This is a genomic window from Streptomyces sp. NPDC054866 (genome assembly GCF_053610745.1).
Genome location: NZ_JBSGZA010000008.1, coordinates 283,104 through 338,926, shown reverse-complemented (window position 1 = coordinate 338,926; position 55,823 = coordinate 283,104). Strand labels below are relative to the sequence as shown.

General features: G+C 68.0%; 54 protein-coding genes and 5 pseudogenes (1 of these 59 only partly in view). 25 read left to right on the top strand and 34 right to left on the bottom strand.

From position 1 onward, the window contains the following. The first annotated feature begins 228 nt into the window (after positions 1-228). From ACWGI2_RS34685 to ACWGI2_RS34665, 5 genes are all read left to right on the top strand, one after another. Positions 229-879 carry a DUF7691 family protein gene (locus ACWGI2_RS34685; protein ID WP_453699794.1) on the top strand — a complete coding sequence of 217 codons (651 nt, stop codon included), beginning with the start codon at positions 229-231 and terminating at the stop codon, positions 877-879. Between the two features lie 178 nt (positions 880-1,057). Continuing rightward, positions 1,058-1,621 (top strand): DinB family protein, encoded by a 564-nt coding sequence (locus ACWGI2_RS34680; RefSeq protein ID WP_453699793.1) that lies wholly within the window; start codon positions 1,058-1,060, stop codon positions 1,619-1,621. 52 nt (positions 1,622-1,673) lie between these two features. Beyond that, complete coding sequence (locus ACWGI2_RS34675; RefSeq protein WP_453699791.1) at positions 1,674-1,976, top strand: transposase; 303 nt, start codon at positions 1,674-1,676, stop codon at positions 1,974-1,976. A gap of 250 nt (positions 1,977-2,226) precedes the next feature. Further along, positions 2,227-2,607 (top strand): hypothetical protein, encoded by a 381-nt coding sequence (locus tag ACWGI2_RS34670; RefSeq protein WP_453699790.1) that lies wholly within the window; start codon positions 2,227-2,229, stop codon positions 2,605-2,607. Between the two features lie 84 nt (positions 2,608-2,691). Then, positions 2,692-3,162, top strand: coding sequence for a VOC family protein (locus ACWGI2_RS34665; protein WP_453699789.1), 471 nt, complete (start codon positions 2,692-2,694; stop codon positions 3,160-3,162). Positions 3,163-3,286: 124 nt separating this feature from the next. On the opposite strand, the gene ACWGI2_RS34660 is transcribed toward ACWGI2_RS34665, so the two are convergent. After that, entirely contained in the window at positions 3,287-4,027 is a 741-nt protein-coding gene (locus ACWGI2_RS34660; protein WP_453699788.1) for a class I SAM-dependent methyltransferase, read from the bottom strand. A gap of 251 nt (positions 4,028-4,278) precedes the next feature. Here ACWGI2_RS34660 and ACWGI2_RS34655 point away from each other — a divergent pair, with 251 nt between their 5' ends. Both ACWGI2_RS34655 and ACWGI2_RS34650 read left to right on the top strand, forming a co-directional pair. Beyond that, positions 4,279-4,770, top strand: a complete 492-nt coding sequence (locus tag ACWGI2_RS34655; RefSeq protein WP_453699787.1) for a hypothetical protein — start codon at positions 4,279-4,281, stop codon at positions 4,768-4,770. Continuing rightward, positions 4,767-5,087: a transcriptional regulator gene (locus ACWGI2_RS34650; RefSeq protein ID WP_453699786.1), complete on the top strand. Its 321-nt coding sequence runs from the start codon at positions 4,767-4,769 to the stop codon at positions 5,085-5,087. Before ACWGI2_RS34655 ends, ACWGI2_RS34650 begins: the two co-directional genes overlap by 4 nt. 226 nt (positions 5,088-5,313) lie before the next feature. Here the strand turns inward: ACWGI2_RS34650 and ACWGI2_RS34645 are convergent, their stop codons facing one another. The 11 genes from ACWGI2_RS34645 to gvpO all read right to left on the bottom strand — a co-directional run bounded on the left by ACWGI2_RS34645 (position 5,314) and on the right by gvpO (position 11,973). Then, on the bottom strand, positions 5,314-5,856 hold the full coding sequence (locus tag ACWGI2_RS34645) for a GNAT family N-acetyltransferase (RefSeq protein ID WP_453398607.1): 543 nt from the start codon (positions 5,854-5,856) through the stop codon (positions 5,314-5,316). A gap of 246 nt (positions 5,857-6,102) precedes the next feature. Next, entirely contained in the window at positions 6,103-6,384 is a 282-nt protein-coding gene (locus ACWGI2_RS34640) for a gas vesicle protein GvpK (protein WP_160502559.1), read from the bottom strand. Further along, positions 6,381-6,620 carry a gas vesicle protein gene (locus ACWGI2_RS34635; RefSeq protein WP_453699785.1) on the bottom strand — a complete coding sequence of 80 codons (240 nt, stop codon included), beginning with the start codon at positions 6,618-6,620 and terminating at the stop codon, positions 6,381-6,383. The genes ACWGI2_RS34640 and ACWGI2_RS34635 overlap by 4 nt, the downstream gene beginning before the upstream one ends. Then, positions 6,617-7,573 carry a GvpL/GvpF family gas vesicle protein gene (locus tag ACWGI2_RS34630; RefSeq protein WP_453699783.1) on the bottom strand — a complete coding sequence of 319 codons (957 nt, stop codon included), beginning with the start codon at positions 7,571-7,573 and terminating at the stop codon, positions 6,617-6,619. Before ACWGI2_RS34630 ends, ACWGI2_RS34635 begins: the two co-directional genes overlap by 4 nt. 16 nt (positions 7,574-7,589) lie before the next feature. Then, positions 7,590-7,937, bottom strand: a complete 348-nt coding sequence (locus ACWGI2_RS34625; protein WP_453699782.1) for a gas vesicle protein — start codon at positions 7,935-7,937, stop codon at positions 7,590-7,592. An 8-nt stretch (positions 7,938-7,945) separates the two neighbouring features. Continuing rightward, on the bottom strand, positions 7,946-9,007 hold the full coding sequence (locus ACWGI2_RS34620) for an SRPBCC family protein (RefSeq protein WP_453699781.1): 1,062 nt from the start codon (positions 9,005-9,007) through the stop codon (positions 7,946-7,948). Positions 9,008-9,013: 6 nt separating this feature from the next. Continuing rightward, on the bottom strand, positions 9,014-10,027 hold the full coding sequence (locus ACWGI2_RS34615; protein WP_453699779.1) for a histone protein: 1,014 nt from the start codon (positions 10,025-10,027) through the stop codon (positions 9,014-9,016). A 44-nt stretch (positions 10,028-10,071) separates the two neighbouring features. Next, complete coding sequence (locus tag ACWGI2_RS34610; RefSeq protein ID WP_160502565.1) at positions 10,072-10,314, bottom strand: gas vesicle protein GvpG; 243 nt, start codon at positions 10,312-10,314, stop codon at positions 10,072-10,074. Between the two features lies 1 nt (position 10,315). Continuing rightward, positions 10,316-11,038, bottom strand: a complete 723-nt coding sequence (locus ACWGI2_RS34605; protein WP_453699778.1) for a GvpL/GvpF family gas vesicle protein — start codon at positions 11,036-11,038, stop codon at positions 10,316-10,318. A gap of 53 nt (positions 11,039-11,091) precedes the next feature. Continuing rightward, positions 11,092-11,604: a gas vesicle protein GvpJ gene (gene gvpJ / locus ACWGI2_RS34600; protein WP_453699777.1), complete on the bottom strand. Its 513-nt coding sequence runs from the start codon at positions 11,602-11,604 to the stop codon at positions 11,092-11,094. A 39-nt stretch (positions 11,605-11,643) separates the two neighbouring features. Beyond that, positions 11,644-11,973 carry a gas vesicle protein GvpO gene (gvpO, locus tag ACWGI2_RS34595; protein WP_453699776.1) on the bottom strand — a complete coding sequence of 110 codons (330 nt, stop codon included), beginning with the start codon at positions 11,971-11,973 and terminating at the stop codon, positions 11,644-11,646. A 344-nt stretch (positions 11,974-12,317) separates the two neighbouring features. Here gvpO and ACWGI2_RS34590 point away from each other — a divergent pair, with 344 nt between their 5' ends. Then, the gene (locus ACWGI2_RS34590) at positions 12,318-13,214 is read left to right on the top strand and encodes an aminoglycoside phosphotransferase family protein (RefSeq protein ID WP_453699774.1); all 897 of its coding nucleotides are present in this window, start codon (positions 12,318-12,320) and stop codon (positions 13,212-13,214) included. A 243-nt stretch (positions 13,215-13,457) separates the two neighbouring features. Here the strand turns inward: ACWGI2_RS34590 and ACWGI2_RS34585 are convergent, their stop codons facing one another. The 3 genes and pseudogenes from ACWGI2_RS34585 to ACWGI2_RS34575 all read right to left on the bottom strand — a co-directional run bounded on the left by ACWGI2_RS34585 (position 13,458) and on the right by ACWGI2_RS34575 (position 15,032). Continuing rightward, the gene (locus tag ACWGI2_RS34585; protein WP_453699772.1) at positions 13,458-14,300 is read right to left on the bottom strand and encodes an alpha/beta fold hydrolase; all 843 of its coding nucleotides are present in this window, start codon (positions 14,298-14,300) and stop codon (positions 13,458-13,460) included. A 110-nt stretch (positions 14,301-14,410) separates the two neighbouring features. Then, positions 14,411-14,506: pseudogene (locus ACWGI2_RS34580) on the bottom strand (dihydrofolate reductase family protein); the annotation flags it as partial. Positions 14,507-14,654: 148 nt separating this feature from the next. After that, complete coding sequence (locus ACWGI2_RS34575; RefSeq protein WP_453699770.1) at positions 14,655-15,032, bottom strand: DUF6479 family protein; 378 nt, start codon at positions 15,030-15,032, stop codon at positions 14,655-14,657. A 299-nt stretch (positions 15,033-15,331) separates the two neighbouring features. Between ACWGI2_RS34575 and ACWGI2_RS34570 the strand changes: the two genes are divergently transcribed. The 4 genes from ACWGI2_RS34570 to ACWGI2_RS34555 all read left to right on the top strand — a co-directional run bounded on the left by ACWGI2_RS34570 (position 15,332) and on the right by ACWGI2_RS34555 (position 23,266). Then, complete coding sequence (locus ACWGI2_RS34570) at positions 15,332-16,315, top strand: SDR family NAD(P)-dependent oxidoreductase (RefSeq protein WP_453699768.1); 984 nt, start codon at positions 15,332-15,334, stop codon at positions 16,313-16,315. A 689-nt stretch (positions 16,316-17,004) separates the two neighbouring features. Further along, a complete protein-coding gene (locus ACWGI2_RS34565; RefSeq protein WP_453398337.1) occupies positions 17,005-17,346 on the top strand; it encodes an STAS domain-containing protein in 342 nt (113 codons plus the stop codon). Positions 17,347-17,805: 459 nt separating this feature from the next. After that, entirely contained in the window at positions 17,806-22,617 is a 4,812-nt protein-coding gene (locus ACWGI2_RS34560; protein ID WP_453699819.1) for a cation-translocating P-type ATPase, read from the top strand. Between the two features lie 175 nt (positions 22,618-22,792). Then, positions 22,793-23,266 (top strand): hypothetical protein, encoded by a 474-nt coding sequence (locus tag ACWGI2_RS34555; protein ID WP_453398338.1) that lies wholly within the window; start codon positions 22,793-22,795, stop codon positions 23,264-23,266. Positions 23,267-23,331: 65 nt separating this feature from the next. Here the strand turns inward: ACWGI2_RS34555 and ACWGI2_RS34550 are convergent, their stop codons facing one another. From ACWGI2_RS34550 to ACWGI2_RS34540, 3 genes are all read right to left on the bottom strand, one after another. After that, a complete protein-coding gene (locus ACWGI2_RS34550) occupies positions 23,332-23,559 on the bottom strand; it encodes a DUF5133 domain-containing protein (RefSeq protein WP_453699767.1) in 228 nt (75 codons plus the stop codon). A gap of 449 nt (positions 23,560-24,008) precedes the next feature. Beyond that, positions 24,009-24,371, bottom strand: a complete 363-nt coding sequence (locus tag ACWGI2_RS34545) for a VOC family protein (RefSeq protein ID WP_453699817.1) — start codon at positions 24,369-24,371, stop codon at positions 24,009-24,011. Positions 24,372-24,485: 114 nt separating this feature from the next. Further along, on the bottom strand, positions 24,486-25,220 hold the full coding sequence (locus ACWGI2_RS34540) for a maleylpyruvate isomerase family mycothiol-dependent enzyme (RefSeq protein ID WP_453699766.1): 735 nt from the start codon (positions 25,218-25,220) through the stop codon (positions 24,486-24,488). Positions 25,221-25,226: 6 nt separating this feature from the next. On the opposite strand from ACWGI2_RS34540, the pseudogene ACWGI2_RS34535 reads away from it, so the two are divergent. After that, positions 25,227-25,481: pseudogene (locus ACWGI2_RS34535) on the top strand (hypothetical protein); the annotation flags it as partial. Positions 25,482-25,996: 515 nt separating this feature from the next. Here the strand turns inward: ACWGI2_RS34535 and ACWGI2_RS34530 are convergent. From ACWGI2_RS34530 to ACWGI2_RS34500, 7 genes are all read right to left on the bottom strand, one after another. Then, positions 25,997-26,848 carry a calcium-binding protein gene (locus tag ACWGI2_RS34530; RefSeq protein ID WP_453699764.1) on the bottom strand — a complete coding sequence of 284 codons (852 nt, stop codon included), beginning with the start codon at positions 26,846-26,848 and terminating at the stop codon, positions 25,997-25,999. Between the two features lie 161 nt (positions 26,849-27,009). Further along, on the bottom strand, positions 27,010-27,399 hold the full coding sequence (locus ACWGI2_RS34525) for a hypothetical protein (RefSeq protein ID WP_453699762.1): 390 nt from the start codon (positions 27,397-27,399) through the stop codon (positions 27,010-27,012). Positions 27,400-28,210: 811 nt separating this feature from the next. After that, positions 28,211-28,717, bottom strand: coding sequence for a DinB family protein (locus ACWGI2_RS34520; protein WP_453398342.1), 507 nt, complete (start codon positions 28,715-28,717; stop codon positions 28,211-28,213). 299 nt (positions 28,718-29,016) lie between these two features. Further along, the gene (gene snpA, locus ACWGI2_RS34515) at positions 29,017-29,712 is read right to left on the bottom strand and encodes a snapalysin (protein ID WP_453699760.1); all 696 of its coding nucleotides are present in this window, start codon (positions 29,710-29,712) and stop codon (positions 29,017-29,019) included. A gap of 426 nt (positions 29,713-30,138) precedes the next feature. Beyond that, complete coding sequence (locus tag ACWGI2_RS34510; RefSeq protein ID WP_453699758.1) at positions 30,139-32,952, bottom strand: glycosyl hydrolase; 2,814 nt, start codon at positions 32,950-32,952, stop codon at positions 30,139-30,141. Positions 32,953-33,439: 487 nt separating this feature from the next. Further along, positions 33,440-34,024, bottom strand: a complete 585-nt coding sequence (locus ACWGI2_RS34505; protein WP_453699756.1) for a hypothetical protein — start codon at positions 34,022-34,024, stop codon at positions 33,440-33,442. 372 nt (positions 34,025-34,396) lie between these two features. Further along, complete coding sequence (locus ACWGI2_RS34500; protein ID WP_453699755.1) at positions 34,397-34,888, bottom strand: MarR family winged helix-turn-helix transcriptional regulator; 492 nt, start codon at positions 34,886-34,888, stop codon at positions 34,397-34,399. A gap of 81 nt (positions 34,889-34,969) precedes the next feature. Here ACWGI2_RS34500 and ACWGI2_RS34495 point away from each other — a divergent pair, with 81 nt between their 5' ends. From ACWGI2_RS34495 to ACWGI2_RS34485, 3 genes are all read left to right on the top strand, one after another. Continuing rightward, a complete protein-coding gene (locus tag ACWGI2_RS34495) occupies positions 34,970-35,341 on the top strand; it encodes a VOC family protein (RefSeq protein ID WP_453699753.1) in 372 nt (123 codons plus the stop codon). A gap of 345 nt (positions 35,342-35,686) precedes the next feature. Beyond that, entirely contained in the window at positions 35,687-36,019 is a 333-nt protein-coding gene (locus ACWGI2_RS34490; protein ID WP_453699751.1) for a DUF4190 domain-containing protein, read from the top strand. Positions 36,020-36,474: 455 nt separating this feature from the next. Then, complete coding sequence (locus tag ACWGI2_RS34485; protein WP_453699749.1) at positions 36,475-36,879, top strand: ankyrin repeat domain-containing protein; 405 nt, start codon at positions 36,475-36,477, stop codon at positions 36,877-36,879. 332 nt (positions 36,880-37,211) lie between these two features. On the opposite strand, the gene ACWGI2_RS34480 is transcribed toward ACWGI2_RS34485, so the two are convergent. Continuing rightward, the gene (locus tag ACWGI2_RS34480) at positions 37,212-37,622 is read right to left on the bottom strand and encodes an Imm10 family immunity protein (RefSeq protein ID WP_453398351.1); all 411 of its coding nucleotides are present in this window, start codon (positions 37,620-37,622) and stop codon (positions 37,212-37,214) included. 891 nt (positions 37,623-38,513) lie between these two features. Continuing rightward, positions 38,514-39,020, bottom strand: coding sequence for a hypothetical protein (locus ACWGI2_RS34475; protein ID WP_453699748.1), 507 nt, complete (start codon positions 39,018-39,020; stop codon positions 38,514-38,516). 57 nt (positions 39,021-39,077) lie between these two features. Here ACWGI2_RS34475 and ACWGI2_RS34470 point away from each other — a divergent pair, with 57 nt between their 5' ends. Beyond that, complete coding sequence (locus ACWGI2_RS34470; RefSeq protein WP_453699746.1) at positions 39,078-39,389, top strand: hypothetical protein; 312 nt, start codon at positions 39,078-39,080, stop codon at positions 39,387-39,389. Positions 39,390-39,657: 268 nt separating this feature from the next. On the opposite strand, the pseudogene ACWGI2_RS34465 reads toward ACWGI2_RS34470, so the two are convergent. The 3 genes and pseudogenes from ACWGI2_RS34465 to ACWGI2_RS34455 form a co-directional block, all read right to left on the bottom strand. Next, a pseudogene (locus ACWGI2_RS34465) lies at positions 39,658-40,019 on the bottom strand (transposase); the annotation flags it as partial. A gap of 246 nt (positions 40,020-40,265) precedes the next feature. Then, on the bottom strand, positions 40,266-41,186 hold the full coding sequence (locus ACWGI2_RS34460) for a bile acid:sodium symporter family protein (RefSeq protein ID WP_453398353.1): 921 nt from the start codon (positions 41,184-41,186) through the stop codon (positions 40,266-40,268). A 233-nt stretch (positions 41,187-41,419) separates the two neighbouring features. Beyond that, positions 41,420-42,073 (bottom strand): GNAT family N-acetyltransferase, encoded by a 654-nt coding sequence (locus ACWGI2_RS34455; protein ID WP_453699744.1) that lies wholly within the window; start codon positions 42,071-42,073, stop codon positions 41,420-41,422. 218 nt (positions 42,074-42,291) lie between these two features. Here ACWGI2_RS34455 and ACWGI2_RS34450 point away from each other — a divergent pair, with 218 nt between their 5' ends. Continuing rightward, positions 42,292-42,681, top strand: coding sequence for a hypothetical protein (locus ACWGI2_RS34450; protein WP_453699742.1), 390 nt, complete (start codon positions 42,292-42,294; stop codon positions 42,679-42,681). A gap of 10 nt (positions 42,682-42,691) precedes the next feature. Here ACWGI2_RS34450 and ACWGI2_RS34445 read toward each other — a convergent pair whose 3' ends face one another. Next, positions 42,692-43,795, bottom strand: a complete 1,104-nt coding sequence (locus tag ACWGI2_RS34445) for a hypothetical protein (RefSeq protein ID WP_453699740.1) — start codon at positions 43,793-43,795, stop codon at positions 42,692-42,694. 366 nt (positions 43,796-44,161) lie between these two features. On the opposite strand from ACWGI2_RS34445, the gene ACWGI2_RS34440 reads away from it, so the two are divergent. The 4 genes from ACWGI2_RS34440 to ACWGI2_RS34425 all read left to right on the top strand — a co-directional run bounded on the left by ACWGI2_RS34440 (position 44,162) and on the right by ACWGI2_RS34425 (position 46,904). Beyond that, a complete protein-coding gene (locus ACWGI2_RS34440) occupies positions 44,162-44,992 on the top strand; it encodes a hypothetical protein (protein ID WP_453398357.1) in 831 nt (276 codons plus the stop codon). Between the two features lie 301 nt (positions 44,993-45,293). Then, positions 45,294-45,530 (top strand): hypothetical protein, encoded by a 237-nt coding sequence (locus ACWGI2_RS34435; RefSeq protein ID WP_453398358.1) that lies wholly within the window; start codon positions 45,294-45,296, stop codon positions 45,528-45,530. 169 nt (positions 45,531-45,699) lie between these two features. Beyond that, a complete protein-coding gene (locus ACWGI2_RS34430) occupies positions 45,700-46,224 on the top strand; it encodes a 2'-5' RNA ligase family protein (RefSeq protein ID WP_453699738.1) in 525 nt (174 codons plus the stop codon). 236 nt (positions 46,225-46,460) lie between these two features. Then, entirely contained in the window at positions 46,461-46,904 is a 444-nt protein-coding gene (locus tag ACWGI2_RS34425; RefSeq protein ID WP_453699737.1) for a hypothetical protein, read from the top strand. A gap of 100 nt (positions 46,905-47,004) precedes the next feature. Here the strand turns inward: ACWGI2_RS34425 and ACWGI2_RS34420 are convergent, their stop codons facing one another. Further along, on the bottom strand, positions 47,005-48,759 hold the full coding sequence (locus ACWGI2_RS34420) for a chitinase (protein WP_453699735.1): 1,755 nt from the start codon (positions 48,757-48,759) through the stop codon (positions 47,005-47,007). 147 nt (positions 48,760-48,906) lie between these two features. Further along, on the bottom strand, positions 48,907-50,220 hold the full coding sequence (locus tag ACWGI2_RS34415; protein ID WP_453699733.1) for an ATP-binding protein: 1,314 nt from the start codon (positions 50,218-50,220) through the stop codon (positions 48,907-48,909). Positions 50,221-50,925: 705 nt separating this feature from the next. Between ACWGI2_RS34415 and ACWGI2_RS34410 the strand changes: the two are divergent. After that, positions 50,926-52,325: pseudogene (locus ACWGI2_RS34410) on the top strand (MFS transporter). 335 nt (positions 52,326-52,660) lie between these two features. Here ACWGI2_RS34410 and ACWGI2_RS34405 read toward each other — a convergent pair. Next, positions 52,661-53,399 (bottom strand): annotated as a pseudogene (locus tag ACWGI2_RS34405) (GAF and ANTAR domain-containing protein). 475 nt (positions 53,400-53,874) lie between these two features. On the opposite strand from ACWGI2_RS34405, the gene ACWGI2_RS34400 reads away from it, so the two are divergent. Both ACWGI2_RS34400 and ACWGI2_RS34395 read left to right on the top strand, forming a co-directional pair. Beyond that, entirely contained in the window at positions 53,875-55,347 is a 1,473-nt protein-coding gene (locus ACWGI2_RS34400) for an NAD(P)/FAD-dependent oxidoreductase (RefSeq protein WP_453699731.1), read from the top strand. 188 nt (positions 55,348-55,535) lie between these two features. Further along, positions 55,536-55,823, top strand: the 5' portion of a protein-coding gene (locus tag ACWGI2_RS34395; protein ID WP_453699729.1) for a dihydrofolate reductase family protein. It continues 273 nt past the right edge of the window; only the first 288 of its 561 coding nucleotides appear in the window; the start codon lies at positions 55,536-55,538; its stop codon lies beyond the right edge, outside the window.

The window sequence follows — 55,823 nt, the reverse complement described above, 5'->3', positions numbered from 1 at the left end:
CACAACTTCGTGCTGCGGCTGCTCGCCGACCTCTTCGACAACCTGGTCGAACGGCCCTGTGCCGCCGACCGGCTCAGACGGGAGGTCTTCAACTCCACGGCTGCCTGTGCCGGTTGACAGGCGGGGTCGCAGTGAGATCGACTGTGCCCGAGGTAGCCAGGCGCACGTCCTCGGCGACCTGGGGGGCCTCAATCGGTGTTGTCAGTGCGGACTGGCACGATGACGCTCATGAGTAAGGTCATCAACTTCAACACCGCCGACCAGGCCGCCGTCGTCGCCTTTGTGGGCACCGGTGAGCTCACCAACAAGCAGCAGCGCACCCTGGGCGTTATCCGCGAGGAGGCGCACGCCAAGCAGCATGACCTCGACCGGCAAGGAGTCGACTGGGGTCTGACTCTCCCCGAAGCCCTGGAGCACTTGATAGCCGGGCGGGCCGACTCGGATGCCGACTGCGCGGGCAACGCCTACTACACCGCCCTGCAGAAGATCATCGACTGCAACGGGTCGGATTCCAGCACCCTGGGCAGCTACTCCAGCCCGTCCACCTTCTTCGGCCTGCTCGACAAGGAACTTACGCAGGCGGGCGTGCCCCGGGACCTGCTGCCCTACGACTTTCTGTACGCCGGGCCGCCCGAGCAGATCCCCTTCTACATCCCCTCCCCCATCGACGGCTCCCCGGACATCGGCCGCTGGCCGCTCGACAAGGCCAAGCCCGCGGCCGACGCGTACCGCGCAGTCCTGGACCAGATCGATCCGGACTTCCGCTACGACCTCAACGAGCTCATCGAGTTGCTGGACAACGAGGACGAGAACTGGCGCGAGATGCAAGACGTCGACTGGTACACGCAAGACACGATCTTCTTCTCCATCGTCGGCTGAACCGCCCGGTACGGGCGAGGCACCATCCAAACCTCACGGCTGTCGGTCAGCAGCCAGTACGAGTTGACACCGTCCTCGAAGGAACCGAGGAACACTGCCCGGGCGGCGGCAAGTTCGCGGCCGACGATGGCGTCCGCGATGCCCACGGCCAAGTCTCCGCGGTCTGTAGAGTTCGGAAATGACAAGAAGTGAGCGGCTCGCGGAGCAGTTGGACCGGCACTGGCGCAAGAACCTGAGGCCGCGGCTGGACGGTCTTGCCGATGACGAGTACTTCTGGGAGCCGGTGCGCGGCTGCTGGAGCATCCGCCCACGTGGCAGCTCGGCCGCACCGCTGTCGGCAGGTTCGGTGGAATGGACGATGGACTCCGCGTCCCATGACCCGGTGCCGGCGCCGGTGACCACGATTGCCTGGCGGCTGGCACACATCATCGTCTCGTGCCTGGGCTACCGGGTCGGATGGCACTTCGGCGGCCAAGACGTCGACTCCCAGACATTCGCCTACGTGGGGACCGCTGACGAGGCGCTGAAACAGCTCGACGAGATGTACGAGAGGTGGAACGCGGGGGTCCGCGAACTCTCGGACGCCGACCTGGAGAATCCGCCCACGGCGGGCCCTGAGCGGTTTCCCATGGAGGGCATCGTCCTGCACGTCAACAGGGAGCTGATCCATCATGGAGCCGAGATTTCTCTGCTGCGCGACCTCTACCGCTGGCAGGACGGAGCCGTACCGCGCCGCATATGACTTTCGGTAATCGGCGATCGAGCTTCGGACATGCAGGTAGAAGGACCTGGCGGTGGAGCAGTCGAGAGCTTGCTCGAGACGGCTCGGGCTGCAAAGGCGCCCGACACCACCACGAGAAGGCCCAAGCCATGTTGGTCAAACGGTATCCAGGCCGCGTCACCCATGGCTTTCGAATGGCCAATGGGCGGTCCTGGAGCCATTGTTGCCGGTCGTGGTGCTGGATCGGCCGTCGTGGCGCCGACGGAAGTTGATCTACGGGATTCACTGGCGGGTACGAACAGGAGCGTCGCCGTGGCGGGGCATTCCACCGGAGTACGGGCCGTGGCAAACGGCCGATGACTCTTCCCGGCGTTGACAGCACAACGGCGTGTGGACAGAGGTGTGCTGACTGGTCTTCAGGCACGTGCTGAGGCGGTCGGGCTGGCTCATCACCAGCACTGCATCCTTGCGAACCGCCTGTGGCGACTCGCAGCGTCGGCTCCCTCCCTCCGCAGCTGGGTCACCAACTCGCTCAAGGCGCGTGGGCTCAGCCCGTGAAGGGGGCCAATTGCCGACGCCCCTCCCCACGGTTGATCCTGGGCGCCGGGCAAGCAAGGGGGTACGAGATGGGCCTGATGCTCTTCCCAGGTGACGACGACGTGGCGAGCCCAGATGTCTCCTGGTCTTACACCGGCTTCAGCATGTTCAGGAAATGGCTGGCCCAGGCCGAGGGGTTTTCGCTCGCCGAGATGGACGGCTTCGGCGGCGATCGCCCGTGGTCCAGCGTCTCCACCACCCTGGCGCCACTACTCAACCACCCAGACGACGAGGGGGATCTCACGCCTGCTCAATGCGCGGCGATGTTGCCGCGGCTGGAGGCAATTCTCGACCAACGCCAGCCCGACGACAGTGACCCCGTACTCCGGCGGCGAAGCGAAGACGTCAGGGAGTTGGTCACCGTCCTGCGGATCTGCGTGGACAAGGACGTTGAGCTCGTCTTCGGCTAGCTCAACACGGAACAGCCCGTCGTTGAGGGGACGACCCGCGGGACTGCCTATAGACATCGCTTCCTTTGGTGGTGGTGGGACGGCTTGCCTGTCAGCAGCAGAACCGGGCAGCAGCACTGCATGAAGACTCAACCGCGTTTCACGTTGGCCGCGACCACTCTTGATGCGCCGAACCCCCATGAGCTGGCGCAGTTCTATCAGGGCATGCTCGGTTGGCCGACGCGGAAAGAAGAACCGGGCTGGGTCGAGATCGCAGCGCCCGACGGCAGTGCCGGACTGTCGTTCCAGACGGAGCCGCTCTTCACACGTCCGCAGTGGCCTTCCACAGGGTCGGAGCAGCAGATGATGATGCATCTGGACATCGAGGTGGACGATCTGCCAGCGGCCGTCGAGCACGCTCTCGCTCTTGGAGCAACCGTGGCGGACTGCCAGCCTCAGGCCGACGTACGCGTCCTGCGCGACCCAGCGGGCCACCCGTTCTGCCTCTTCGTACGCACCCGCACCGGCGATGGAGCAGATCTGGCCGACCAGCTCAACAACCATGCCAACCCCTGAATCCGGGGCAGACCCGCACCACCAACTCGCCTACTACGGCGCCGATATGTGTACGCCGCTTGAGGAACCCAGCCCTAAGGCCTGCCGGGGCGAGGGGATGACTTCACGTCTCGGCGCGGCGGAACTACGGTTTGTGGGTTACCCAGAGAAGTTCCGCCGGCCAGCGGTGTGCCCAATCGGGTGGGTCGGTTTCGTTGTAGCCGTTGAGTGTTCCGAGTTCTGGCCGCGGCTCGATGAGGTCGTCGATGATGAGACCCGCGCCGCGCAGGACCTTGACCCAGTCACCGTAGGTGAGTTGATAGCTGCTTGCGCCGTCGCCTTCGGCGATGGTGTTCAGCCCGAAGTAGTCCTGCTGCAGCGTCGTGGTCACGCGGCCGGCGGCTTCGTCGTAGCAAGCTTCGAACCATGGACTGGCGACGTTGAACACCAGGCGCCCGCCTCGGACCAAGACGCGTGCGGCCTGCGGGACGGCCAGGTGCGGGGGCGCCCAGCTGAGCCCACCGAAGTCGCAGAACACCAGGTCGAAGCTGTCGGCGGCGAAGGGGAGTTGTTCGGCGGCGCCTTGCACCAGCGGGTAGCGGGCCGCTCCCATCGCGCGGGCCGCTGCGGCGAGTTGGGCTTCGGACAGGTCGAGCCCGACCACGGTGGCGCCCTCGGCGGCGAGCGCCCTGGACCACTGGCCGGCGCCGCAGCCGAGTTCGAGGACGCGCTTGCCGGTGACGTCGCCCAGGGCGTGCAGGTGCGCGTCGGGGATGGAGTACATGCCCCACAGCCGGGGTGCGGCGCCGATTTGCGGGTCGTGCTCGTGCTGGTAGGCGCCGCTGATCTGGTTCCAGAGCCGCCGGTTGGCGGGGATGCTGTCCACGTGCCGACTCCAGCACTGCCTGCCGGGGGCGGTCAACACGATTAGGGCACTGACCGGCCCCGCCTCGGTCCGGCTCTGGCTCTGGCTGTCGCTCTCGCTCTCGCTCTGCCCTTGATCCGCTGGAACGAGCCCTGGATCGCGTCTCTCCGATCACGAGCGGAGGGACAGCGCCCACGCGTGCGAGCAAGTCACTTGCCGTACTGGAAACTTGCCCCTTTCCGTATTGGAAACCAGCCGCTACTCTTTCCGTCATGGAAACTAACGGGGTACAACTGACGGCAGAGCAGGCCCGCTCCGCACTGGCCGACACCGAGCACGTCCGGGCCTCCGCCGCGGCACTGTCGGCCACACCATGGCCGAACTGGTTCTTCATCACGCTTACGCTCTACGTTGCCGCGCTCCCGATCACCTACGGAGGCGTCATAGCCGACTCGGAGTGGCTACTGCCGGGTCCCGCCTGGATCGGCATCATGTTGGCGATCACCGCGGTGTACGGGGCGCTCTTCGCCGTCGCGGCCAGGGCTTGGCGTAACAAGACCGGGGTGGCGCTGCGGTTGGACGTGCTGCCGAAGCGGGCGACCGTGCCGCTCGCAGTCGGGCTGCCCGTGCTGGTGGTGGGGGCGGCATTCGCGTTCCGCGCCACCGAACGGCCGGTGTGGCTGATCGCGGCCTCGCTGATCGGTGCCGCAGTGTCCGTCGGCTTCCACCTTGCCTTTGTCCGCCTGCACCGGAAGTCCGCATGAGCGCCGAAGCCCACCACCTTCTGGAGGGTTTTGACACCACCATCCACGCCCCGAACCGGCTGCGCATCTGCGCCCTCCTGGACACCGCGGGCGAGGCGGAGTTCGGCCTGGTCCAGGAGCAACTCGCCCTCTCCGCCTCCGCGCTGAGCAAGCACGTCACCGTGCTGATGGACACCGGCTACGTCGGGCAACGCAAGGCCGTCCGCGACACCCGGCAGCGCGTCTGGCTTCACCTGACCCGGCGAGGCCAGGATGCCTACCGGGGGCACCTTGCGGCGCTGCGGGCGATAGTCGGGCAGTCGGATCCGTCTCTCTGATCACGATCGGAGAGACGGATGAGGAACGCGGCAGCGGTGACCCTGCCGCGGCAGACGTAACAGCGTTCGTGTTCAGCGAAGACCTCCACCCGACGGGCGTCCTGGCTGTTGCCCGGATTACCTGCTGCCTGGATTACCGGCCTTCGGCGAGGTGGTGGCGCCTGGTGGCGTGACATCGCCACTGTGACAGTCCTGGGGGTCAGGTCGAGTGCCTGCGGGTAGCCACTCATGCCTCGGGGTCGCGCAGGCCGACGCAGTCAAAGGCCCAGAAGACCTCTGAGTAGACGAAGGTGCCCGTCATCCACGGCTCGTGAGCGGACAATCGGGCGACCTGGAACGCGGCTTCAGGAATACGCAGCGACGGCGAACGGAAGCCCGCTGCGCCGGCACCCTCGAAGCCGCGCGTTCCGTAGTAGCGCGGCGAACCCTCCAGGAACACCAACGGCACACCTTGGCTGTCGGCCGCCTCGAGGGCGTACGCGATGAGCTGCGTACCGATGCCCTGGCGCTGGAACTCCGGGACCACGCCCAGCGGTGACAGCGACAGGACGTCCACGATCCGGCGCGGAGCGTCCAACCGCGTTGCGCTCAGCAGGACATGCCCGACGACCCGGTCATCAATGGTGGCGACGAAGGACATCGGCGCCAACGCAGCCTCCGCAACGCGAAGTGCCTCCACGAGCCCGGGCACCCGCTCGCTCTCACCGAAGGCGCGCGTATGAACCTCGCGCACGTCTCGGTGATCGTCAGCGGTCTCTTCCCGGATCACGAGCCCGGCCACTTCGGGAGCGATCCGGGAGCCTTCAGGCACATCGTGTGACGTCATGGCCGCGAGGGTAGATCGCGGAGCGGCTCGTGCGCGACGCAATTACGCACCAGGTCGTCACCCCGCCGGAGTGGGTGCCTCGAAGGACTGCTGGCGTCTCGTCTCTTCCAGGCGTCCGCGCTCCACTCGCGAACGGCCGCATCGCGAGCGTGGTACTCCTACCCAGCGCAGCGCCCAAGGGCAGCGTCGTCAGTCGTGCGGGAGCAGGGAGCCGAGTGGGCCCAGGTCGAGATTGAGGTCTTCGCGGCGCAGTCCGTGACGCTCGCAGAGGTCGGTCATGCGTTCGTCGAGGAGCATGAGCGCGGTCCCGACTCTCTCCTCTTGTTCGTCGGTGAGGTCTCCGGCGTCGAACCGGCGCACGGCTTGACGCTCCATCAGCTGCCGAAGCAACTCGACCACGGTGAGGACGAGGGAGGCCAGGTCGCGGCCGACCGCGTCGGGATCGAGGTCCAATCGCGCGCTCGCGCTCACAGCGGCCCTCCGTCCGCCCACGGCGCTGGGACACGCTCGCTCACCGACGCCAGCAGCGCGTGCAGCGAGATCCGTACCAGTGGCACCTCCGCGATGGCGATGACGAGGTCGCCGCTGACCACGACTCCGGTGGCGAGCACCCGGTCGAGGAGGTCCACGAGTGGCACACCGATAGGGGCGCCGCTGTCCGGGCCCTGCCAGGCGACAGGTTGAGCGGCGGCCGAGTGCGGGCTCATGCGCGGCTCCCTACGACATCGGGTCGGCCTCGGCCGGTGGGTCGGCCCTGGCCGCTGGGTCGGCCATCGCCTTGCCGCTGGGCATGTGATGGGTCGGTCCCCTCCGTGGGGGACGCCGCGTCCACAAACGAGTAGGGCACCCACGGACCGGTAACATCCACCTCGCAGCCCTCGAACTCGGGTGCGGCCCGCAGCCGATCGAGGAGCGCGAGGAGTTCCGCCCCCCTCTGCTCAGCAACCAGATAGGCGGCGTTCATGATCTGGGTGCGGTCACGGCCGACGATCTCGGCGCTGTGTGGTCTGCGGCGCACTGTCGCATCCGCGACCGAGAGGACGGCACGGTCCAACAACTCGGCAGCGTCCAGCACGCGTTGCCGGCGGTCGTCCCGTTCCTGGCCGCGCTCGCGCAATCGGGCCAGGTAGGCCCGGCCGCTGGGTGCGGGTGCTTCGTCGTCTTGCGCCGAGGATTTTCGCGGGGTCTGCGGGGTCTTCGGGCTCTTCAACGTCTGCGGGGTCTGCGGCGACTGCGCCCGGGGGGCGAGCAGATTGACCTTCACCGCCCACTCGTACCGGCCCGTGATCCGTTCCAGAGTGCGCTCGAAGCACGGCCCGTTGGCTACCAAGGCGGCCCGGCTCCGTTCCTCGGAGTGATACAGCGTGGCCAGCGGAAGCGGGATCGCGCCGCCCCGCGCGGCAAAGGCGGTCACCACTGCGTGATGGTCCCGTACGCAGCGCTCCAGCGTCGCGGGGTCGGACAGCCGCTCGCGCAGTGCCTCTTCGGAGTAGTCGTGGGTCGGAACGTCCTGAACCACGGCCCACAGAGCGCCGACCGGAACCAGACGCAGAGGGCCGCCGCCCTCGTGGCCCGCCAAGTCGGGGGGCAGCGCCGGGCCGCGGCCTCGTCGGACGGCGAACACACACACGGCGTACGCGGGGGTGGGCGCTGTTGCCATCAGTGGGACTTCTCCTTCATCCGTTCGGTCGCTGCGGTCCGTCGTCGGCGGGAGTGAGTTCTTCCAGCTGTGCGCGCAGCCGCCGGTTCTCCTCGCGAAGGTCGTCGCGGGCGGCGCTCGAGGACAGGGCCGGGTCCGTCTCCCACCAGTCGATGCCGGCCTTGCGCGCGGTGTCCACGGAGGCGATGAACAGCCGGAGCCGGATGGTGAGCAACTCGATGTCGAGCAGGTCGATCTTGATGTCTCCGGCGATGACGATGCCCTTGTCCAGCACCCGTTCGAGGATGTCGGCGAGGCTTCCGTCAGGGGGACGGGAAAGGTCCGATGCCGGAGGTGAGGAGCGCCAGGTGTCGAGGTCGTCCATGGAGCCGGTCACCGCCTTCGGGCGGATCGGGCGCGGGATCGCCTGTCGTCCTCGTCTTCATCGTCCTGGTCGTCCTGGTCGTCCTGGTCGTCCTGGTCGTCCGGGTCGTCCGGGACATCTTCGTCGGCCTCCTGGTCGTACTCCTCGTCTTCGTACTCCTCGTCTTCGGCGTCATCCTCGTACTCCGACTCGGCGTCGTCGCCCCCGCCCTCGTCCCCGCCCTCGTCGTCGTAGTCGTCGTCCTCCAGGCCCTCCTCGTGGGTGCGGACGACCTCACCGTCCCGGATCTCACCGCGCCAGCCCTCCACCTCTTCGTCCGCATTGAGCGTCACGTAGCGGGCGAAGTGCTTGAGGTCGAGTCGCAGACGACGGCCCTGAGCGCGCCAGAGGTTGCCGGTCTTCTCGAAGAAACCCGCGGGGTAGTACTCGACGACCACTACGACGCGGGTCAGCGTCGGGGCAAGCTCGTGGAAACTGACGGCCCCCCGGGTGCTCCCCTTACTGCCTTCCGACGTCCAGACGATCCGGTCGTCGGGGACCTGTTCCTGAACCGTCGCCTTCCAACTCCTGCTGGACGGACCGACCTTCACCTTCCAGTCCGAACTCACATCGTCGTCGGACATCGAGACGCTGCGGACGCCCTTGGTGAAACTGCTGAACTCCTCGTACTGAGTCCACTGGTCGTAGACGGTTCGCAGCGGGACACCCACGTCGATCGTCTCGACGATATTGGTGACCTTGGTGTCACCCCCTCCCCCGCCACCGCCCGAGGAGAACAGGTCCTTCGTCTTACTGACGACGCTGTCCTTGAGGTCCTTGGCCTTCTCCGCCACAACCGCCTTCACGGGCGAGTCCCCTGCCAGCATCCGGCCGCCCGCCCCTGGGAGCGACCCGCCGTTGTCCGCCACGTCCTGCAGTTTGTCGGTGAGACCACTCAGCGCATCACCCAACCGGTCAGTCAGGTGTTGCCCCTGAGCATCGAGAAAGTCGGTGAGCCCATCACGCAGTCGGTCCATGCCCGACTCGCCGCCGCTTCCGCCGCTGCCGGCTCTGTTCTTCCGTTCGGCCATGGCCGGTCAGCTCCTCTGCCTCGAACGCGACGTCGCTTTGCCACTCGACCTCTTGGCGGCACCGGTCTTCTTCGCCGTTGTCTTCTTCGCGGTTGTCTTCTTTGCTGCGGACTTCTTCGCCGCTGTCTTCTTTGCTGCGGACTTCTTTGCTGCGGTCTTCTTCCCCGCTGTTTTCTTTGCAGAGGTCGACTTCTTCGCGGGGGATGTCTTCTTCGCGGGGGTGGCCTTCTTCGACGGGACTTTCCTTGCCGCCGTATTCTTGCCGGGAGAGGACTTCTTCGCTGCTGCACTCTTCTTGGCTGAGGCAGCCTTTTTGGCCGAGGTAGCCTTCTTGCCTGCAGAAGACTTCTTCACCGCGGGAGAATCCGACCCCTTGTTCCCGCCCTTGGGTCCTTCGCGTTCAGTACGCGCTATCGCGGTCTTCTTGCCCTGAGATTTCTTCCCGGCCGGCCTCGCGGCCGAGCGTTCGCGACCCCCGCTCCGGCGCGGCGTCGATCGGCGTTCCGCGTGGCGACGCGGGCGTCGGCGTGGGTGATCGTCACGGCTGGTGGCGCTGTCGCGCCGACGTGAGGTCCGGCTTCGAGACGGGGCCGACTGCGGCTCTTCGTCGCCTTCCTCATCGTCGTACCGCGCGTCCTGCTCATCCCAGTCCTCCTCCTGCTCGTCCCGCTCGTCCTGCTCGTCGTCGTACTCGTCCTGCTCCCGCGATGAGCGCAGGGTCTTTGTGCGCTCGGCAAGTCTGTCCGTGAAAGAGGACAGTTGACGATCAGCCGCAGCGGACATCGCGGCCCGCCCCGCATCCATCAGCTCTCCCCTGACCTGGTCACTGAGGTCGGCGAATTGTGGTGACTCACGCAGCCGTTGGGCACCCTGTCTGAGCAGTTCCTGCGGCGAGAGGCCGAACTTGCGGCCCGCGAGATACGAGCCCACGGCGAAGGCGAGCTTCGCCTTTTTGGTACGTCCTAGGAGGTACCCCCCGGCTACTGCCGCGCCGAGAGCGATTCGGTTGCATTCATTCATCAGGAACTTCCCGTGAGTCGAGGCTGACGCAGCCGCGCACAGCGTCAGGAGGCCGGTCGGTAAGGACGACGTTCCAACAGGTCGAGCAAGTGCTCCTCTTCGCGTTCGAACTGGTCGAGATCGATGTCGCCCTGGTCCAGGGCTTCGTTGAGGGCAGCGAGCCGAGCTCTCACGGCATCCGGGGAATACAACTCGGCTTCCGCCGCCTCGATCAGCCGGTCCGCGACCCAGCCGACCCCGCGGATCGGCGCCAGCGGGAGCAGCAGGATGCCGCTGATCAACCCCATGTCACGCGCCTACAGGTACAGCTTCGGCGCTCACGAAGCTGTAACAGGGCAAGGGTCCTGTGAGCGTCAGCGTGATTCGTCCGCGGCATCGGGTTGCGAGCAGATCGACGGCCCTGCGGAAAGCGGTCTCGGCGCTTTGCGGCACAAGGAAGGAGACGTTCATGGCCCCTCCGGCGTTTTCGCGCCCTTCGCGCATCTCAGCTGCCAGGGGGCGAAGTTCGGCCGCCACGTCGACGGCGGCCTGCTCCGCTCGGCGTTGCAGTGCACCGGCGACGGCTTCGCCCAGGCGCACGTTCGCCTCGTAGCCGGGGCGCCGCCGGGTCGTCTCGCGCAGCGCGCGCAGGCCGGCGTCCTCGCGCAACAGGTCGGGCAGGGCCTCCGGCACGGACTCACCCTTGAGGTTCCACTCGGCCTTGCCCTCCAGCCGTGTCAGCGCCGCGAGATGGGCCTCCCGGGCGGAGTCAAGGCCAGTCAGGACTGTCTCCTCATCGCGGGCGATCACGCCGAAACGCATCGGCAGGACGGGACCGTGCTGGGCGAGCACGCCGAGCACGTCCTGATGAGCGCTCAAGTCGCGCCGCCGAGCACGCGGGCGCCCAGCCACCCGACTCACGACGGCAGCCAGACCGTCTTGGCTCAGCACTGACACCACGGCGTTCTCATCGCCGACAGCCCGACAGTGGCGTACGTGTGCGGCGGTCCCGGGGTCAGTGATGGCGTACACGTACAGACCGGGCGGGCCGGAGGGTGTGGACGGGCCGGAGGGTGTGGGCACGGTTAGTCCTCTTCGTCTTCGTCACGGCGCCGAGCGCGAGGGCGCTGACCGGCACGAGATGCGGAGCGGGAACGGGAGGACGAGCGGGAGGACGAGCGGGAGGGGGCGCTGCGGCGCGGGCGGCTCGTCTCGCGCTCTTCTTCCTCGTCGTCCTCGTCAGAACCGGTGTCCAGACCCAGGGTGTCCTTGACCTTGTCGCCAACGGAACGTGCGGCCTTCTTGGCGCCGACCTTGCCCACCGTGGCCGCGCCACCCCCGAAGAGTTCCGGGACGGTCTTGGTACGAGAATCGTGTTCGAGGTCGAGGCGATTGCATGCCTCTGCGAAGCGGAGGTACGTGTCGACGGACGCGATGACGATTCTCGCGTCGATCTTCAGGATCTCGATGCCGACCAGTGAGACCCGGACGAAGACGTCGATGACCATGCCGCGGTCGAGTATGAGTTCCAGGACGTCGTAGAGCGTGCCCGCCCGGGGCGCGCAGGGAACGACGTCCTCACTGTAAGTGGTGGTCATGGAAGGGCCTGCTCCTCTCGACGGCGCAGAAGGTGCGCCTCAGCTGTCCGCCCAGCCGCGTCGGTAGCGGCGGACTCTGCGGTACTGCGTCAGGCGTCCGTGCGCGTCCAGATCCACCTCGTAGGTGGCCAGGAGACTGGTGGTGTCGGGGATTCGAGCCACCTCCAGCACATCCACGCTGACCCGCCACCCATCGCTCTCGTTCGGGCAGACGGCCGACACACCCTCAGCCCGGTGACCGATGAGTTCGGTCAGCGTCCGGCATGCCTCGCCGACCAGTTCCCGCAGGTCCACGGCGCCGTGCTCGTCGCCGCGCTTCGTCGACCGTCGGGGGGCGGCGGCCTGGGTGCGTCGTGAGCGCTCGGTCATGCGACCACTCTTGAACGCCCGGTCCTCGACGGCACGGGCTGATAGACCGAACAGGTGCCGAGGTGCCGCAGGGCAGCGTGCCCCCGGCCGGCAGGACGGGCATCGGCGGCGGGGCAGAGCACGGGGGTTGCGACGGCGGCCTCACGGTGGCCGTCGCCTCACGTACTGCCTCTAACAAAAGCGGTTGATCGTGAGTCGGCTCGGGTCTGAGTATGGGGAGCGATGAGCCGCGGCCGTGGACTGCGCCGGGCGAAGTACGGCGGCCTGACAGCGAATCCAAGGGTGCATGGCAAGAGCGCGTGTCTGCTTCGCCGCACGGAGCAGACCCAACGTAGGAGCTGCACTTGGCTACGGTGAGAACCGCAGACACCCGGCCCGCCATCGACGCCGCACTGGCCAGGCGCCTGGTGGATACCCAGTTTCCCCAGTGGGCCGGGTTGCCTCTGGAGGTGGTCGACCCGGGCGGTTCGGACCATGTGATCTACCGCCTGGGCCAAGACCTCTCTGTCCGGTTGCCGTGTCACGCTGGGGCTATGGGGCAGGCCACGAAGGAAGCTGAGTGGCTGCCCCGGCTCGCCCCGCATCTACCCCTGGCCATTCCGACGCCGGTGCAGGTAGGCGTGCCCGACTTCGGTTACCCGTGGCGTTGGGCGGTGTCCCGCTGGCTGGACGGCGAGGTGGCGACCGCCGAGGCCTTGGCAGACTCTTCCGCGGCCGCTGTCGAACTGGCTGGGTTCCTCACCGCTCTTCAGCAGTTTGTGCCCGAGGGGCTGTTCGAAGCGGCCCGCGATGACCTGATCGTCCAGCCGCTTGCCGAGCGAGACCGCGCGACACGGACCGCCATCGCGAAAGTCGGCAGCACGTTCGACGCCGCAGCCATGACCGAGCTGTGGGACGCGGCAATGAATGCCCCTGGATGGAATCGTTCGCCGGTCTGGTGCCACGGCGACTTCCACACCGGCAACCTACTGACCACCGACGGTCGTCTCAGCGCAGTCATTGACTTCGGCGAGCTCGGCATCGGCGACCCTGCCTGCGACCTCACCATCGCCTTCACTCTGATGTCAGCCCAGAGCCGGGCCGTCTTCCGCGCCTGCCTGGACGTGGACGACGCCACCTGGCTTCGAGGCCGAGGCTGGGCCTTGGCTACCGGCCTCAACGCTTACACGTCCTACGCCGCCGTCAATCCCCGGGTTGCTGCGGCTACCACCCGTCAGATCAACGAGGCGCTCATAGGCTGACTGGCCCCGCAACAAAGCCGTTGGCCGTGTCGGTGTGGGTGATCAGGCAGAGCGCGATGCCAAGGCAGGCTCTGCCCCAAACGATCAGACGTCCAGCTCGTCGCCGACCTATCGGCCAGGGCCTGGGCCCTTAACCTCGGCCTTGCCATCGGCGTTCAGGTGGTCACTCGCTGGAGTGATCGCAGAGTCAATCGCGAGGGCGGGCGCGGGCGCCCGGCCGTGTTGCGCGGCATCCGCCGTCCTCTACCCGAGCCTCAGCATCGACTCGGCGACCTCACCAACCGCCGCATCAGGGATCGCAGAGGCGGTCTCCTTGAGGACGAGCAGCTGCGCCCCGGGGATGGCGCGGGCGATCGCCTCGCCGTTGCCGACGGGGAAGAACCGGTCGCGGCGGCCGTGGACGACGAGCGTGGGGACCTCGATCTCGGGCAGGCGCTCGCGCCAACGGGGTGCGCAGTCAAGCTTGGAGAACACCATGCCCATCTGATTGGCCATCTGGACCGGGGGTTCGGTGCCGGGCGTGCGGTCCCAGATACGCGCGGCGATCGCGCGCGCGGCGACGGGGTCATCGCCGAGGATCTCCGCCCCGGCGGCGGCGAACTCCGCCACCGCCTCGCGGTCGCTCCAGTCGGGCATCGGATGCGCGAACAAGCGGCTCATCGCCGTCTGGTCATGGTCAGGGAGGTCATCATCGGGCGGGCCGGGCGCGACCGCGCGAGTGCCGGCAAGGGTGAGCGCCGAGAACGCGCCCGGATGGTCGAGCACGGCCACCTGGGCGACCATCCCGCCGACGCCGATCCCCGCGAGGTGCGCGGGCCCGCCGCCGAGCGCCTCGGCAAGGGCCGCCGCATCGGCGGCGAGATCGCGCAGAGTGTAGGCGGGCGCCTGCGGGTCCTCCGTCGTCGACTCCCCGCTATCGCGCAGGTCGTAGCGCACCACGCGGCGCCCGCCGGCGGCAAGGCGCTCGCACAGCGCGTCGGGCCAGGAGAGCATCGTCGTCCCACCCGCGAGCAGGACGAGCGGCCCGTCGTCATCACCGAACGACTCAATGCCCAAGGTGATCTCATTGGCCTTGACGGTGGTCATCGGATCACCCCAGGACGCGTACGCCAAAGGGCAGGCGCATCGCCGTCGATGCCGAGGGCGCGATCCGCCGCACGAGCGTGCGCGGCGCTCCGCCGATGCTCAGAGCGTTGATCGGAACCAGGGTCGGGCCCGGGGTCGGGGCCCGGGTCGGGACCGGTGACGAAGCCGTTGAGGGAGACCGAGATGTCAGCGATGATTCGAGTCATGCCAGGGCAGACCCGGCCCTCGGCCCAAACTCATCGCTCACGCATGAAGTGCATCCCGGACACAGCTCGCGTTAGAGGGCGCAGCCCACGGTGGTCTCATCTCACGGGATACGCGACGTCCAGTGCCCACCGAGCGTTATCGATGACGCTACGTCTTGCCGGGACCGCCGCCCCCGAATGAACCACTGGAACCCGATGACCAGCGTCGCCGCGTCTGGTCATCGCTCCGTTTTGACCCTGAAGCGTGCAGGTTCTGCGGCCTCAGCCGCTCGCTCTCGTCCTTGGCCCGCGGGACCTCGTCTGGTTCCCGCATTTCCCGGATCTCATGGACCGGGCCGGACTCCGGCATCTTTGGCTGTTCCTCCCGCCGCGGTGGCCTCGGCTCTCGCCTTCGCACCTTGTTTCCCAGCCAGAAAGCCCAGAGCAGAGCGCCTACAAGGACGAGACCACCAAGGAAGGCGGCAATCGTCCCGAGGGCGGCGCCAGAGGCAGCCAGCTCGTACAGTTCGCCGCTTGCCGTATCCATAACTCTCGATTACCCGGATATCTACGATAAAAACTCCCGGTATGCCCGAAATAACCCCTGCTCGTGACCTCCCTTCCCCTACTCGTACAGGAAAAGGGGAATAGCAAATCGACCTGGCACCTTCGGAAGCCACCACATGACTCTGGAAGACGGCCTCAAGACGCACGAGATGCTCCAGGACACGGAGAACGGGATGATCAAGACGCTGCGCAACCTCTGAGTCCAGGAGCCGACCACAAGCCACCGGTTATCTACGGCCGGGCCGCGGGCGGCCAAGAGGAAGGAGCGTCATCACGCCTATGTCGAATTCCACGCAATCCTTGTCAGGACTGACCGCGCTCGTCACCGGCGGATCACGGGGCCTTGGGCTGCTCATGGCCGACGAGCTTGCCGCACGCGGCAGCACGGTGGTCATCGCCGCGCGCGACTCCGAGGAGCTGGCCTCCGCCCAGAAGAAGCTGCGTGCCCGCCGACAAGGCGCCGCCATTCATACCGCGGTCTGTGATGTTCGGGACCAAGAAGCTGTGCACCTCATGTTCCGAGCCGCTCACGACACGTGCGGCGGCCCCGACATCGTCATCGCCAATGCCGGGATCATCCAGGTGGCTCCTGTGGAGGCCATCGGGGCCGCGGAGTTCAGGGACGCCATGGAGACGATGTTCATGGGGGCCGTGCATACCAGCCTCGAGGCACTTCCTTACCTCAGGGAAAGCGCACAGGGCGGCCGACTGGCTCTGATCTCGTCAGTGGGTGGCCTGCTGGGGGTGCCCCACCTGCTCCCCTATGCCGGCGCGAAGGCCGCGATCGGCGTACTGGCCGAGGGCCTGCACGCGGAAGCCGCGTCCACCGGTGTGAGCGTGACCGCCGTCTACCCCGGCCTGATGCGGACCGGCTCACATCTTCAGGCCCAGTTCGGTGGTGCTTACAGCAGCGAGTACGGCTGGTTTTCGGCACTGGCGGGTTCGCCAGTCATCTCGATGAACGCCCAACGAGCCGCAGAACGCATCGTCAAGGCCGTCGTCCGGCGCCGCACCCGCTTGGTCCTGACCCCCGCTGCCCGCGCTGCCGACCTGGCCCACGGCCTTGCGCCCGCTGCGGTCACCCGCCTCAATGGCGTGATGGCGCGACTGTTGCCCGGGGCGCCCGCGGACCACCGTCACCGTCCGTTGCGCCCCGGGAAGGACATCGCCCCGCCCGATGGCGCCGTGAGCAGCCGGTTCCAGGCGTGGGGCAGCGCACTGAACGACGAGGCCGCGGACGCCTACAACGAGCGGGAAACCTGAGGGGCAGCCGCCAGTCACGTGCTCTCCGATGACTGCACGCAAGTCCCGTACTTCCGGGGCTCGTCACTGGAGATCACCCGGCCTGATCGAACGCACGCCCGGTAACCGGCAGTCCCCGTACGTCTGAACCTGGCCCCAAGCCGGGGGGCGGACGCATCACTTGCGCCTCACCGACGGCGGAAGAGGTGCGGAGCACAGCGGCTGCCCCCATCCGCCCCCCCTGCAGCGCACGCACGGATACCGGCTCGCCCCGCCGTCCGGGAGGCAAGGGTTGCTTCCGCAAGCCTCCTGCAACGCCGGGCGGCGGTGGAGTCCGCCTGCCCGGACAGCACCAATGGCGCCCGCAATCCCGCCCTTTGCAACCCTCACACCCCTCGGATGCGGGAAGATGAACGCAGAAGATTTCCGGTAACTCCGCGCTGGTGTCAGTGATGAGATGCCGACAGCGGAGAGAGCTGAGTGCCATGGTCAGAGCAGGGGGTGGGCGTTCCTGACGAACCATGCGCGGGTGCTGCCGGCCATCTCGCGAGATCCCACCATGAAGTTGCGACGGGTGGCAGCTTCATGCCAGATCACTGAGCAGACGGCCCAAGCCATCGTCGCCGACCTGGAAAAGGCGGGCTTCCTGCCCCGCCAACGAGCAGGCGGCCACTGCGCCCCACCGACAGGCTGAGACGGAAGCAGCAGGCATGGAACAAGACGCCGAACCCCGGCTCGTGATTCGCCATGGCCATGCGACCCGGTCCGTGGTGCTGATATGCCTCGCCGGAGAGCTGAACCTCAACACCACGGCTCAGCTGCGCGAGGCGATCGTGCAGGTGGTGTCACGTCCCCGTGAACGCCGTAGCCTGGTACTGGACCTGTCCGCGCTCACCCACTGTGACAACGCCGGCCTGTTCACTCTGCTGGGCATCTGCCAGGCGCTGGAAGTGGTCGGCATCACGGTCTCCATCGCCTGGACCGGAGACGTCGCCGACGCGGCCATCGAGCAGGCAGATCTGCTGGACCGGTTGCCGCTACGCCCGTTCTGAATTGCACCAATTACTCACAGCGGAAATACACCAAGGCTTCCTACGTGAGCTGCTCAGCCGACCCTATTCTGTCCGCCCTCGGCCTTCGTGTGGGCGAGGCGGTAACCGGTCGGCGAGCGCCACGTGAGAGCGGTGCACGGTGCGCTCCTGCACGGTCTCGACCAGGTCGGGGACGACTCTGCGGGCTGCCGGGGCCACGGCATTCGACGAAAGCCTGTGCCCACCGCACCGGAGGCCGACGGTCGGTCACGCCGCGCCGCGCCCCTGAACACGTAGCCGCACCCCTGAACACGTATGCGTGTCAGTCCACGGCTGTTCGGCGGAACCCGACGATCTGCTGCCCGGCCGCCCAGAGCAAGCTGAGCCTATTGATCGTTGCCTATCCCCCTACGTCTTCCCGGCCCCTGCCCGCCCCGCACCCGGCTCACGCCAGATCTGAGAGGTCCACCCGTGGCTCGAATGCGGCTCCCCCGCCGCCTTTCGGTGCGTCTGCCGCCGGCCTCCGTCGCGGGCGTGGGCCATACGCTGCACGGCAGCCTCAGGGCGGCTGTGCAGGCGGTGCCGCGCGGTGGTGCCGCAGTGGCCGAGTTCGGCGGAGCCGCCGTACGGCTGCTGGCGGCGGCGTCGCCCCAACGGCTCGGCTCGCTGCTGGCGGACGCACCGCATCACCTCAAGTCCATCGCCACGGAACTGGCCGACTCGGGTGACGTCCACATCGCCCGTCAGGTCTGGTCGCACGACGGCCACGCCCATCTGCAGATGCGCGGCCTGACCGGACGGGGCACCGCACATCGCACCATCGCCAAGGCCGCGATCGTGGCGCTGATGGAGACCGACGGCGTCTACTGGGCCGAGGCCAACGCGGAAACGCGTCGGCTCCTGGTGATCTTCAACGAGAACCGGGTCGACGTCGGCCTCATCGAAGAGGTCATCGAAAGCGTGGAAGCCGCGCACGGTGTGGCCGACGAGGCGTTCCCGGCCGCGCCGCAGGAGCACCCCGCCGACAACATCGAACAAACAGCCGCGTATGTCGCCCTCAGCGCCGGCCTGGTCGGGCTCGGCATCTCCGCCGCGGGACGCCTCGTACGTGTGCCGCCCCTCCTGCCCTACGGAGTCCGCGAGTGCTTGGTGCTCTCCGAAGCACATCTGCGGCTTCGGCACATCGTGGAGGAACGTCTGGGACGCATCCGCGGCGATCTGCTGCTGTCACTGGCCATCACCACGGCCCACACCCTCACCCACAACGCCGCACCCATCGCCGTCGACGTCCTGCGGCGCAGCGCTCAGATCGTCGAGGCCCACGCTCGCCGGGCCGCCTGGGCCCGACACGAAACGGATCTGCACTCCATCCAGTCGGTACTACCGCACGAGTGCGTGAAACGCCCCGCACGGCCCGAGCCGCTGCCGCCCGGCCCCGTCGAAACAGTCACCGACCGCGCCGCGCTCGGCTCCATGGCCGGGGCAGGGGCACTGCTCCTGGGCACCCGCAGTCCGTTCCGGGCCACCGAGCTGCTGATGACGACCGCGCCGCCGGCCGCCTGGCTGGGTCGGGAAGGGTACGCCGCTGTCCTGGACTGGCGGCTGGCCCGGCGCGGGGTTCTCCCGATGAACGCCGCCGTGCTGCGCCGACTCGACCGGGTCGACACGGTCATCATCGACTCCGTCGTGCTGTGCGGCAGCCGCCCCGTCCTGCTGTCGGCTCAGGCGACGCGGACGGACTTGGATGACACCGAGGTATGGCAGACCGCCCAAGCAGTGCTCGGTGCCAAGGATGTGACCACACTTCAGGAGCAGCGTCGGTGGAGCAGACGGGGCTGGACCCTGGAGCGCGAGGACCCGCACGCGCGCCCTCTCCTGGACGGCTCCGGGACAGTGGCCTTCCGCCTGCGCGACAGCCAGGACCGTCACTGCGGCACGGTCACCATCGGCTGTGGCCTCGATCCGCTGGCGGAGGCCGTACTCGAGGCGGCCCGGTCCAACGTCGACCGCGTGGTCGTCACCGAGCACGCCGGCATCGGCGAGCTGCTGCCCCTCGTCGACGAGGTGCTGCCGCCCGGCGATCTGTCCGATCACGTCCGGCGGCTGCAGACGGAGGGCCGCGTCGTCATGGTGATCGCGGCCGGTCAGGACACCGCCCTGGCACTGGCCGATGTCGGGGTGTCCGTGCTGCACGGTTCCCACGGGGCCAGTTGGTCGGCCGACCTCATCTGCGCGTACGAACTGGACTCCGCCTGGCTGCTCCTGCGCACCTTGGGCCCCGCCGGTCGCGTAAGCCGCCGCTCGGCCAAGACCGCCATGGGCGGCGCAGCCATGGGCGCCCTGCTGACCCTGGTGGACGCCAGCCCCCAGCACCAGCGCCGCAAGCTCTCACCGATGCACAGCTCAGCCGCCTTCGCCCTGCTCGGAGGCGTCGTCAGCGCTCGCAGAGTGGGCACCCTGCCCTCCCCGAAGCCCGCGTTGCGCGGCAGTTGGCACAGCCTCACCGCCCGCGCGACCTTCCTCAGGGTCCGCGAGTACGCCGCCTCGCACCCCACCGCCGACGGCAAGACCGGCGCCGCACACCCCAGGACGAGGGCCGAATCGCTCTCCCGCCTGCTGCCGCCGAAAGCCGTCGCCCTCACCCGCGCGGTGGCCGAGGAACTGCGTGATCCCCTGACCCCGGTCCTCGCCTTCGGCGCGGCCGCGTCCGCCGTGGTCGGCTCTCGCGTCGACGCGCTCCTCGTGGGCGGCGTGATGCTGGGCAGCGCCCTGGTCAGCGGCTCGCAGCGAATGAAGGCCGAACAGGCCCTGAATGAACTGCTCGACGTCGAGCGCGTCACCGTCCGCCGCGCCCGCCTGACGACCATCCCACGCGACCGCGGCTGGGCGATGGCCCTCGCCGGGGAGCCCTTCGAGACCGTCACCGCCGACCGCCTCGCCGTGGGCGACGTCATGCTGCTGGGCCCCTCCGATGTCGTACCGGCCGATGCGCGGCTGCTGAGCGCCACCGAACTCGAAGTCGACGAGTCCAGCCTGACCGGCGAACCGCTGCCGGTCGACAAGGATCCTGCCCCTACCCCTGGGGCCGCACTGGCCGACCGCTCATGCATGGTCTACGAGGGCACCACCGTGGTCGCCGGGCACGGATGCGCCGTCGTCACCGCGGTCGGCGCGAGCACCGAAGCCGGCCGGGCTTCCGCGGTGAGCGGGCGGGCCGCCCCCGCGACCGGCGTGCAGGCCCGCCTCGCCGACCTCACCCGCATCACCCTGCCGGCGACGGCCGCCGCGGGAGCGGTGGTCACCGGGCTTGCCCTGCTGCGCGGCACGCCGCTGCGCCAGGCGCTCGGCTCCGGCGTGTCCATCGCGGTCGCCGCGGTCCCCGAGGGCCTGCCTCTTGTTGCCACGGCGGCCCAGCTCTCCGCCGCGCGCCGGCTCGGCAGTCAGGAAGTCCTGGTCCGCTCCGCCCGCGCTCTGGAGGCCCTGGGGCGCGTCGACACGGTCGCCTTCGACAAGACGGGAACGCTCACCGCGGGCCGCCTGTCGGTGACGCGCCTCGCGGACTACGGCGGCGAGGTCGCCTTCGACACCGCCCACGCCCGTCGCCTGCTGCGCGTCAGCGGCCGGGCCTGCCCGCAGGCCGACCCCGACACACCCCAGGCCGTGCCTCATGCGACCGACCGGGCCGTCATCGAGGCGGTGCACGACCACTCCGAGCCCGACACCGCCTGGCAGCTGATCCGGGAGCTGCCCTTCGAGACCAACCGCGGCTACGCGGCAGCCCTGGGCACCAACGACAGTCAGCTGCACCTAGAGGTCAAAGGAGCCCCGGAAGTCGTCCTGGCACGCTGCGCGACGGTATGGAAGGCGGGCCGGAAGACCGTTGCCCTCACTGCCGCACGGCGCCGGCGCGCGCAACGCACGGTGCGGCGCCTGGCCGCGGCCGGCCTGCGCGTCCTCGCCGTCGCCGAAAGAGTGCCGTCCGTCGATCGCACACACGACGGGGACGACCTCGCGGCACTCACTGACGACCTCACCCTGATCGGATTCCTCGCCTTCGCAGACGCCCCGCGGCGCACGACCGCCGACACCGTTCGCCGTCTCACCGAGGCCGGTACCCGCGCCGTGATGATCACAGGTGACCATCCCGTCACCGCCACCGCTCTGGCTGCCCAACTCGGCCTGCCCGCATCGGAGTCGGTGCTCACCGGCGCGGAACTCGACACGCTCCCGAAACGCGACCGCGACCGCCGCATCGCGCAGACCTCCGTATTCGCCCGCGTCTCACCGGAACACAAAACCCGTATCGTCGAGGCCCTGCAGCGCTCCGGCCACGTCGTCGCCATGACGGGCGACGGTACCAACGACGCCCCCGCGATCCGCCTCGCCGACGTCGGCATCGCCATCGCAGGCCGCGGGTCCACCGCCGCTCGCCGAGCGGCCGATCTGGTGCTCACCCAGGCCGACCCCTCGCGCATCGCCACCGCCATGAGCGAGGGCCGGGCCCTGTGGGGCCGGGTGCGCGACTCGGTGTCCATCCTGGTGGGCGGCAACGCAGGCGAAGTCGCCTTCACCATCCTGGGCACCGCGGTCGACGGCCGCTCGCCGCTGTCCACCCGCCAACTGCTCCTGGTCAACATGCTCACCGACATGCTGCCGGCCCTAGCGGTCGCCCTCGCACCGTCAACGCCCCCTCCCGGCGACCAGGTCGGGCATGCCACCGACAGCGAGGCACAGGCCTCAGCGCCGGATCAGCCGGACCAGGATGAGCCCATCGAGGACGAGCGCACCCAGGACCCGCTCAGCTCCGGCCCCGTCACCACGGTCTGGGGCTCGTCCCTGGCTCACACCCTCGCCGTACGCAGCGGGGCCACCACGTTGGGCGCGACCCTCGCTTGGGGCGCGGGCAAAGCCACGGGGCGCGTGCACGAGGCCAGCACGATGGGCCTGGTAGCTCTCATCGGCACCCAGCTGGGGCAGACCCTGATGATGGGCCGCCACAGCCGACTGGTCACCCTGACCAGCGGAGTTTCGGGACTGGCTCTGCTGGCCGGCGTACAGACGCCGACGATCAGCCGCTTCTTCGGCTGCCGCCCTTTGCGAGTCGGCTCCTGGGCTGTGGCCGTGGGCTCCTGCGCGGCCGCGACGGCGGTCGCGATGACGGCGGGCACTCACTGGGCAGGGCGAACGGACGAGGAGAGCTCGGAGAGGTCGGAGAGCTCGAAGCCGGGGGATGCGGGAGATTCGAGGTATACGAGGGATACGGGAGATACGGAGGCTTCGAGAGAGCGCTGAAAGCACACCTGTTCGGCCAGCGGCGGCGCTCCTTTCGGCATCCTCCCGCGCCATAGCCCCGCATAACCCCATCACGCGCGCTACGCAGCGTGACGACGCGAACGTGCAGGAAGTGCGGGGCAGGCCGATCCATCTCAAGATGGACATCTGTCGCGATCAGAAGGAGCGATGTCCCATGGCTACAGCGCAAAAGAAGACCCCGGCCAAGAAGGCGACGGCCTCCCGCTCGACGAAGAAGGCCTCGTCCCGCCCAGCGGCAAAGAAGACGGCATCCCGCTCTAAAACGAAGACGGCCTCCAAGTCGACGAAAACGGCCACCAAGACTGCCGCGAAGTCCAAGTCTTCCGCCGGCAAGGCCACGGCCCGCACACGAAGCGCCGGCTCGCAGGACGAATACACGCTGTCCATCCCGGTCGAGCGCATGGCCCGCGGCGTCGTAGACGCCACCGCCACTCCACTGGCCGCCGCGCGCCGCGCGCTGCCCTCCCGTGACGGCCTGCCCGTCTACCTCGGCCTCGGCGGCCTGGCCGCCATCGGCGCGGTGGGCGGCCCGACAGCCGCGGCGATCGGCGTCGGCTACGCCGCACTGCGCCAGTGGGGCCCCACGCGCCCGCTCCTGACGGGCGAGGGGAACGCGAAGTCGCGGTAGCGCCCCCCCCCTGCGCGCCCGCGCGGGGACTCAGCGGCGGGCCTGCTCGCGGCGCACGTCACCTGTCAGGAAGCGAGTACGGAGTCGCCTTCGGTGCGCGTTGCGGAAAGCTGGTGCCGGGCGGCGACGAGGGCGGCGGTGATGTCGCGGGTGCCCGTCGACACGCAGAGCGTGTAAGCGACGTCCTCCATCCGCTGACGCGCTTCCTTGCTGCCCTTCTCGGCGTTCAGCGCGCTCAGCGTCTCGTACTGCTCAAGCAGGTTCTTCAGCACGACCGGATTTGCCATCAGCATCAGGGATCTCCCTCAAAGCCACTACTTGCAGGGGTATGCGACGCATCCTGTGCCCCGAGACCAGCCCATTATTCGTCCACGCTCCTGCTACCGATCGAGGGCGGCATGTATCCCGCGCAGACGCAGCCGGGCTTTCAGGAACTCCATCTCCGGCAATGTCCCCACCAGGCCATCGTGGCTCAGTTCCCCGACCAGCTCACGAGCCTGGGACAACGAGGCTGCTGAGACCTCCCGAAGGACCTCAGCACGGGAGCGCAGTCGGCGCCGGACACGCGCCAGCACCTGATCCGCGACCAACTCGACACCACCGGCGCCCGCTGGGACTCACGGGAGCCGAAGCCGTCCTCAAACTCCGCACGGTGATCAGCATCGGCAAGGCCCATTCGACCACTCCGCACCCACGGTGCTCAGGCATGGACATGAACGCTCACCATCGGCGATCGGCGTCCCTACTCGCTCACCAGGCAGAAGGGACGCCCAGCTGGATCGGTAAGAACCCGTGCCCTGGCTGCATCATGAGGCTGGTGATCCGGCTTGCCTGCGCCCAATTCCAGCAGCCGGAGTTCTGCCTCGTCCAGGTCGTCGGCCACCTTGAAGCAGATGTGAAGCTGCTGGGGAATGGTCTGGCCAGGCCAAATCGGAGGCCGGTAGTCGTCGACCCGCTGGAAGCCGAGGAGGAGCCCATCCTCGCCGTTCAGCCCGGCGAACTCGGAGTCTGACTTCGGGTGCGGTTCAAGGCCGGTGGCCTGCTGAGAGAACGCCGACAGAGCCAGCGGATCAGGGCAATCGAGCGTTATCGCGCGCAACTTCATCTGCAAGGAACGACACCTCCGGGCCGATCACTGAACTTGCGCAAACCCTAAGGGCATACACCTGTCGCTTTCGCGCATCCCTCCAGAGGAGCTACGCCCCATCGATTACGACGGTTAGCTCCGCCAGGCCGGCAGGGGCGGCAGGGGCCCTTGCGGCTCGACGGTCAGCGTGTGCCCGTCGGTCCGCCCGGTGAGCCAGCCCAGGAGCTCCGCCGCCGGGCCGTTCACACGCGGCCCCGGACCGTCGCCGATCACCCGTAGCACTTGGTCCTCGTCGGCGCACAGCGTCATGGGCGGGGAGTTGGGGTTGGTGGCCAGTTTCGCGGTGGTCGTCGCCAGTTCGCGAGCCGTGAAGAAGGCGGGCCAGTGGGCCGGGCGGTGGCCGGTGGCCAGGTCGGTGTGGTGCACCTCCACCTCGCGCAGCATGCTGCCGACGGCACCGCGCACGGGCCGCAGACCGGCCCCGAGCCAGCGCACCGGAACGTCCCAGGCGTTGTGCGGGTGGTCATCGGCCGCGGAGAGGAAACGGCGCAACGCGGTGTCCATGTCGTTGACGAGGGCGTCGGCGGGCCGTCCGGCGCCCTCCTCGATCTCCCGCTCCCGCTGATCGTCGTTGGCGTACTGCGGCAGGTCGGCGCCCGTACGGGCGGAGGTGAGCAGCCGGGTGCGCGAGTCAGCGCTGCGGGCGAGGTGCGTCAGGACGTGGGCGCGGCTCCAGCCGGGCAGCAGGGAAGGCGCCCGTACCTCCTCGTCCGACAGCGCGGCCGCGGTCGAGAGCAACCGGTCGACGCAGGTCCGCAACAGGGGCAGGAGCGCGGCAGGGCTGTCCTCTTCTTCGTCGTACGGCATGAGTCTCCGATCGGTGTCGATACGTGGCCTTACCCATTCCCAGCCTGTGACATCCACTCCGCGCTTGCCGAGCTGCGCGAGCTGCCCGCGCGACAGGAGGGGTGCAGGCCGCTGTTCGAGCTCGCCGAGGGCCTGGACGCCCTGGTGCGCGGCTACGCCATGCATCCGTGCGGAGTGCTCCTGTCCAACGCTCTGCTGCTGGACCGGCAGCCGGTGCAGCCCACCTTCTGCGGCAACTACCCGATGCTGCAGGCCGACAAGGCGCGTTCGTGGCGACGAGCCGAGTCAGCCCGCTTCCCGTCGATCACGGGGTTGGTCATCCGGCGGGCCTATCGGGACGGAGATCCTCGGGCGTCCCAATGCGCGGGCCCGTACGCCGCCGTCGGTGGAGCCGGTGCCGACGCAGGCTGACCGGCCGCGCTGGTGGGCCGGTTGAGAGGACGCCGTGCAGCACTTCGGCATACGGCGCCTCCCCTCCCCCGACTCCCAACCGGCCGAGCCGGTCAGGTCCACCTCGCTGAGGTGCCGTAGATGCACAAGCAGCCCCGACTGGACGGGGAGACCAGCCGGGGCTCAAGGGGGTGACATGCGGAGGGGCTTCAGCCGAACGATCGTCCCCATGGGCTATAGGTGAGGCCCGGGAACACGGTCCCCTCCGCAGCCACACTCCCAGCAACGACGATGCGCCAACGGCGGTGCTCCGCACTGGACTTCGCCCATCCTGACAGCCCTGACAGCAATTGCGTGGCGTTCCGCACCCCCGGTCCGCAGGATTGTCAGTCCTGGTGGAGTTCGTTGCGGCCCGGGCCGCCGGAGAGCTTGTCGGTGCCTGTGCCGCCCCACAGGACGTCGTCGCCACTGTTGCCCCACAGCGTGTCGTTACCCGCCTCGCCGTACAGCTTGTCGTTGCCCTTGCCGCCGTAGAGGACATCGGCGCCGCCCTGACCGCGCAGGATGTCGCTGCCGTCCTCGCCGTGCAGGTTGTTTTCCTCGCCGGTGCCGGTCAGGGAGTCGTTGCCGGGGCCGCCGAAGCAGTCCATGCTGCAGCGGGTGAGGGTGTCGTTCCCGGCATCGCCCCACGGGCCGAAGCCGAACGGGCCGCCGCCGTCAAGTCGGTCGTCGCCCTCACCGCCGTGCAGGAGCGCGGACTCCGACGCCACGATGACATCGTTGCCTTTGCCACCGTAGATCCCTGCCCAGGCCCGGCTGTCGGGCGCGAGGGTCGCGGTGTCGTTCTCGTCGCCAAGATCGATGTCGTAGCTGTCGGAGTCGTCCGAGTTCTCCGGGATCTTGACCGCGCACCGTACAGCTGTGCGGTCGCCCTCCTCGGGGTACACGCACTCGTCCCACTCCGCCGCCTCGGCGGAGATGGCGATGTCATACCGGTCGTGGAAGGTGAGTACGTAGTAGGAGTCGTGCTCGCCACAGTGGTCGATCTCTTCGTCGACCGTCACCTGGTTCTGCTGACCGGGTGCCGCCTTGTACCAGAGCTCACCGTCAGCGACGACGACGGACGCCGTGGCCCCAGCGGCAGACGGGGCTGCCTGGACGGTTGAGGTCGTTAAGACGGCCGCGCCGAGAGTCAGGGCAAGGGTTGCGGTGGCTGCAATGGTCCGGTGAATGCGCATGCGGAAGTGACCCTTCAGGGTGTACGTGTGCAGTGGTGCTTCTGGTCACCCAGTTAGACAAGAGGCCCGAGAACGGAGTTGCCCGTCCTCTCATGAACAGCGACGGACGACGTGATGACTGGTACGTGGACGGCGTGATGACGGGCACGTGGACGGGGCCGCTACGCCGGGCGCCCGATCATGAGGTCAACCTTTCCACTGGATGGAGCCGCCCAGTCCTGGCTGATCTTGCCTTGTGGGCGGGTGACCTTTTCCTGCTCGAAGTCGATGGTGAAGCCGTCGCGGTCGATAGACGTTTCCCTTGCGGGAACGGAGCAGGTTGCTTTGCGCCGGGCCGGCCCCATCAGGATGATCTCGTGTTCGCGGGCGACTTGTTCCTGGACGGGGACCCAAATGTCGCCGACGTGCTCGGCAGGCAACAGGTTCCGCGCTTCCAGTTGCTGGACGGCAATCTTCGCCGGCCAAGGCATTCGATCCCTGCGTCCGGCGTCACCGCTGGCGGAATGTGGGATGCCTGCCAGGGACGATCGCGCGCCAAGGTGAGCTGTCACTTCGGCTCCACATCCGCTTCGATGCCATATCGATGGTCGGAAGTGTTGCGTCTCGGAAATCGTAGGCAGGCATCAAGAAAGCCCCAGTTCATAGCGATACCTGACGCCTACCTCTGCAACTGGCGCGTGAAGCTCGACACCGTGGCTCCGGGCGGACAGACGAGGGTGCTGGGGCGACTCGCATTGCGGGTCACCGTCGGCGATGCGCTATTCGGACTCCGGATGCATCTGGACCCATCGCCCGTCAACGGACTTCATCTCTACCCCGTAATACGGCTGGGGCGTGGTGGTGGCGCTGGCGGCGCGTTTGGTTGAAGCCTTGGCCTGGGGGCGGGAGCTAGGCTTCGCTTTCACCGCCTGAGGCTTCTTCTTCGCATCACGCTCCCGTAACTCCGCTATCCGCCTGAGGAGTTCGGTGCGACTCATCTGCTTCTGCTTCCGGGGCCGACCAAGTGGAGCAGCAGAGGCAGGAAATTGCCTTCCCGTGAGCGGGCGGCAGGCGCGGTGCGCCGCCCGGCCGCCCGTTATAGTGACGAGCTTCTTCTTCCCCACCGGATTACCGCATATAGCACATTGCTTAGGCCTGGAAGCGTCAGACATGATCCCCCCGATCTCAACGCCACGTTGAGACGGAAGACTAGTTGGCGCGAGGCTCTCCTGTCCGGTCTCTTGCACATTTCGCCGGGGGCCGGCCGAACGAGCGCCCCAAGAGCCCGTCGGCAAGCGCGGCTGCATCTTCCACGGCACCGTCACCGGCGCGGTCGCCTCGATCCGGCTCTGGCTCTGGCTCCGCCCGTGATCGCCGCCGGATCTAGTAGCCGGTCGCGCCGTCGAGCATCTCGCGCAGGATGTCCAGGTGGCCGTTGTGGCGGGCTGTCTCCTCGGTGAGGTGGTGCAGGATCCAGCGCAGGTCGACGTGGAGGCCGTTGCGGATGGTTCGCTGGGCCTGCTTGTCCAGGGCGTTCCCTGCGACCAGTTCCCGGTAGCGGGTGCTCTGTTCGGCGTATTCGTCGAGCAACTGCGTGAGCGGGAAGTCGACGGCGATGCGCATCTCGCGGTCGGGGTCCTCGTCGGTCCAAGGGCCCCGGTCTTCCTCGCCGAGGAAGACCACTTGGAACCAGTAATACTCGACCCAGCGGAGGTGGTTGATCACTCCGCTCATGGTCATCAGCGGTGAACCCGGCAGGAGCGCCTTGCGTGCGTTCTCCGCGGAGAGGCCTTCGCATTTGGCGCGGGCGGTGTCACGTGCGTAGTCGAGGAACGTGGTGAGCTGGGTGCGCTCGTCCCATGCGGGCGGCGTGTCGTTGATTCTTGTCATCGCGCGCAGCGTCCCCGATCACCCGACCGATGTCGAGGCATTTATCGACGACCCAACCTGCTTCAGCCAGCTCCTTGTCAGGCGGGTCGATACTGCAATTCAGCGCCGGTGGCCGCCGTCGGCATGATCCGCCGGACAAGCCCCAGTCCATCCACGTACCTTGGTCGGCCGCGGCGGCACAACCTCTCCCCCCTGAGCATGAATACCCATGTCGGAGGAGAGCGGCCGCACGCGGCCGGCTTGGCACGGACGCTGTCTGCGGCAGCAGGTGACAGTGCGCCCGGCGGTGGCGTGCTCGGTCAGCGGACCTTCGTCAGCTCACCCTTGTCCTGGAGGGTGGCGACCCCTCTGGCCCAGAGGCTGTTGACCCGCTGGCGCTCCTGCGCGTTCGGGTAGGCGTTGGTGCAGGACGGGCCGGGGCCGCCGCCGGACATCAGCTCGCTGCACGGGCCCGAGTAGTGGTCGGGCAGACCGAGGACGTGCCCCGTCTCGTGGGACGTCACCCGCGTGGAGTTGTACTGCTGGTTCTGCCGGTAGTCCAGGAAGATGTAGCCGTGGCCGCGCCCGTCGGTGGAGGCGTACGAGCCGCGTGAGTCGTTGCCCTCGCGGTACTCGAAGTCGGCGCCCGTGCTGGTCTCCTGGAGCTTGACGTTACTGACGGAAGAGTTCCAGATCTGCGTGCTCTGCGCTATCTGGCTGCGGAAGCTCGGCGCCCGGGTCGTGCGGTACCGGACGGTGACGACCTGGATGCCCGGCTGCGCCGCCTGCTTCTTCAGCGCCGACTTCATGACGGCCTCGAAGAACTGGCGGTTGGCGGCCTCGTCCTCGGCGGAGCCTTCGTACGCGGACGTGGCGTTCGTGGACGTGGTGTCAGTGGACAGGGGCTTGACCGCGTCGGGCGCGGGTGCTGCGAACGCCGAGGGGGCGGCGGCGAGCGAGCCGACGAGAGCAGCGGCGCCGAGGATGGCGAGGAGGCTGGTGCGGGGTCTGTTCATGGGGGTGAGTCCCTTCCGGATGTCCGGATGTCCGGTGGCCTGGCGGGCCCGGCGGCCGGGAACATTGAGGCATGGGGATGCCCGGGTTCCCGGGACCGGGGCCTGCTGGCGGCCTTTGGTCGCAACGAGTATCGGGAAGGCGGGGCTCGTCCGCACCGATGCCATTCGGTGATAGCGGCAGAGCATCAACTCGTATGTGCAGTAAGGGACTTGACGCCTCACATGACCGCTTTGGCACCTATGAGGGACGCCCGGTCCGGTGGATGTCGCGTACGCAGAGCGTCAGGAGGGTGGCGGCGACGACGATCAGTGGGGCGTGCGCCGCTTCATCGTCCCCGACCCCGCCCAGCAGGTGAAGCCGCCGGACACACGTCGCTCTCGCGCGTCCGGCGGCAGGCTGAAGGGTTCGGCTTCCCCTTCCCATTTCTACTCGTAGGGAATGACCACCACAGTGTCCGCGGCCCCCGTCTTCAGCTTCGCCGTGCCGCTGCCGATGGCGTTCCAGACCTCCAGGCGGACGCTGCCGCCCTTCAGTTCACCAAGGCTGCCGGTGGCGGACTTCAGGCCCTTGGCCTGGGTGTACTCCTCCCAGCCGGTGACCGGGTCGCTCGCGAAGTATGCGTACGTCTCCACGCGGTCGTACGTCCCGTCGCCCGTCAGGTCGTACGAGACGCGGGCCTGCTGGCCGAGGGCGACGGTCGTTCCCGCGTCGACCTGGAGTCGGAAGCCGGTCGAACTGCCGGACTTCACCTTGCCGTTGACGTTCTTGACGACGTAGGTGAGGGGCTGGTTCGGGCTGCCGTCGTGGTTGGCGCCGCCGGCGGAGGCGATCGTGTCGGAGCCGGCGGTGGTCGAGGTGGAGGTGGTGAGGGCGCCGCCGGTGGCGAGGCGGAAAGTGTTGCCGGTGGGCGGGTCGGTGGGATCCCCCGGGTCCCCGGGGGCGGTGCCGTTGCCGGTGGCCGTGGAGCGGGCCGGGACGTTCAGCTTGCCTCCGTCGGAGAAGGTGACGGTGACGGCCGAGGAGGTGTAGTTGTGGGCGGCGTACGTACGAGTGGTGCCCTTGGTGAAAACGGCGGAGGTGGGGATGGAGCCGGTCACCGAGGGAGTGGGGGCGCCGAGGGCGTCGAGGGTGGTGAGCCAGTGGTACGTGTGGGCCTTGGACTCGCCGGCCTCGGGCGAGTAGGAGCCGTTGCCCGCATCCCACTTGGACTTTGCCGCGGCGGGGTCGGCGAGGGACTGGAACTCCCAGAGGATGTCCCGCCATTCGACTGCCGGTCCGCCGTTCTCGCGTTCCATCTCGGCGAGGTTGCGCTTGATGGCGGCGGGGTGGGCGGCCAGGTGGAGGGAGGAACCGGCGGTGATGGGCAGGGCGTTGATGCCGTGGATCTCCTCGGGGTTCGCTGTCCACCAGGTGGAGTAGGCGCCGCCGCTGCCCCAGACCATGCCGACCGTGTCGTGGCCGAAGCCGGACGGGAAGACCTGCTCGTCGGCGTCGAACCAGTACTGGGCGATCGCTTCCGATTCCGTGGTGAGGAGGTACGAGCCGAGGTCGCGGAGCGAGGCGTCGCCGGTGGCCGAGCCCCAGAGGACGAGGGCGGCGCTGAGCTGGGTGGATTCGGAGGAGGACTCCTGGTTGTTGCCGGCGGCGAAGCCCTGGTGGCCGGCGGCCCAGCTGTGGCCTGCGTAGACGTCGAAGCCCCGCAGGAAGGGGTAGGCGGAGTCGGTGCGGGAGGGGTTGGCGGTGTCGCGGATCAGTGTCTTGACCATGCCGCCCCAGGCGGAGTCGGCGGCCCAGGCCTGGTCGTACTGGGCGACGATGGCGGCGGCGTAGATGTAGTACCCGTAGTGGAAGTGATGGTCGTTCAGTTCGGCGTCGCTACCGTACGAGGCCGGGTAGCCGATCAGCGTCCGCCAGTCCTTGTCGTAGCTGAACTCGTTCCCGCCGCCGACCGTGAACCACGCCTGGAGCTTGCCCTTGAGCAGGCCGATCAGCTTGTCACGGGTGCCGGTCTCGCCGATCTGGTCGGCGACCGGGACCAGTTGGGCGAGACGACCGAGGGCCTTGCCCGTCCAGTAGGTGTCGGTGGCGCCGTTGAACGGGTCGGAGGCGTTCGCGACATCGTTGAGGTAGCCGGCCAGGCGGGCCTTGTCCACGGCGGAGACGGATGGCAGCGTCGGCAGGACCGGGGACCTCTTCTGGGTGGTGGAGAAGGAGGTGCCCTCGCGGACCTTCATCGTGCCGCGCGGGGAGACGTAGGTGAGGTTCGTCAGCGCGGAGTCGGTGGCCTGCCACTGGTGGCGGTAGAGCGCCTGGAGGGTGCCGGTCTCGGTGCCCTCCTTCGGGGTGGTCTCCAGGGCGTAGGTGGCCTTGGTCTGGCCGGATGCCGTCGACGACCAGGAGACCTTCGAGCCGGTGACGAAGGAGTACGCGTACTTCTTGTACGTGGCGAGGTCGCCGGTCGAGGGCAGGACGGCGACGGAGAAGTAGTTCTTCGCCGAGGTCAGGGGCACGGTGAGGGTGGAGCCTGAGATGCTCCAGTCGGTGCCGGACGGGGCGAAGAGCGCGTAGTGGTGGCCGCCGACGGTGATGCCGAGGACGTTGCCCTGGTCGGAGAAGACGGTGGGCGCGTTGGCGGTGGTGACGCGGGCGTCGCCGCCGGAACCGGTCGCGTAGACGAAGGGGAGGCCGTGGCCGATGGTGGTGCGCAGGGCGCGGGTGCCGTCGGACCAGTAGGGGGTGACGGTCCAGTCGGACCAGGAATCGGCTTTGGTGTCCGGCGAGTTGAGGCCGGTGAGACCGAGGGTGAGGTCCTTCTTGTGGGCGTACTCGTACTGACGGCCGTCGCCGACGATCGCGGCCGAGGTCGGGTAGCCGACGTCGAGGCCGCCGGAGGCCGCCTGGTAGGTGAGGGGGTGGCCATACATCGGGGTGGAGTACGGGTTGTCCGGGTAGCGCTGGAAGGCGAGCGATGACCACCAGTCGTTGGTGGGCACGGGCTTGTCCTTGGCGGCGGCGGTGACCTTGGGGGTGACGGCGCCGCCGACGTTGTTGGTGGGGCCGACGGTGCCTGCGGGGCGGGTGTCGGAGTAGCTGCCGGAGCCGACCGGGACGGTGGCGGCGGAGGCGGGCGCGGCGGCGAGGGCGACCAGGCCGGTGGCGGCGAGCGCGGCTGAGGCGAGGCAGGCGAGGGCGCGTCTGAGGGGTGGCCGGACGCGGGAGGCGCGGCGGTTGGTGGGCATGGGAGGCAGCTCCTCGAAGTCTTGACCGGGCGGTCTGCTGAGAGCGCTCTCAGGCGCGGTGAACGTAAGACTCCCGAAGGGAGGGTGTCAATATCCGTGACAGGAATGGGAGTTGGCGATCACGCGGTGAAGCGTTGGGTTCATGAGGTGACGGAAATAGGTGCGGCTTCCAGGTTTTCCAGGTCTCCTGGTTCCCCTGGTTCCCCTGGTTCCCCTGGTTCTCCTGGAGGCCGGGTCCTGGCCGTCGCCCTGTCCGGTCGGTTGCCGCCCGGGGCACAACGCCTCCGCCTCGCTCACGATTGCCAGGTGGGCGCGGACGGCCGCGTCGGCGGCTGCAGGGCGCGGGCGGCGGCCTCTGGTTTGGTTCTCCTCGGCGGCGCGGCGACCCGGCTAGCGCGAGCCGCGGCGTTCGGATGGGCATGGAGATCGCGCTTGGCTTGCAGCGGTTGCTTCGGTTCCGCGCGCGGGGCGTCGCATTCAGCTGGATTCAGTCGGTGATGTACCAGTCGTTCTTGAGGTACTCCAGGGTGTAGCTGCCCAGGTCGTCCTCGGTGAATGTGGCGGAGGACTTGACCGCTTCGACCGGCATCTCGATCTTGTCGGGCGTGCGCACGGCGATGCGCTGCGGGTCAACCGTCGCGGTCTTCAGGGCCTTCTTCTGCGTGGGCGAGATCATCTGGAACACGGTGGCGTACGTCGACGTGCACGGGCCGAGCCCTTGATCCTGGGCCTTCTTCGCAGCGGGCCCGGCCACTTCGCAGACCTCGTCGATGTCTTCACGTCCCAGGGCGTGCAGGTACTGCTCGTAGCGCTTGATCGCGCCTTCCTTCGTCCTGGGCGCGGGCTGGTCGCCGGTGGGCTCGGCCGACGGCTTCTCGGTCCGGGCGGCACCGGACGGCGTGGCCGAGGGCTCTGTTGTCCGCGTGGCCGACGGCTCTTTTGCCGGCGTGGACGCGGACGACTGCGAAGGCTTCGCGTCCACGTCCTTCTCCGCCTTGTCCGCACCGCACCCACACGCCACCAGCACCACACAGGCCGATACCGCCACGCTCACCATCGTCCGCGCGCTCATTCTGTCCCCTCACCACCAGCCGACAACACGACAACAGGTCACGCAGGATCCGGAGGAACGGTTCCCGTGTCCCTCCGGGCGGACGCCGACCGGTTCACGGAGGGCGGCACTGGCCACGGCTCACCGCACTGGCCCTGGCGTACGGGCAGGCAATGCTCCCCAGCACACAACATGCGCATCAACACGCTCATCGTCGGCACCACCCGCACGGACATGATCGACCAAACAGTCGAGGCCGACCCGGAGTTGGGGACGACTTCCGTCGCCCGCCATAGACGGAAGCGCACGGGCGAAGCCCGCCCGGCTCGTCGGCGGCGGCCGTCCAGCCGACGTCGACGGCTGGTTGATCGATGGGGATCGGTGCGCTGACGGTCAGTCCGAGAGCGCTCGAGCTAGCCGGTCGAAGTCTTCGAGCAGTGCGGTCAGACGCTCGTCGGGGATCGCCTCGATCATGCGGGCCTCGATGGCATAGACGGCTTCCTGAGCCGCGGTCAGACGATCCCGCCCTTCGCCGGTAAGGGAGGCGGGACGGGCCCGGCCCGACTCGACGGTGGCGGGCCGGGTGAGCAGGCCCCCGTCCTGGAGTCCGCGCAGGACGACGTTCATGGACTGCCGGGTGACGAACGTGGCCCGGGCGAGTTCCGCGTTGGACAGGCCTGGGCGGGCGGCGAGGACCTCCAGGCAGGCGTACTGCGGCACGGTGAGGCCGTGCTCGCGCAGCGCCTGGTCCATGGCGCTGCGCAGCGCGGCGTGGGCGCGCTTGAGGCGGTAGCCCACGTGGTCGAGTACATCCTCGGCGGGATGGGGCACCGCAATCTGGGTGGTGGGGGTCGGCTCAACCTGCGGATTCATGTCATCCTTCATGTCAGTACTTTGACACCTGCCTGATCGGGATCTAACTTTGAGTATGTCAAAGTCCTGACATCCTATCGAGGGGGAATACCCATGTCCGTACGCATCGACGGCCCCGACTTCATCGCTCTCCAGGTCCGCGACCTGGAGACGGCCGCCGCGTTCTGCGAGAAGAACCTCGGCCTGCGCCGCACTCCCTCCTCACCCCCCGGCGCGGTCGTCTTCGACACCAGGCCGGTCCCCCTGGCGGTGCGCGACCCGCTGCCCGGCACCGACCTGGACTCGGGCAAGCCGGGTCTCGGTGTCGCCCTGTGGTTCTCCACCCCTGACACCCAGGCCTTCCACAAGCAGCTCACCGCGAACGGAGTCGAGATCCTCACCCCGGTCACGGACAGCCCGTTCGGACCGATGTTTTCCTTCGTCGGCCCCGAGGGCTACGTCCTGACCGTGCATCAGCAGAGCTGATCGCGTCCGCCGTCTCCTTCATCCCCAAGGGCTCGTTCTCGCTGGCCGCCTCCACCCGGTTCCTGATCAGACGAGCCCTGCGGAAGAAGGAGGCGGCGAACGGCGAAGGCGGCCCAGCCCGAGATCGCCCGCATCCTCTCCCTCGACATTCGACGCCACCGGCTTCGCAGCCCTCGCCGCACATGCATTTTTGGCAGAAGCCAGGGCACTCGGACGCGGACAACAACTCGGCGACGTGGAAACAGAGATGAGTGTGATGCCATGTCTTTCCATGACCGTCCCCAGACGCCTGGCGACTACGATCAGCCTCCTCCGCGCACAGATGTGAGGCAGAGCAACAACAGCATGGCGATCGCCGCGCTTGTTCTCGGCATTCTGGCGATCCTGCTCTTCTGGACCGTCATTGGCGGCGTCCTGTTGGGCCTCCTGGCGGTGATCTTCGGCATCATCGGTGCTCGTAAGGCTCGTGGGGGCCGGGCGCCCTACGGCAAGATGTCGATCGTCGGCGCGGTACTCGGCGGACTGGGTCTGATCGCATCCGCTGTGATCATTGCGATCGGCGCGTCGATCCTCAACTCCGACGAGTACAAGAACTTCGACGACTGCGTCAAGCACGCCGACTCACAGAGTGAGCGCGACGCGTGCGCAAGGGACTTCGACCGGGAAATCAATGACTGACCCGCGCCGCAATACATAACCCTCAGAGCCATATTTGGACCTGAAAGATCGGTCAGGCTTTCGCCCGGGCCAGAGCGTCGGCCGCGGCCCGCGCGATCTTGGGGTTCGCCAGGATCACGGAGGTCACCTCGCCCGCCGTGGCCTTCGCGGTCCAGCCGGGCGCCGACCCGTGCTGCGAATTCCCTCTGCTGGCGGTCCGGCCACAGTGAACGTGGTCCAGATCCGCAAGCTGTCAGAACCGCTGATCATGTGTGGGTCAGAGCTTGTTGGCCAGCCGAGCTGCTTCTGCCTCCGGCTCCGGGACCCACTTCACATTCGATCGTAGGTGTAGCCGTAGTTGTGGTCGCCGCCGAACCGCTGGGGGGTGGCCTGCTCACCCTTCCCGCACGTGTCGTACGGAGGGGAGAGCGCGGGGCCCTCTATCCGTTTCGTCAGGCCGGGTGAGGATGGTCGGCATGATGGATCGAGATCAGTTGGGGCGGTCGGCGGTGCACTATGCGGCCGCCGATGGGGATACGGATGGCCTGAGGACACTCTTGGCCGGAGGCGCGGTCGCGGAGGCAGCCGATGATGCGGGCTGGACTCCGCTGCACTTCGCGTCTCAGGCTCAGTCCCCGTCTGCCGTCGAGGTCTTGTTGGCCGCTGGCGCGGCGGTTGATGCCGCGGACCGTGATGGCAATACGCCGTTGTGGAGGGCGGTGTTCGGTTCGAAGGGCGAGGGCACGACGATCCGGCTGCTGCTGGATGCTGGTGCCGATCCTGACGGGGACAACGTTCATGGCGTGAGCCCGAGGGCGTTGGCAGGGCGGATCGCCAACCATGACGTGACTGCCCACTTTTCACCTGGTCGTTTGTCCTAGACGGCTCTCGCTGGTCGGGGTTGGCAGGTGCCACCGCGGAGCATCGCGACGGTTGCCCCGACCGCTCTCGGCTCCCGGTTCGCAGCCCCATTCCTCCAGTGAGGGCGCTAGTTCTCTGCGCCATCGAGGGCGGGGCGTCCGCGGAGACCCCGGAGGAAAGGGCACCGTTGATCGCGACTTCGGTGTCCCTGTTCGACTCACCGCTTCACGCCTCCGTGTCGAGGGGAAGCGACACCACGCTGCCCAGACTCTCCTGAGCGTCTTCGAACTTCAGGGCACACCTCCGCCTCCACCTAACTCCCCCATGGCGGGACAACGAGCCGCGATGCGGCTCAGACAGCCAGACGAGTAGGCACAGCGTTCGCGCGCCCATAGGCGAGCACCCGGGCGAGGACTTCGCGGAACAGGGCGATGTCCTTGGTAGGTGCCTCGATGACTGCCTCGATCCTGCTGTCGCTCAACCGCAGGCCCTCCAGTGCTTCAGGGTTGAGCGAGATTTGGAGGACGTTGCCCGTCAAAACGGCCTCGCGTACACAGCCGTACGCAGTCCCCTGCCCAGCCGTGACCAGGCAGTGTGTGTCCATCCCCAGAGCGACCTCTTGATCGTCTGGGTTTTCCTCTCCGGCCATGAACATCAAGATGAAGCCGCTTCCGTCTTCACCCTCGGCGAGAGCGGCTTCCGTGAAGTAACCGTCAGGATCGATCTCTGTTGTGACTGTGCGGGCGGTGAATCGATAGGTCATGACGGGTTTCTACCAGCGCACTCAACCGAGCTCGCCGGCAGGGGCAGGCACCGGCGGCAATCCCACAGGACGGCGCCAGCGCTGCGGACTCCGTGATTCCCCCCGGGAAGATCGTGAACTCCTGGCTGGGGAGTCGCGTGAGCGTCTACATGCTGAGCGGAGACGTGGTGGGGACGATGGCAGGCTCAGCGATCGGACTCAGCCAGCAGGTGACCGGAAGCCAGAGGCTCATCAGACGTGGTGGTGATCGGCAGGGCTGCGTCTGCCGCCGGGCCACTGGGTCCACTGGATCCACTGGGTCCACTGGGTCCACTGGCCAGGGGAGACCACGCTCCGGATGAAGAAGTCCGCGAGAACGCCGAACAGTTCGGGATCCGGGCGACGGCCGCACAGGCCCGCTCGGCAACCGGCCGCTGGCTGGCGCGGCGTTCGTTTTCCGTGCTTCCTGCGACCACTGCTCCGATGATCCCTGGAGCGATGGCCACGATGATGAGGAGGAGAAGGGCAGGCATCGCGGCGCTGGCAGCAATCGGCGCTCTAGCACTTACCGCCTGTAGTTTCACGTCCAAGTCATCTTCCGACTCGGTGGGAACCGAAGACTGGAAAAGCAGGTCGCGAGTTCGCTGGCAGAACAGGTTGGCCAGGCGCCGAAAAGCGTCGGCTGCCCCAGCAAACTGGAGTCGGAAGAGGGGAAAACACCAGGTGTACGCTCACAGCTCCTGATGGTATCCAGTACGGGCTCACGGTCTCGGCCGACCACGAAAACAGTGAAGAGGCAGTTGAAATCGATATGAAGGTTGACGAGAAGCCAAAGTAGCGGAACGCTTCAACGAAAGTCAGTTCAAGCTGTCACAAAGCACGCGTTACGGGATCGATTTGATCACGGGGCCTTCATAGAGCACCAGTCACGAACGCTATCGCGATTCCGGCGACCATGGCGAGCGCAATGGCTACGCCCAAGATGGCAGATCCCCGGGCCGAGTACACGGAAGCGGGCAGCAGTTCCTCCCAGCCCGATCCCTCTGCGGCATCCCTGATCAGACGGTGGCCATCGGCGGAGGAGAAGGCGTACTGAGCTGAGCCGTCCAGAGAACGACTCGAGATACGGGTCACTTTGCGGCCCGCTTCGGTCTCACTCATCAGTACCCGCCCGTCGAGCCCCCGGCGCTCAGTGCGAACGACATCGTCGATCGTGAACGTCATGGTTTCCGAATTCAACGCGACATCGTACGTCCACAGTTGCGTAGACCGACGCCCTCGCCCGTATGGCTCGCGAACGTCGACGGTCAGCTCAAATCCCCGCTCCGTCCGGTTCAACTGGTACTCCGTGCCCGCTGTGACGGCTTCGACCCGGGCGTACAACTCTGCTGCTTCTTCTATCTCGTTATCACTGTTCACGATGTAGCAGTGTCCTTACGTCGATCTACTGTCAAGGCAGACGGTACTCACAGAATCTTGGAAGTCGCCCAGGATACTGTCGATCTGGTTCGCGGCGGCGGTCAGGGCCAGACGGACCACCGCCTGCTTACTGGCGTCATGGACGTCGAGCGTCACCAGGTAGACGTGCATCTGTACGAGATCGCGGCGTACGCCGCCCGTGACGGTCGCGAAGCGAATGGCCTGTGTCAGAGCTGGAGCTTCGACGGAACCGACTTCCTTGCGATGACGGACGACCAGCGACCATCAAGTTCGCGCATCCGGAGCACCGACTCCTCAGCGATCTCGTCAGCGTCGCCTCGTCCGGCCGATACTCACCGTCGATGGTGATGTTGGCCGCGAACCCGTCATCCGGCTCCGGGTTCAACGCGGCGAAGGCCACGCCGGGCGTCTCGACCTGGTCCAGATTTGCGGGGTGCCAGCCCTCCGGTAGCCGGAATTCGACTGGCACCGACAGCGTCGCAGGTACCACTGGTCGCCCTCTCCAGAGTCACGTCACAGAACCGTTTTCCAGAAGAGGAGCTGGCGTTCGACGGCGATACCTCGCTTGGACGGTCTCAGCGGATCGCAGAAGAGCCGCGTTGGGCCGGGCAGCGGGCCGGGTGAGCCGACAAGTCATCAGCGTGATTGAAGCGAGGGTGGGCACCGCTTCGGAGTACTCGGGCCGGATCTCGTAGTCACGGACATTGCGGCGTGCGTGCAGCAACCACGCCAGACTCCTCTCTACCGCCCAACACCTCGGGAGGATCACGAAGCCCTTCGCGTCCTTGGGCTACTCACGGTCTTGATCGTCAGGTGCGGGAAGGACTTGGCCCAGGCGACGAGGGTACCCTCGTAAGCCAAGTCGGCCCAGACGATGGCGATTTCGGGATGCACCAGGCGGAGCCGGAAGAGAGTTTCGCGGGCGACGAGGCTGTCATGCATGTCGGCCGGGGTGAACATCACCAAGAGCGGCAGTCCCAACGCTCCTCGTCATCACAGATCGCGGCCAGAGTCTGGTGGATGCTGAACGCCACTCAACGCTGCCCACCATCTCCGAACTGGGCACTACAACCCACCCCCTGCCAGGACGGAGCACGGCGTCCGCGGCCGTGAAGAGGAAGTCCGACCCGCCCGGTAACGGCAGAATCAACCCGCCGACCCGCACCGGACGAGGGCGGTGAGAGGTGAGACACGACCGGGCCGCCCCCGTGCGGGCACCGGGGATTACTGCGGGCCCACCGGATTTTGTGGCGTTCGGCTCGTGGAGGTGCGTGCAGTGTCGGCCGGAGCTATGCGGCGCAGCAGGTAGCCGGCGGTCAGGGCCATGGCGAACATGAGAACCGCGTACACCGCCGAGGGGATGGCCATCCGGGTGCTGTCCAGGAGCGAGGGGCTCAGGGCGATCGCCATCGACAGCGTGGTGTTGTGCATGCCGATCTCGAAGCAGGTGGCGACGGACTGCCGGTGATCGCCGCGGACCAGCCGGGTCGCGCCGTAGCCGACGGTGAGGGAGATGGCGCCGAAGAGGAAGACGACGAGGCCGACGTCGGCGAGATAGCCGAGCACGTTCTCCCGCTCGGCGGCGAGTGCCGCGATGATGATGCCGACGAGCGCGACCACCGCCGTCACCTTGACCATCCGGGTGGAGCGCTCAGCGAAGTCCGGATGACGGTGTCGCACCAGCATCCCGGCCGCGACCGGCACGAGTACGACAAGGAAGACCTGCAGCGTCTTGTCGAAACGCAGGCCCAGCGCCTCGTCCGTGCCGCTCATGAAGTGGTCGAGGGAGAGATTCACGACGATCGGCAGCGTGACGACGGCGATGACCGAGTTGATGGCGGTCAGCGTGACGTTGAGGGCGACGTCGCCGCCGAACAGATGGCTGAAGATGTTCGCCATGGTGCCGCCTGGAGACGCCGCGAGCAGCATCATGCCGACGGCCAGCGCGGGGCTCAGGTCGAAGGCGAGTACCAGGCCCAGGCAGACGGCGGGCAGCAGCACAAGCTGACAGACGAGTGCGCAGGCCACAGGCCGCGGATACGCCGCGATCCTGCGGAAGTCGGCCACGGTCAGACCGAGTCCGAGACCAAACATGATCACTGCGAGGACAGCGGGAAGCAGATAGGTGGTCAACGGTGAGTCCACCAGAACAGAGTCCGGGAGACTGCCCGAAAAGTACACGCCCTTGGCACGCAACGCCTACGCAGACCGCGCAGCAGGCGCATCGGGGGCCATGGAAGTGACACCGGCCGCGCCGCCCTGCTCGTCGGGGCGGCGCTCGCCCTCCCCGGATCAACCCTGGCGCGGATCCGCCCTGGCCTTCGTCCCGGTGAAAGGACGTCCCCTCCCCCGCCTCGACAACCGGGGTCCTGTTCAGCTCACCGGGCGGCATCCGACGGCTCGTACCAGAGGCTCGTCATCGGAGAGTGCATGGTCCAGCCCAGCGAGGAGTAGAGCGCCCGGCCCCCGGGCGTGCCGACCAGGAGGCCGGTTTCCGCACCGGCCTCGTACGCGGTGCTCTGCAGCGTGCGCATCACCAGACCGCCGAGGCCCTTGCGCCGGTGCTCGGCGGCGGTCTCGACCTGGTCGACCACGGCATGGGTGCCTGCCTGGGCGATCTGTCCACGGGCGGCGAAGTGCCCGGCGCCCGTGCGGACCAGCACGCGGCTGACGCCGCCGCGGGTCCAGCTGGTGAGGGTGTATCCGGCCGACACCTCAGGGTGCTCCGGCACCAGGTGACAGGTCATCAGGTATCCGGTGAGGTCCCGGTGCCAGCCGGGCCCGACCCAGGGCAGGACCGTCTCGTCCTCGGCGAACAGCTTCAGCCACGTCCCGGGCGCGCTCGTCGCGGAGGCGACCTTGCGTACATCGTTCTCGGATGGTTCCGGCAGCACGTGCCGGGCGACGTGGTTGGGCTGCCCGACATCGATCGTCCACCCCCACGGCTCGTCGATCGGGTCCGAGCTGCCGCGGGAGACGACCCAGCCGTCGATCCACATCCGCACGAGCTCACTGATCCTGGTGTCCGGCAACGCCGCTCGCCCCCTGAATGACTGCTGTAATAGCTAATGATGCCTTGTGAACCTTACGCTTCAGGGAGGGGAGTTGACCATAGGAGCGGATCGATCGACCAAGGGTCATGAGCGGCGCGCACCAGGAGTTCGAGGGTCCGTGGCCGAGGGAGACCGCAGCGCAAGCTCACCCAACACCTCTTGACCTCAATGTTGCTTGAGGTACGAGACTCGGGTCCATGAAGAACATCAGCAGCCAGACGATTCTGTTCCGCAACACCATGCGCATCACCGAAGGGCACCTGGAAGGGTTCCGCGAGGCGATCGCGAAGGCCGTGGGCTTCGCCGAGGAACACGGTCCGCAGCTCATGGTGGAGACCTTCGTCGACGAGGAGCGGATGCTGGCGCACAGTTTCCAGCTCTACGCCGACTCCGACGCCATCCGCCTGCACTGGAAGCTCTCCGACCCCTACATCCGGGAAGTCATGGAGCACTGCACCGTCGACCACTTCGAAATCTTCGGTGACCCCGAGCCGGACATCGTCGCCTCGCTCTCGACTCCGGATGGTGCTCCGTTTCCGTTCACGCTGAATCCGCGCCTGGCCGGCTTCCACCGCCTCGCGCCGTAGCCCGCCGCCGCTAGGACCGCGTCGCCTTCCTGCACTTGTCCCCGGAGGAATCGTCCCGGCCGACCGGCACACTGCGGTCGTACGGGTCGACCTCCGTACCGGCCTCGTCCGACGGGGGGTCCGTGCCGAAGGGCGGGGTGAGGTAGCCCGTGGGGGCCCCGCAGCCGCCGTTGGTCACGTCGTATTTGTACGAGACGATCGAGAACGTACCCGGCTCGGTGATTACCTTGTCAGGGTCGTCCCAGTTCAGGACCAGTTCACGCCGTACGATCGTGCGCACGATCTCGTCGCCGTCGCCGCCCGCGTCCGCGCGGGTGACCGGGTAGACGAAGGTGACGTCGGCGGTCACCTGGAGCGCGCCGCGCTCGCCCTCCCGGTAGGTGAGCCGGCCCCGAGTCTTCACGACGTCGCCGACCAGGTGGGTGCGGGAGGGCTTGAAACGGCTGAAGAGGAGGAGGGGGTCGTTCTTCTCGCTCGGGGTTCGGAAGGCGGTCTTCAGAAGGTCTTGGACGTCCTTCTGGTGCGGGTTGATCAGCGCCATCGCCTTCTCGGGGCGCTCACCCCGCAGCACCCCGCGGTCCAGGCCGGACGCGACGAGGAAGTCCTGGCTGCGGGCGAGGGCCCGCTCGACCTCGGCTTCGCTCATCCAGCCGACCGCCCGGGCCTTCGGCACGGTGATCCCTGCCGCTCCGTCCCCCCAGCTCGCCGCCGGCGAACCGCGGAACGGCTTGTCCCGGGTGGGGCGTTGGGCCGCCTCCGCCGGGGGTGCCTGGGTCGGGCGGACGGTCTCGGGTGCCGACGGCGGGGAGTCAGGGTCATCGCCGGTGAACAGGTCCATTGTCCGCCCCGGCATGAGCGCCACCGCCAGCAGTACCAGCGAGGCCAACAGCCCGGCCACGTACCAGCCCGTGCGTCGCTTGGGTCGTCCGGGCGTGTGGCTGCGCCACCCCTCCACTCCGCGGCCAGGTTCCGCGCGCAGCCGGTTCGCCACGTCGCGGGCCCGCGCCGACGGCTCCTTGGGCGCGTCAGTGCCACCCGCCACCGACTCGCGCAGGAACCGCTCCCACTCCTCGTCGGACCTGGACGAGCCGTCCGGCTCCGTACCCGCACCCATCCCCAACCCCCTGGCAATCAGCAGACCGCTGCCCACTCCCCAGGGGCGCGTCCGCATAATGACACAGAGCGCTGACAGCGAGGCCAGACGGGCGGGCACTGGAGAACTTCAAGGGTTGGCGCACCATGCGGGGCGGCGACGATGAGGACTGGGAGGACTGAACGGTTTGGGTGCACCTGGGCGTTGAAGCTCGGGTCCGGTCGGGCAGTCGGATCCCAGCGGGGGAGAACTCACCGGGCCCCCAAGCCTGCGGCAACGACCGAGAATCGCGGCGAAGTGGCTGTATGGGCCGCCCCCAACGGACATGAACCTCCGCGGACGGTGAATCATTACTCCACCATCTGCTGTGATCCCAGGGGGGACTCGATGCATCGCATCACCAGCACGCCATTTCGACGTGCCCGAAGATCGACGACGGCCACCGTCGTCGCGGCCATCTTGCTCAGCGCACTGGCCGGGTGTAGCTCCGGGACCGCCGAAACGAAGAAGAGCGACAAGGCAGGCAGCTCGAAGCGGCCGGCAGCCAGCACGGCAGGGGACGGCGCCGGATCGCACGGCGCTCGGGCCGCCAAGCTCATCAACAAGGCGCTCGACGTGACACTCGACCAGGACTACCTCAGCTCGACCAGGCGGATGAGGACCGAGGGCACCACGGTCCTGCGCAGTGCGGTGCGGGGTCACAGGACGCAATGCGAGACACGTGCCCACAAGGGCGCCAGGTCCATGGAATTCGTCGTGACCGCGTCCGCGCTGTACACGCGGGGCAGCAAAGAGGCACTCATGATGGCGCCCGAGGCGAAGGACGACCCGGTACGCGTGAAGGTGATGGCTGGCCGGTGGGTCGAGCGCAACGCCGACGTCTACAAGATCATGCGCGACATGTGTGCGTCGAAGACCCGTCGGACCTGGCTGGAAGAGCGGATGCCCTCCCTGGACGAACTCGCCAAGGCGAGCCCGACGCAGGAGCCGGGGGTGGTGCAGGGGCAGTCCACCACCAAGATCACTTATGAGCGTGAAGGAGGGCCTCTGGAGTTCCACATCTCCGCCGATGGCACTCCGTTCCTTCTACGGGTCACCTACCCGGCCAAGGACCTCGATGAGTCGTTCGGCGACTTCGGCAAACCCTTCCGCGTGAACGCCCCGCGGGGAGCGGTCACGGATTACGAGATGGCCGAAGAGGTCCTCGCGGCCCAATGACCCGCGACGCACGCCGCCGGCGGCGGCGAGGCGGGTGGACAGCTCCAGCACCGGGCTCGCCCCACAGGCGAGGCGCCCGCCAGACGCACCAGGGGGATCGTCTCGCCGTATGGGTCCCCAGCCCCCCCCAGCTCCCGCAGGCACCGCAGAGCCTGGACGAACAAGTTGCGTATCTCGGCCTCCAAGCCGAGGCAGACAGGCGCAGACCCGAGCGACACCTTCCACACGCCGGGTTTGGCGCCTATGGGAGGCGCCCGGTCCGGGTGGGGCGGCGACGATCCCCGTATACGGGTGGGGGCAGTTGGCGTCCGCCCAGCCGTGGCTGCTGGGTGACGTACTGGGACTGATAACGGCCGCGGGGAGCGAGCAACTGGCCAAGCGCACCCCGGACACCATGTGGGCTCTCCACCGGTATGCCGCCCGGCAGTCCCACACACGCGAAGGCCACCTGAACGTGCCCGGCAAGCATGTGGAACACCCGCGAGTGGGAGGCGCCGAGCGGCATGCCGCCCTGGATGCGTTGGGCATGCGCAGGTGACAGGGGTCCACACTGTCGGCGACACTGCTGCTCAGCGACCGGCGTTGAAGAGCGCTTCGAGCACGCGAAGCGCCCGGTCATGAACGTCGTCATGCCTGAAGGTACGCGGGCCTCTCTGGCTCAGGTTGCTCCGGCGGGACTCGACGCGAGAGGCGGAGTGAGGGCGACGATGCCTGTGCACGGAACGACGGCGGTCCTGGCACTGCTGCCGGACGCCGAACCGCTGCTGGAACTGGCCGCCCAGGTGGACGCGCGGGTGGTGCGCCCGGGTGTGCCCGCACACGCGACGCTGCTCTACCCGTGGCTGCCGGCCGAGGCAATCGGTGCGACGGAGCTGGAGCGGTTGCGGACCGCACTGGTGCGGGCCACGCCGGAAGTCGGCCGGATTTCCCTGCGGCTGGCCGAGGTCGAGCGGGCCGGTACTTTCGTCGGTGTCCCGGCGCCCGAACTGCGCTCCTTGGCCACAGCCGTTCGCACCGCGTTCCCCGAACAGGTCCCCTATGGCGGCCGGTTCGGGCAGGAGCCACCGGTGCACGTCACCGTGGCGCTGGACGCAGCTGCCCACACTGCCGCCGACATCGCGCGTCGCGTCACCGGCCGTCTGCCGATCTCTACCGAAGTGTCCGCCGTGCACGTGGTCGCCCTCACACCCGACGGTTGGCAGGCGCTCGCCGAGATGCCACTCACCCCTTGACCGGGCGGAGTTCCAGTCCCGCAACACCGTAGCGATGTCCGACATTGAACACAGCGATCATGACCTGAGTGCTGTGCCCGTACTGGGCGGACCCTTGTTTCCTTTCATGACCCCGGGGGCCGTGCTCCGGTCAGGTAGGGGCGGATGTGATTTTCAGGGGCCACGTACAGTCGCTGCACTTGAAGGGAAGCGGACGCCGACGTCCGGAATGACCCAGGCAAGTCATCGACGATCGCATGGCAGTACTGGAGCAGACTGGCGCCCGGTTGTTCGTCGAACGACTGCGTCTGGAATGGCGTCCGGAATCGCCCGTTCCTGAGCCCAGTGGACGCCGCGCGTTCCGCCCGGTCCACGATGCCCAGGAACTCCTGGTTCTGATGGCCTCAGTTCTGGCCGGGACACTGGACGCACACGGCCGGGACGACCTGACCCGGATGTCTGCCCACGAAGCGGCCGTCAAGCACTACGAGGACGAACTCGCGTGCTTCACCAGCCCACGAGACTGGTGGCGGATCGTAACCCTGCCTCATGGACACCCAGTTGGGCTCGTCATCCCAGCCCACAACGGCCACAACCCGATCATCGCCTACACCGCGGTCCTCCCCGCACACCGCGGCAAGGGCTACATCGACGACCTCCTCGCCGAGGACACCCGCGAGATCAACATGACCTGGAGCTGACCGAGGCGCCGGGCCCCGTTCCCGCACCTCCGCCGAAGACGGCGTGGTAGAGGGGCGGGACGGGTAAAGGGTTGCTCTGTCCGCCCCGCCAGGCCGTTCGTTACGGAAGGCTGTGCACCTTTGGGCCGACGGAGTTCGACCACGTGCTGCCCGCCGTCGCGTCCCAGTTCGTGGACCACGTCATGGCGCCGCGCAGCGCCGGGTACGTCTTCGACGGCTTGAAGGAGCCGCAGCCAGTGCCGCGGGTCAGGCAGTCGAGGGCGTTGTTCACGACCGACGGGGCCACGTAACCGCTGCCCGCGCCGCGCGTCGATGCCGGGACGCCGATCCCGACCTGCGAGGGGTCGAGACCGCCTTCCAGTTGGATGCAGGCGAGCGCGGTCAGGAAGTCCACGCTGCCCTGGCTGTAAACCTTGCCGTCACAGCCCAGCATCGAACCGCTGTTGTAGTACTGCATGTTGACGACCGTGAGGATGTCCTTCACGTTCAGCGCCGTCTGGAAGTACCCGCCCGAAGTGGACTGCATGTCGATGGTCTGCGGCGCCATCGTGAGCACCATCTTCGAGCCCGCCTTCGCGGACAGCTGGCGCAGCGCCTTCGTCATGTAGGTGGGGTTGAGGCCGTTCTCCAGGTCGATGTCGACGCCGTCGAATCCGTACTCCTGCATCAGCGCGTAGGCGCTGTTGGCGAAGGCCGTCGCGGAGGCGTCGCTGTTGACCGAGATGGTGCCCTTCTCACCGCCGACCGACAGGATCACGGACTTGCCCGCGGCGCGCTTGGCGGCGATGTCCGCCTTGAAGTCGGCGGTGGAGGAGTAGCCGACGGCCGGGTCGAGGTTGAAGGTGATCTGGCCCGGCGTGGCGGTCGCGTCGGCGAAGGAGACGGCGATGATGTCGTACTGCGAGGACACATCCCGCAGTTTCTGCACGGTCGCGCCGTTGTCGAAGTTCTGCCAGTAGCCGGTCAGCGCGTGCTTGGGCACGGTGCCGCCGTCTCCGCCGCCGCTGCCCTTGGGCGTACGTACGGACACCGCCGCCGACTTCGCGGACTCCCCCGCCGCGTTCGTGGCGCTCACCTGGAAGTTGTAGGTGGTCTCCGGCGTGAGGCCGGTGATGGTCGTCGAGGCGCCGCCGGCCGAGGCGACCTTTGTGCCGTCGCGGTAGATGGTGTAGCCGGTGGCCGTGGACACCGGGGTCCAGGACAGCTCCACCGACGTGGATGTCGTCGTGCCCGCCTTGAGGCCGGTCGGCACAGCCGGTATCTCCACCGGGTCGGTTCCGCCGCCTCCGTCGGGCCCAAGGACGCTCACATCGTCCACGTAGTACGCGCTCTGCCCGTACCAGCCGTGGGTGTACACGGTGACCGACGTGGTGTTCGCGCCGGTGGTGAAGCTGGTGGAGAGCTGCTGCCAGGCCGAGTTGCCCGGCGTCCAGGTCGACACGTCGGTGGTACCTGTACCGCGGGCGCCCAGGTAGGCATAGCTGCCCTGCACCCAACTGCTCAGTTTGTACGTGGAGTTGGGCTTGACCGAGACGATCTGAGAACACTCGGCGTTGTTCTGGCCCGACGGGGTGGCCTTGAGAGCCTTCGCGCCACCGTGCACAGGGGAGGTGACGGCGGCACCGCTGTTCGCGGTGCACGTCCAGTTGCTCAGGTCAGACTCGAACCCGGCGTTCTTCGCAACGTTGACATCCGCCGCCCTGGTGTCCGCTGCCCTGGCGTCCGCCGTCCTGGCATCCGCCGACTGCGCAGGAGCGGCGAGCCCGGTGACGGCGAGCGCGGCGGCCGCACCGACGGCGATGGCCGCGCCGATCCTCTGACGAACGCCGGATCTGCCCTTACGTACACGGTCCACGGAATGCCTCCAGGGAGAAGCGACGGAAGAAGGTGAGAGCCGGTGGCCACCGCTACTGTGCGCAAAGCTGGTCCAGACCAATCAAGTTGTCAAGACCTCTGGCAAGCCAAAGCCCCCGGAACGCGCCGGGCCCCCTGCGGCACCGGGTCAGAACCGGGCGTGCGTGGTGATGTCCGACTCGAACTGGTCGATCATCTGAGGCGTCACCGTAGGACGGCACTGGGCGATCGCCTCCAGATAGCCCACCGTACTTGCGCCCGGCTGTGCCTCCGTCGCGGTCGGCAGTGCCTCCGTCGCGGCCGGCTGCCCGCCGACCGAGACCAGATCGCGCTCGAAGGAGTTCTGGGCGGCGATCCGGGCGGCGTGCTCGATGTCGGCAGGGGTGAACAGGTCGCTCGCTGCCACCAGTTCGTCAATGTCCACCTCCGGTCGGCCGTCGGTGTAGCGCGACCAGATCGCCGCCCGGGCCGCCTTGTCCGGCGTACCGATCGGGATCAGGTAGTCGAAACGACCGGGACGCAGGAAGGCCGGATCCAGGGAGCGGATCGAGTTCGTCGCACAGACCAGGAGCCGTTCGTCGCGCTCCCGGAAACCCGGGATGAGCTTGAGCAGTTCGTTGGTCACCCCGTGCATCCCGCCGGGCTGCGCCGGTTCCTGGCGGACCGGGGCGATCTCCTCGACCTCGTCGATGAAGACCAGGACTCGTTCCAGCTCAGCGATCGCTGCGAACGCGGAGCGCAGCGCCGCCGCCAGATTGCCCCCGTCGGCCAGCCGCGAGGGCAGGATCTCCACGAACGGCCAACCGAGCCGCGAGGCGATCGCGCGTGCGAAGGTCGTCTTGCCGGTACCCGGCGGGCCGAACAGGCCCACCGCCCGCGGCGGGCGCACACCGTGTCGCGCCGCACGCTCCGGCTCGGCGAGCGGAAGCACGACCCGCCGCTCGATCAGGTCCTTCTCCCGCTCCATGCCGACGACCTTGGCCCACAGGTCACCGGGCAGCAACCGGCCGCCGAGGTCGTCGAGAAGGCTGGCGGCGGGCCCGTGCACCGGCTCGACCTTCTCGAAATAGGCGACGGCGGGCCGGCGGGTGTAGCCCGCGTTGAGAAGTCCATCGCCGAACAGGTCTTCCTCGGGCAGGACATAGGCGATACGGCCGACTCGCGCGGCGACCAGGCGGCGCTCGAGTTCGACCAGGAGCGCGCTGGCCAAGCCCCGCCCCCGCCAGGCCGGGGCGATCGCTATCCGCATCACCCAGGCCCGCTCCCCGGCCACACAGGCGAGTGCCGTACCGATGGGTACGCCCTGGTGGACAGCGACGACGCCCGGCTGCCGGGATGTCAGGGCACTGATGCACTCCGCCACAGAGAAGACAGATTCCTGGCCGAGCTCGGCCGTGGTGTCCATCAGGTGGACCACCGCGGCGAGATCGCTCTCGCGGTAGTCGTGGATCAACCAGTTCACAGGTCCCGCTCCTCGATCGTTCTCGTGGTCGCGCCGTTGCGGCGAGGCTAGAGGCGCGGGAGGTCACGGGTCGTGCGCCACAGTGCACAAGGCACGAGGGGTAAACGCTACGAACCGTCACTGGGCGTATGGCGCCGATCATGCGCGGGGTCCGCTCGGGTTAGCCTCCGGCGCTTGGCCCTTGGCGCATGGCGTACGGCGCGTGGCGCATGGCCACGCGTAGCACCCTCCTAGACGAGCGTGGCCGCGATAACTGGCGGGCGCAGGGTCCATACGGGGACGTATCGTGAGCGCGTTCCTGCGCCGGAGAATTCGGCGGCAGTGTCCTGTCCAGCCCAGTTGTTCCTTGTTCAGCGAACTTAAGGTGACTTCACATACCCCAGGCCATGTAGCCGTCCGCATTCCCCCACGTTCTGATACTTCGAACGCGTGCGGGGGCGGACGTCGCTCGGGCCTGAGTTGCGTCACCCTCCCCGCAGTTTCCTGTTGTTTCCCGGGTGCAGCTCTGCCGACTGCCCCGGGTTTCGTGTTCTCTCGGCCCCGGCGCGGCTGACAGCGAGTTCCCCGACTCCTGAACCACCTGAACCACCTGAACCACCATGAACCAGGAGTCCTACCGTGGTTGCCCCCGCGCTCGACAACGAGCCGAAGCTCCCAGCCGAGCCCTCGCCCCACGCCTCATCCGGCACAGCATCCAGGTCCAGGATGAACCTGGCCGCCAAGACCGCCCTCGTGGTGGTCCTGGTCGCCGAGCTCATGGACATTCTCGATCAGTCGGTCATCCTTACCGCCCTGCCCACCCTCCAGAAGTCGATCGGCGCCGGACCGGCCGCGGTGCAGTGGCTGACAGCCGGCTACTCGCTGACCATCGCCCTCGGGATGATCACCGGCGGCAGACTCGGCGACATATACGGCCGACGCAAGGTCTCCTCATCGGCACCGCCCTGTTCACCCTCGCCTCGCTGCTGTGCGGCACCGCGACCGAACCGGGCATGCTGATCGCCGCCCGCGTGCTCCAGGGCGGTGGAGCCGCCGTGATGATCCCGCAGGTCCTGGCGACCCTCCACGTCACCTTCGACGGCGGGCACCGCAGCCGGGCATTCGGCCTGTACGGGGCCGTCCTGTCGCTCGGCTCCGTTCTGGGCCCGGTCCTGGGCGGCGTGCTCACCGAGGCCGACCTGTTCGGACTGGGCTCGCGCCCGATCTTCCTGATCAACGTGCCCATCGGCCTCGCCGTGCTCCTCCTCGGACGGAGGTTCATCACCGAGTCGACAGCGGAGAAGGCCGACCGCCTCGATCTCACCGGCATGCTCCTGTCCGCGCTGGCCGTGGTCCTGATCGTCTTCCCGCTCACCGAGGGCCAGGCCCATCACTGGCCGCTGTGGTGCTTCGCCATGCTCGCCGCCGGTCTCCTTGTGCTCGGCGTCTTCCTGCGCCACCAGCAGCGCAGGAAGGACGATGCGCCGCTGGTGGTGCTGTCCCTCTTCAAGGGCAGGGGGTTCTCGGGCGGCCTGTCGGCGCAGCTGACGCTCGGCTTGTTGTGTGGGCTGTTCTTCATGACGTGGACGCAGTACCTCCAGCGCGGTCTTGGCGTGAGCCCGTTCCAGGCGGCCGTGGCCTTCATGACGTTCGCCCTCGGCGAGCTGGTCGGTGCGACGGTCGCGATGAAGACCTCCGGGCGCTTCGGACGCCGCCTGCCCCAAACCGGAGTTCTGATCGCCCTCGGCTCGATGTCGGCCTATGGGCTCCAGGTCATCAGCCGGCAGGGCTACCTCACGCTCCTTGCGATGACCGTCCCCCTTCTGGTGCTCGGGTTCGGCCTCGGCACGATCGGCGGACCGATCGCCGACATGTCGCTCGCCAGGGTTCCGCACGAGAGCGCCGGCTCCGCCTCGGGCCTGTTCAACACCGCGATGCATCTGGGCATAGCCCTCGGCACCTCGCTGACTGCCCTGGTGTTCTTCTCCGCCACCGGCGGAGCGTCCGACGCCGTGGTCAACCGCGACGCGTTCACCACCGTGCTCTGGTGGGCCGGCGGTGTCTTCGCCGCGATGTGGGCCCTGATGTTCGCCCTGCCCAAGCACACGAACAGCCAAGCCAACTGAACCACTTACCCCGGCGGTGGCACCCGGGACACACTCAAGACCCCCGCAAGCCAGCTCGCTCGAGAAGCCTCTGCCGAGGGCCGTGTGCTCGATCGCCGACCGCGCCCGGCAGCGCCCAGGCAGTGGCTTGGCTTGCACTGATCACAGGCTTGCCCAGGCGCCTTTCGAGGCGGGGAAGGGCGTGTATTTGTCTGACCCATACCTCCGAGGCCAGTGGGAGGGTTGTGCAACCACCGTCGGCCCGTGCCGCCTCGCTGTCTCTCGGGCTCTGCGCGGATGTCCGCGTGAGGCGAGCAGGTCTCGCCCTGCGCCTCTCTGCGGGTCCGCTTCCGCTGTCAGGGGGCGGGTTGAAGATCGGGCGGGTCGGGTGGGGGTTGACCGGTGAGGCGGGTGATCAGGTCGGTGCACAGGTCGCGGAGTTTGACGTTGCGGTGTTGTGAAGCCCTGCGCAGGATTGCGAAGGCCTCCGTGCTGGAGCAGCGTTGCTGGGCCATGATGATGCCGGTGGCCTGATCGATGACAGCGCGTGAGCGCAACGCCTGCTGTACCTCCACGGTGAACTGGCGTGCCTGGTGCATGCGTTGAGCCAGGATGATCGCGCCGGTGGCCTGCTCGGCCAGGGCGCGCAGGGGCACGAGGTCCACATCTTCGAAGCCCTGAGGGGAGGGCGCGTAGAAGGTTCAGGGCGCCCGCGGTATCGGAGTGCGCGGCGATGGGGAACGACAATGAGGAGCGTGCTCCGATCGCGACCGCGTGAGCGGGGTAGCTGCCCCAGCGCTGTTCGTCGCTCAGATCCGGCACGTGAACTTCGGCGCCGGTGCGCAGAGCCTGCAAGCACGGGCCGTCCCCCAGCCCGTACTGCTCCTCGTCCAGGTCCGGGGCACTGGTGCCCGCGCTGGTAACGGTCCATACGCGACCGCCCTGTTGCAGGGTGACGCCGCATCCGGTCGCCTTGGGAGCCCGGGTCATCGCCTCTTCGGCCAGAGCGTGCAGAAAACCGTCGAGGGTTTCGGTCTCCAGCAGCAGATCAACCAGACTGGACACCCTCGGGAGTTCATGCTTCTCGGAAGTCATCGCGTGTCCCTTCCGCAGGGCCCCAGTCAGCCTGCCGACCGGGGTAGAGGCTGAAGTCACCGAGGTCAACGGCTTCCACAACCGCAGGGACACATCCCGGCACACGGCACCCGCAGACCATGGGCCGACCTGCGGAAATACGCCGCACCCCACGGGTGCCCCCGCCCGTGCAACCTGACACCCCTCAACAACACCGCACTGGAGCACACCCGGCGCACCGGCATACGTAGAAGGAGGTTGGACTCAGCACGGCCCCACCCGTACCAGGGTCGAGCCCCCTGCCACGCCTTGACAGGTCCGTCACTCCTCATCGATAGCCGTCACTCCTACCGGTAGCCGCTGACTCTGCCGATTCAGCGGCCGCGGTCGGCGAGGTGCCTGGAGGGGGACGGCCGGGAGTGGTCTGATCTTGATGTCTGAGGATGGCTGGTCGGCGGAGGGGCCCGGGGCGGCCTCGGAGGCGAGGGGTGTAGGCGTGACCGTACGGAATGTGGATGTGTTGGTGGTGGGCGCGGGCGTGGTGGGCCGTTCGCTGGCGTTCGCGCTCACGGCAGCGGAGCCTTCGGTCCGGGTGGTGCTGGCCGGTGACACGGGCGGTGCGACGCCGGCGGCGTCGGCTGCGGCGGGGGCGATGCTCAGCGCGCTGGGTGAGGTCACCGACCTCGGGGTACGGACCCGGCACGGCCGACTGCGTACGGAACTTGCGATCGAGGCGGCCGGGCGCTGGCCGTCCTGGCGGGAGCGGATCCGCGCCCACGCGGCCGCCGCCGCGCCGCAGCACGATGGTTACGGCACCGGCACCTTCATGATCCTTAACGCGGTTTCCTCCGCTCTGGACGACGCCTCGTTCGCCGCCGTCGCCCGCACCGCCGACGCGTACGGTCTGCCCTGCCAGGAGACTGACCCGGCGGATATCCCGGGCTACCGGCCGCTGGACAACGACCGTGCCCTGCGCGCCTGGTACCTGCCCGAGGAGCGCTTCCTCGATGCCCGGGTCTGGCTCGCCACCCTGGACGCTGCCCTGGCCGCGCAGCCCAACATCGCCCGAACACCCGCCGGAACCCTCACCGCGGGCCGATCCGGCGGTTATCTCCTGGACACCCCGGAGGGCGTCTTCACCGCTCCGCGCGCGGTGGTTGCGGCGGGCGCCTGGACCACCCCGATCCTCGAAGCCCTCGACCCGGACCTGCCCGTCGTGCCGGTCCTGGCCGCGGCCGGCACCGCGCTGAGCGTGACCGGACCCGCGCCGCTGCCCGCGGTGATCCGCACACCGAACCGCGCCTACGCCTGCGGCCTGCACACCGTCCCTCAGGCCGACGGCGCCCTCTACCTCGGCGCCAGCGCCCACCCCAGCCTCACCCCCACGGCCAGGCCCACCGCCGCGGCCCTGCGCTTCCTCCTCGACTCCGCCCTCAGTCAGCTCGACCACACCCTGGCCGGGGCCGGTATCACACACACCCATCACGGAAACCGGCCTCTGACTTTGGACGGCCACCCTGTCATCGGCCCCACACTGCGCGAGGGCCTGTGGGTGGCTTCCGGCACCCACCGCGACGGTCTGCACGCCTCCCCCGTGATCGCCGCCACCCTCAGCGACGCACTCCTCGCTCCCACCACCACGACCGGCCCCTTGCCGGGCCCGCTGGCCGAGTTCGCACCATGCCGTGAACTGATCGCCGACCTCACCGTCAAGGACGCGGCTGCCGAGGCCGCCGCGCACCACGCGGCTCTCGCCTCCGAGGCACGCATGCGGCCCCCGCTGACCGGCGCATGGCCCCAGGCGCTGGCCGACGGCTACGCCGGCCTGCTGGACCGCGCCTACGCCAGCATGCCCGACGGCTACATCCCACCACCGGACCTCGCCCCCCTCGCCTACGAGAGCACCGGCCCGGCCCTCGCCGAACTGGCCGCATCCCACCTCGCCCGCCGCGACCGCGCCACCACCTGACGGAAAGTCACCGAAACAGCAGCATGGCGGTCTGCGCGAGCTCTCCAGCCGCGAGCCGATGAGCGCCGAGCTGGAGATGCTGCAACGCAACGAACGATCCGGGACACAGCGATGAATCTGGGCCGTCCGTCTGGTCCAACTGTGTAGCGGGTGCGTTCGCGCCGGCACGACGAGCGAAGGATCTCCAGATGTTCGACATCGAACCGCAAAAGGCCGCCGGCAAGGTCATCTTGCACTTCAGCACGTCGCTGGACGGGTTCGTGGCGGGTCCGAACCACTCCATGGACTGGCTGACCGGGGTCACTGGCCGCGATGGCGTGGAGGAAGAGTACATCGAGACCACCGGCGCGGTACTGGGCGGGCGGAACGGCTGGGACCGGGACCCAAGCGCCCGACCCTACAGCGACGACTGGAACGGCCCGATCTTCGTCCTCACCCACCACCCTGAAGACGCGACACCCGCCGAGGGCGTCACC

Excerpts from the sequence above, each read along its gene's own strand:
- ACWGI2_RS34670 (WP_453699790.1), top strand. The coding sequence starts at position 2,227 with ATGGGCCTGATGCTCTTCCCAGGTGACGACGACGTGGCGAGCCCAGAT.
- ACWGI2_RS34680 (WP_453699793.1), top strand. The coding sequence starts at position 1,058 with ATGACAAGAAGTGAGCGGCTCGCGGAGCAGTTGGACCGGCACTGGCGC.
- ACWGI2_RS34630 (WP_453699783.1), bottom strand. The coding sequence starts at position 7,573 with ATGGCAACAGCGCCCACCCCCGCGTACGCCGTGTGTGTGTTCGCCGTC.
- gvpO (WP_453699776.1), bottom strand. The coding sequence starts at position 11,973 with ATGACCGAGCGCTCACGACGCACCCAGGCCGCCGCCCCCCGACGGTCG.
- ACWGI2_RS34510 (WP_453699758.1), bottom strand. The coding sequence starts at position 32,952 with ATGCCCACCAACCGCCGCGCCTCCCGCGTCCGGCCACCCCTCAGACGC.
- ACWGI2_RS34650 (WP_453699786.1), top strand. The coding sequence starts at position 4,767 with ATGAGCGCCGAAGCCCACCACCTTCTGGAGGGTTTTGACACCACCATC.
- gvpJ (WP_453699777.1), bottom strand. The coding sequence starts at position 11,604 with ATGACCACCACTTACAGTGAGGACGTCGTTCCCTGCGCGCCCCGGGCG.
- ACWGI2_RS34485 (WP_453699749.1), top strand. The coding sequence starts at position 36,475 with ATGATGGATCGAGATCAGTTGGGGCGGTCGGCGGTGCACTATGCGGCC.
- ACWGI2_RS34615 (WP_453699779.1), bottom strand. The coding sequence starts at position 10,027 with ATGAATGAATGCAACCGAATCGCTCTCGGCGCGGCAGTAGCCGGGGGG.
- ACWGI2_RS34495 (WP_453699753.1), top strand. The coding sequence starts at position 34,970 with ATGTCCGTACGCATCGACGGCCCCGACTTCATCGCTCTCCAGGTCCGC.
- ACWGI2_RS34565 (WP_453398337.1), top strand. The coding sequence starts at position 17,005 with ATGGAACAAGACGCCGAACCCCGGCTCGTGATTCGCCATGGCCATGCG.
- ACWGI2_RS34425 (WP_453699737.1), top strand. The coding sequence starts at position 46,461 with ATGGCAGTACTGGAGCAGACTGGCGCCCGGTTGTTCGTCGAACGACTG.
- ACWGI2_RS34625 (WP_453699782.1), bottom strand. The coding sequence starts at position 7,937 with ATGGACGACCTCGACACCTGGCGCTCCTCACCTCCGGCATCGGACCTT.
- ACWGI2_RS34505 (WP_453699756.1), bottom strand. The coding sequence starts at position 34,024 with ATGAGCGCGCGGACGATGGTGAGCGTGGCGGTATCGGCCTGTGTGGTG.
- ACWGI2_RS34430 (WP_453699738.1), top strand. The coding sequence starts at position 45,700 with ATGCCTGTGCACGGAACGACGGCGGTCCTGGCACTGCTGCCGGACGCC.
- ACWGI2_RS34530 (WP_453699764.1), bottom strand. The coding sequence starts at position 26,848 with ATGCGCATTCACCGGACCATTGCAGCCACCGCAACCCTTGCCCTGACT.
- snpA (WP_453699760.1), bottom strand. The coding sequence starts at position 29,712 with ATGAACAGACCCCGCACCAGCCTCCTCGCCATCCTCGGCGCCGCTGCT.
- ACWGI2_RS34685 (WP_453699794.1), top strand. The coding sequence starts at position 229 with ATGAGTAAGGTCATCAACTTCAACACCGCCGACCAGGCCGCCGTCGTC.
- ACWGI2_RS34655 (WP_453699787.1), top strand. The coding sequence starts at position 4,279 with ATGGAAACTAACGGGGTACAACTGACGGCAGAGCAGGCCCGCTCCGCA.
- ACWGI2_RS34585 (WP_453699772.1), bottom strand. The coding sequence starts at position 14,300 with ATGACCACCGTCAAGGCCAATGAGATCACCTTGGGCATTGAGTCGTTC.
- ACWGI2_RS34610 (WP_160502565.1), bottom strand. The coding sequence starts at position 10,314 with ATGGGGTTGATCAGCGGCATCCTGCTGCTCCCGCTGGCGCCGATCCGC.
- ACWGI2_RS34555 (WP_453398338.1), top strand. The coding sequence starts at position 22,793 with ATGGCTACAGCGCAAAAGAAGACCCCGGCCAAGAAGGCGACGGCCTCC.
- ACWGI2_RS34490 (WP_453699751.1), top strand. The coding sequence starts at position 35,687 with ATGGCGATCGCCGCGCTTGTTCTCGGCATTCTGGCGATCCTGCTCTTC.
- ACWGI2_RS34540 (WP_453699766.1), bottom strand. The coding sequence starts at position 25,220 with ATGCCGTACGACGAAGAAGAGGACAGCCCTGCCGCGCTCCTGCCCCTG.
- ACWGI2_RS34620 (WP_453699781.1), bottom strand. The coding sequence starts at position 9,007 with ATGGCCGAACGGAAGAACAGAGCCGGCAGCGGCGGAAGCGGCGGCGAG.
- ACWGI2_RS34440 (WP_453398357.1), top strand. The coding sequence starts at position 44,162 with ATGCATCGCATCACCAGCACGCCATTTCGACGTGCCCGAAGATCGACG.
- ACWGI2_RS34560 (WP_453699819.1), top strand. The coding sequence starts at position 17,806 with ATGCGGCTCCCCCGCCGCCTTTCGGTGCGTCTGCCGCCGGCCTCCGTC.
- ACWGI2_RS34480 (WP_453398351.1), bottom strand. The coding sequence starts at position 37,622 with ATGACCTATCGATTCACCGCCCGCACAGTCACAACAGAGATCGATCCT.
- ACWGI2_RS34575 (WP_453699770.1), bottom strand. The coding sequence starts at position 15,032 with ATGGATACGGCAAGCGGCGAACTGTACGAGCTGGCTGCCTCTGGCGCC.
- ACWGI2_RS34450 (WP_453699742.1), top strand. The coding sequence starts at position 42,292 with ATGAAGAACATCAGCAGCCAGACGATTCTGTTCCGCAACACCATGCGC.
- ACWGI2_RS34520 (WP_453398342.1), bottom strand. The coding sequence starts at position 28,717 with ATGACAAGAATCAACGACACGCCGCCCGCATGGGACGAGCGCACCCAG.
- ACWGI2_RS34545 (WP_453699817.1), bottom strand. The coding sequence starts at position 24,371 with ATGAAGTTGCGCGCGATAACGCTCGATTGCCCTGATCCGCTGGCTCTG.
- ACWGI2_RS34570 (WP_453699768.1), top strand. The coding sequence starts at position 15,332 with ATGTCGAATTCCACGCAATCCTTGTCAGGACTGACCGCGCTCGTCACC.
- ACWGI2_RS34445 (WP_453699740.1), bottom strand. The coding sequence starts at position 43,795 with ATGGGTGCGGGTACGGAGCCGGACGGCTCGTCCAGGTCCGACGAGGAG.
- ACWGI2_RS34500 (WP_453699755.1), bottom strand. The coding sequence starts at position 34,888 with ATGAAGGATGACATGAATCCGCAGGTTGAGCCGACCCCCACCACCCAG.
- ACWGI2_RS34635 (WP_453699785.1), bottom strand. The coding sequence starts at position 6,620 with ATGAGCCCGCACTCGGCCGCCGCTCAACCTGTCGCCTGGCAGGGCCCG.
- ACWGI2_RS34550 (WP_453699767.1), bottom strand. The coding sequence starts at position 23,559 with ATGCTGATGGCAAATCCGGTCGTGCTGAAGAACCTGCTTGAGCAGTAC.